Genomic DNA, 55,292 nt, shown 5'->3' with positions numbered 1-55,292 from the left:
AATATTTAAGGATAGGCACACGTCCTGCCACACGCTCTCTGATAAATGCCGTGATGTCATCGCGCTCTTGCTGCGTCAGGCAAGGTGCCTCGCCCGTCGTTGCCAAAATACACAAAAAGTCGGCGCCGTTTGCCAACTGATATTCTATGAGTCGCTTCAGTGCATCATAGTCAACCTTCCCTTCGGATGTGAATGGAGTGATGAGCGCGATACCTAAACCTTTAAATATATTGTGTGCCATAAATACTTGTTTTTTCGTTCGTGCAGGCAAAGATACGATTATTCTTGCAAAGCGGTGCCAACTTGGCGGTATTATTTTGCTGCCCCATCCCGTCAATGCGAGCCGATGTAGAGGCAAAGCATGCCCAGCAACACCAACAGCAAATCGATGGCTTTGGCTTTAACATTGCGTTCCCGAAAAAAGAGCACTGCCGTGATGAAACTCACAATGACACTGCCGCGGCGCACCATGCTCACAACCGAAATCATGGCACCGGGGAGGCTTAGCGCGTAGAGATAGGCGAAGTCGGCAAGACTTAGGAATATCGAGATGAAAACAATCGCGCCATCCCACCGAAAAGGCGTTGACTGTCGCCGCTTGGGAAACCAAATGGTGCACAAAATGATGCCCATTAAAACCATCTGATAAATGTTATACCAGCTCTGCACCACCATGCGATTCAGTCCCACGCCCCCATCCTGCACAGAGGCCATCAGATATTTGTCATACAACCCACTCGCTGCACCCAACAATGCTGCAATAATCAGGCAAAATATCCAGCGATTGTGCTTAAAGTCAATGCCCTCTTTCCGCCCGCTTCGGCTCAACAAGAAGAACGACAAAATGGCCATCAACACACCCGTCCACTGCCACAGATTGAGCCGCTCGCCATAAACCAGCAGCGCACCCACCAGCACCAACACGGGGCGCGTGGCATTGATGGGACCAACAATGCTTAGCGGAAGATGCTTCATGGCAAAATAGCCAAAAATCCAGCTCGACAGCACCAAAACGCTCTTCAGCAAAATGAAACGATGTGCCGCCCACCCCATCTGCGGCACATAAAACATGCTGCCGTCCAAGGTGTGCGACGAAGCGGACAGAACGATGAAGGGGAGGAAGATGAGCGTTGAAAGCAGCGTGTTGAGAAACAAAACGGGGATGACCGCGTTGTTGCGCAACGACTTTTTCTTAAACGTGTCGTAAAAGCCCAGCAGCGCCGCCGAAAGGAATGCTAAGAGTAACCACATTGCAATATATTTTTAATTGTTAAGCCCGTCCAAGGGGTTGAAACATCCGTTTTTGAGAAAAATACACGAGATACGGGGTGTATTTCGGCTCTTTTTGAGAAAAACATACGAGATACGGGGTGTATTTCGGTCGTTTTTGAGAAAAACACACGAGATACCAGGGGTGTTTCGATTGTTTTTGAGAAAAACACACGAGATACCAGGGGTGTTTCGACTGTTTTTGAGAAAAACACACGAGATACCAGGGGTGTTTCGACTGTTTTTGAGAAAAACACACGAGATACCGGGGGTGTTTCGACTGTTTTTGATGAAAACAACGCTTCGGGGACTCCCGAACAAGCGTTTTTGATAAAAACAACGCTTCGGGGAGTCCCGAACAGGCATTTTTGATAAAAACAACGCTTCGGGGAGCCCCGAACAAGCATTTCTGAGAAAAACAGCCCGCCGGGGACTCCCGAACACAGATTTCCGACCTAAGCGCTTCATTTCTTCCTCCCCCCAACTAATAAACAATGTCTTCTAAAAACAGCGCATGGCCGGGCATGCTCTCCCCCGCTTGGCTGCGGTTGCCGTCCGTCAAGATGCACTGGAATTCGGACAACGAGATTTTGTGCCGCCCCAAAAGCATGAGTGTCCCCACCGTGGCACGCACCATGTTGCGCAGAAATCGGTTGGCCGTGATTTCAAAATACCATTCGTGCGCCGCTGTTTGCACCCACTGGCAGGTCGTCACTTCGCAAAGTGTTGTTTTGTTGTCGCCGCCACTTTTGCAAAAGGCGGCGAAATCGCGCTGTGCCAGTAGCAGTTTGCAGCCTTCGTTCATCCGCTTGAAGTCGAGCGGGAAAGTGACGAGCAGCGAATAGTGGCGCAGAAAAGGCGACTTCGCGGTGTGGATGTAATAGTGATAGGTGCGCCATTTTGCCGAGAAACGTGCGTGCATATCGCCAGCCACCGGCACCAGCTTTTGCACGCTGATGTCCCTTGGCAGCATGCGATTTAACCGATAGACCACCTGTTCTGTGTCCATTACCTCTGCAAAATCGAAATGCGCCACCATCAACCGGGCATGCACACCCGTATCGGTTCGGCCGGCTCCCACCACTTCAATGGGCGTGCGCAAAAGCGTTGTCAAAGCCTGTTGCAGCACCGCTTGCACCGAGATGCCATTGGGTTGCAGCTGCCAGCCGTGATAGCGGGTGCCATCATAACTGAAATAAATGAAATAGCGCTGCATACGGGGGTTATCGTGCTCCATAATTCTTTAATATGTTATACATCACTTGGTCGTAGCCGTAAACGTCGTCGTAGGCGCGCATGACGCCATTGGCATCGGGATAGAGCGTGAAATAGGTGATGAAGAGCGGCACTTCGGGCGTGATGTTGACCGAGCCTATCAGTAATTGCCGCTTCAAGGTATCTGGCTTCTCCACAGCTTTTTCGTCGCCATCGGCAGGCCTTGCTTTCTTTTTTCCGATATCGGCCGTCATCGAATATCGTATTTTCTCGGCCAACTGCTCGTCTTTCTCGCCTAAAAGAAAGAGGGCCAACGCATAGGGATGCTGCACGCGAACGCAGCCGTGGCTCACATCGCGTGAGTTTTTGGCAAAGAAGTCGCGCTGATCGGTGTCGTGCAAAAACACACTGAATTTATTGTTGAAACGAAAGACGATGCGCCCCAACGAGTTCCCTACCCCACCCGATTGAATCACCAAGTAGTCTTTGCTCATGAGCATGCTGGGCGTTACCTGGTCGAGTGGCATTTTTCGCCCTGTCGAACGCTGTCGCACGAAGAAATTGCGCGCCTCAAAATATTCAGCGTTTCCTGCTTGCGGCAAAATTGATTTTTCGATGATGCTTCGCGGTACAATCCATTGTGGATTGATGTCCATGCGCATAAAACGGCTCGTGAGCAAGGGTGTTTTCGTGTCTAAGGCACCACAACCCACACGCATCTCCAACACGTCTTCGCCATCCACGGCTCGCAGCTGGAATGCAGGTATATTCACCATCACATATTTACTATGCTGCGACGGCCTGTCGTCTGTGCGCCAGCGCGCACGCTCCATGTTGCAAAGAATGCGCAGACGTTGCTGCGGGTTGGTTTCGATTTGCAGCATCTCCTCATACCTTTTATATAATGCACTTTGCGGAAGAATCTCTTGCAGAAATATCGCCAAGCTGTCGTGCGCCAATTTGCGTTGACAGATGCTGAAAAAATTGCGATTCAAGCGCTTCATGGGCACATCAAACAGGCTGCGATAAGACTGTGATGTGGAGTCGGGCTTCAACAAATCCAAGCGATTGAATGCTGTGTAGGGGTTGACAAAACCAAACTGCATGCCGGCTGCATAACGATAATAAGCTTTGGTGAGGTTGTATTCTAATCGAGCGAAAACCTTGTTGATGGTATGGCTGCTATCCGAGAAGTCTAAATTATGCGCACGCTGCAAATCATCGGTGATTTGTTGTACACGGAATTTCTCTGGTCGGAAGCCCAAATGCTTCACGTTTTGCAAAGCCATTAAGAGCGTTTCAGCCTGCGCATTTACGCCATTCCGCGTAATCCACAAAAAGGTTCCACGTCGCGTATAATGGGCTTTACAGCGCATGTCGGGCATCATCGAGTCGGTATCGCTCTTCTTTAGTTGCGCGATGTAACGGCGTATTTGATGCGAATTTAGTGCATAGTTCGATTGGCGCAGTGTTGCATAGTGCGATAATTGCAAATTTGCATTGGGATTGTCGGCCCGCTCTTTACAGGCTACGACAAAAACAACCATCAAAAAAGTAAATACGTTTATCCTGAAACGATATGCATTCTGTGCTTTTATCCTAAATATAGTCACTCCATTAGTTCTCCTGTCAATAATCTTTGAATGTTTAAAGTGTCACAACTAATCCCTCATCGGACAACATGCTCTGTTCGAAAACGGTTTTGGCTTCGTTGAGCAACACACGCTCGTCCTCATACCTCGAGCTGTAGTGCCCCAATAATAATCGCCCCACTCTCGCATCGCGCGCCACCATGGCAGCTTCCTTCGCTGTGGAATGCCAATATTTTTTTGCATGCGCTGCACAATCTTCTGTATAGGTGCTCTCGTGATAAAGCACATCAACGCCTTGCAGCAAAGTGTGCAGCGTGGGAATATAGCGCGTGTCGCTGCAATAGGCATAAGCCCGTGTTGGGTCGGCAGGCGTTGTTAATTGTTCATGTGGAATGACGTCTCCTGCTGGTGAAACCCAATCCTGCCCAGCCTTGATATTGTTGATTTGGCTCACCGGCACATGATAAAAGTCTATCATTGCACGATTAATATGTGGCAGTTTGGGCTTTTCTCGAAACAAGAACCCACATGTAGGCACTCGATGTTGTAGTGGGATGGTGGTCACCGTCAATCCCCTGTCTTCATAAATCATTTTGCTTTGCGTGGTGTCTAATCCATGAAAAACAATCTCAAAGCCCAACGTGGCACAGAAGAATGCAAGTTGTTCCCGAAAAATAGTTTCGAATTCTTGGGGAGCATAAACGTGCATAGGAGCCGTGCGACCGAGCATTCCAAACGTGCTCAACAAACCCAATAGACCAAAACAATGGTCACCATGTAAATGCGAAATAAAAATGGCTTGCAGCTTTGCGAAATGAATATGCGTGTAGCGTAATTGCGTTTGTGTGCCCTCTCCGCAATCAATCATGAAAAATTTATTGCCCATTTCAACCACTTGCGATGAGGCATTGTGGCGTAGTGTAGGCAAGGCTGAACCGCAACCTAAAATGTGAATTTTAAAGGCATTCATGAGCAACCACTCGTTGTGATAGACGGTTATTGCAGCCGATGGTAAGCGAAAATACCAACCTTATTTTCTAAATACAGGGAATCGGCACCTAAGTTATCAATGGCAAATGTATCTCGATTGAGCAACAGTTGTCCATTATAGATTTTCCATTCCGTCCAAGGGTTTTGCTCGGCTTTGACATTGCTCTTCACAACACCACCTTCAAGTATCTCAAATTGCTTGTCAATGCTTACCCATTTGCCTTGTAAAGTGGTGAGGTTTATCACACGATCTGCATAAGATTCTCCATCAACTTTGTGACCAATCACAGCCAATCGATCGCCACAGAGCAATCCGCCTAACACCACAGCCGAATCAGGTCCTTCGTCCAACAATGTATAATGCAACGTATCTCCCATATCGGTGATAAGTTCAAGATGGTGCATAGATGTACCTTCCCCGCATATTCCATAGCTTGTGGTGTCATTTTGATCCATTTGTGTCGTCTCGTTTGTAGATTGATTGTTACTTGCTTTCTTAGGTTTGCAACCATTAACAACTGCAACAGTCAAAACGATAACCATCAGGAAAATTATTTTCTTCATATTCTGTCCTCCAATTATTTTTCTTCTTTTCGTTTTGCTTCATCCCAAAGTGCATCCATCTCTTCCAATGAAAGGTTGCTCAACGCTCGACCTTGCGCTTTCGCCTGTGCTTCAACATAGCTAAAACGGCGGATAAACTTTTGGTTGGTCTGCTCCAAAGCACTATCTGGATTGAGCTGATAGAGGCGAGCTGCATTCACCAAACTGAAGAGAACATCGCCCAACTCTGCTTGTGCATGTTGTGCATCGCCCTGCTCAAATTCAGCTTCTAATTCGTTCAACTCTTCACGCACCTTTTGCCATACATCGCGCCTATTTTTCCAGTCAAATCCCACATTGCGCGCTTTCTCTTGGATGCGTGCGGCCTTAATGAGCGATGGAAGTGAAGTCGGAACACCCGATAGCACAGTTTCATTGCCATGATGCTCACGCTGTTTACGCTGCTCCCAGGATGCTTCCACAGCTGATGCTGTTGTGGGTTTAGCATGTGTTGCAGCGACCTCGTCAGTTCGATAGATCACTTGTCCAGCCGGATTGATTTCCATTTCCGGATTGACCACACGCCATGTTCCTCCTTTGTTCCAGTCGATGAAATCGTGACGATACATTAATTTGTCGCTGTGAGCATCGCAAACGTCAGCTATATCGAATTGCCCTTGTTCTTCAGCCAACTTTGCATAAAACACAATGTGTTCCAACACATCGCCCAACTCTTTACAAATCTCTTGCACATCACCCTGCAGCAGCGCATCGCTGAGTTCATAAACCTCTTCAATAGTATAGGGACGTAGACTCTCACATGTCTGCTTTCGATCCCAAGGACACTCCGTCCGCAACCGCTCTTGTATATCCAACAGGCGGGCAAAGGCCTGCAACTTTTCTTCTCGAGAATGATTTTTTGTTTTCATGCGCCAAAGGTAACCAATAATTTTCAGTTAGCCATGCAACACTTGTGCATTTTATACCTTTTACTTAGAAAAGATGGATGCTATTTTCAAGGTGGGCCATCATACGTTGTTTTTCAATCACAAGCCAATGCTTTCAGCAGAAAGTGTGAAGGACACTGAAAGAAAAGAGGAAGGATAGATAAATTGGTAAAAATAACCTTGAGCATGCCCACTTTTTTATTATCTTTGCAGACAAAACAACAATAAAAGCGCATTCGCTGCACAATATCAATACTTTTTTAAAGAACAAAATGGGGATATTCGGACTATTCAACAAAAAAAGCAAGGAAACGCTTGATAAAGGACTCGAAAAGACCAAAGAGAGTGTATTCGGTAAGTTAACACGCGCCGTGGCAGGGAAATCTAAAATCGATGACGACGTGCTCGACAACTTAGAAGAAGTGCTCATCACCAGTGATGTGGGTGTTGAGACAACACTCAAAATCATTCATCGCATAGAGGAACGCGTAGCTCGTGACAAATACGTCTCAACAATAGAACTGAACACGATTCTTCGTGAAGAAATTATGGCATTGATGGCAGAAAACAATGCTCTTGATAATGATAATTGGGAATTGCCATCCGATCACAAGCCTTATGTGATTTTGGTAGTAGGTGTAAATGGCGTGGGTAAAACTACCACCATAGGCAAATTGGCTCATCAATTTAAAAAAGCAGGTAAAAAGGTGTACCTTGGCGCAGCCGATACGTTCAGAGCTGCCGCCGTGGAACAAATCTCCATTTGGGGAGAACGCGTAGGTGTTCCTGTCGTAAAGCAACAAATGGGTGCCGATCCTGCCAGTGTGGCATTCGACACATTGCAAAGTGCCAAAGCGAATGCAGCTGATGTGGTACTGATTGACACGGCAGGACGGTTACACAATAAAGTAAACCTCATGAATGAGCTTAAGAAGATTAAAGAGGTTATGAAAAAGGTAACGCCCACCGCCCCCGACGAAGTGATGCTGGTGTTAGATGGTAGTACCGGACAAAATGCTTTCGAACAGGCTAAGCAGTTTTCGGCTGTTACACAAATTACTAGCTTGGCCATTACAAAATTAGATGGAACGGCAAAAGGTGGTGTGGTGATTGGTATCAGCGACCAGCTAAAAGTGCCTGTAAAATATATTGGCTTGGGTGAGCAGATGGATGATTTGCAGCTATTCAATCGTCGTGAATTTGTCGATTCGCTATTTACTTAACCATGCTGTAAGGACAAATAATGAGGAAAAATCAAATCGACATTATTACCATGGGTTGCTCAAAGAATCTGGTTGATAGCGAGATTTTAATGCAGCAATTCGAGGCCAATGGATATCATTGCGTACACGACAGCAAGCATCCTGATGGCGAAATCGCCGTTATCAACACGTGCGGTTTTATTGAGTCGGCCAAAGAAGAGAGTATTCATACGATCTTAGAGTTTGTGCAAGCTAAAACAGAAGGCCGTCTGAATAAACTTTTCGTTATGGGATGTCTTTCGCAACGCTACAAAAACGAATTGGAGAAAGAAATTCCCGAGGTCGATAAGTTCTACGGCAAATTTAATTATAAGCAACTGCTCTATGATTTAGGCAAGGCTGATATTGTCGCTTGCAACGGCAACCGTCATCTCACTACCCCACGCCATTATGCTTATCTCAAGATTGCAGAAGGTTGCGATCGGCATTGTGCCTATTGCGCTATCCCCATCATTACAGGTAAGCATGTCAGTCGTCGGAAGGAAGACATTTTGCAAGAGGTGAGGGATCTGGTAGCAAAAGGTGTGAAGGAATTTCAAGTGATTGCGCAGGAACTCACCTATTATGGCGTCGATCTTGACGGGCAACGACACATCGCCGACCTGATTCGTGACATAGCAGATATTAAAGGGGTTAAATGGATACGCCTGCATTATGCCTACCCCAACCAATTCCCTTTAGAGCTGTTGGATGTCATGCGCGAGAAACCTAATGTTTGTAATTATTTGGATATTGCGCTACAACATATTTCAAACCCCATGCTCAAAGCCATGCAACGCCACGTAACAAAGGAAGAAACCATGGCGCTTATCCAACAGATACGCGAAAAGGTGCCGGGCATTTATCTACGCACAACACTTATGGTGGGATTTCCTGGCGAAACCGAAGCCGACTTTAATGAGCTGGTTGACTTTGTGAAATGGGCTAAGTTTGAACGTATGGGGGCTTTCGCTTATTCAGAAGAAGAAGGAACTTACAGCGCCCAGCATTATCAAGACAATGTGCCGGAGGCTGTAAAGCAACGGCGCTTAGATGCGTTGATGGCCGTGCAACAAGAAATTAGTAGTGAAATCCAGGCTCAAAGCATTGGTAAGATTATGCCTGTAATCATCGACCGAAAGGAAGGCGATTACTATATAGGCCGAACGCAATACAGTTCGCCAGAGGTCGACCCCGAGGTGCTGATTGCTGCAGAGAAACCTTTGCGTGTAGGTAGTTTCTACGCTGTAGAGATTACGGATAGCGAAGCCTTCGATTGGTTTGGACGTGTGGTGAAATAAACTATTTTTCGATGAACAACAAAGAATTTATTGCCGAGCTGGCGCAACGGACAGGCTACACACAGGCTGACACACAAAAATTGGTTAATGCCCTTATCGAAGGGATGGGAAACAGTTTCGAGTCTGGAGAAAATGTGGCTATGACAGGATTTGGAACCTTTGAGGTGAAAAAGCGCTTGGAGCGGGTTGTCGTCAATCCCTCTACTGGACAGCGCATGCTCGTTCCCCCCAAATTGGTTTTAGGTTTTAAGCCCATTACGGCACTGAAAGAGCGGTTAAAGAGTGGAGAGGAAGGAAATGATTAATTTGAAAGAGCTTGCGAAGCATTTGGTAGAGAAGCATGAATTGACGGTCGCCGATGCCGAACATTTTGTTACACAATTTATCGAAACGCTACAAGAAAGTGTGTTATCCGAGAAATTGGTCAAAGTAAAAGGTCTCGGTGCATTCAAACTTACCCCCATCAGTGCGCGTGAAAGCGTAGATGTGAATACGGGAGGCCGCATTGTAATCGAAGGGCGTGACAAAATCACTTTCACGCCCGATAATGCAATGAAAGACTTGGTTAATCGCCCGTTCTCGCAATTCGACACTGTTGTGCTCAATACAGGGGTTGCTTTTGATGAAGCGATGGAAACCGACGACACTGAAGTAGAAGACGCCATTCCTTCAGCTGAAGAAAAGACGGAACGCTCCATTGCCAATGCCGAATCGACGGTGGCCCTTGCAGAGGTAGAGAAAATGAGTGAGCCTGCACATCCTATCACGACTGAAACAAAAGATTCTGAAGCCGAAGCAAGTGCATCTGTGGCCGGAACAGTAAAAAGTGAGCCGTGGCCAGCATCTTCCCCAACAGTTCCACCCGAGACCGCAGCGCCAACAACGGGTGCAACTGATGGGGAACCTTCGATAGCAAAAGAGCCTCCAACGACAGTCGCCAAGCAAGCAGCAGTAGCAGTTCCAACCAATGAACCCGTGCCGGAAATCGGGATAGAGCTTGACACTTTCCCCCAGCCCACACAGCGCTGGGTGAAGTGGACAACAGGAATTTGCGCATGTTTGCTCATTGCGCTCATGGGCACGTGCTTTTATCTCATGGGCGAGCTTCATTTGCGCAATAATCGCATCGACAATCTCATGGCTTTGATGCAGCAAAAGCAAGCGAAAAAGGAGGTGAAGCGTTCGATTGCACCGACTGCATCTTCTACGGTGAATAAACAATTTGCCAAAAACGATTCGTTGATTAAGCAGGCACAGCAACAACAACAGCAAGCAAGCAAAGGCGACACCCAGGAGAAGCAACCGCCCACGGCAGCCATAAAGCAGCCTTCGATTCCAAATGAATATGAGGCAATCAATCAAAGTGACGCACGCATCCGCACGGGCGCCTATGACATCGTTGGCATCAAAACAATGGTCAAGGTCGAAGCTGGCCAAACCCTTCACGCCATCAGTCGTGCCTACTTGGGTTCTGGGATGGAATGCTATATCGAGGCTTTAAATCGCGATAAACTGCCCCTAAAAGCTGGTGACAAAATTAAGATTCCGCTGCTAAAGCTGAAAAAACACAAACGCACAATGCATTCATCTTCGCATTGATGCACCCCGCAGCTTGATAAGGATAGGTTACCCCCGAACCGGATGTAGCTGTCCGGAGGTTCGGACAGTCTTTCCCCGTTTAAGAATAGCTTACCCCCCTGGGACTAACCCGTTTCCGTTCAGAAATTGAAAAATCCCCCCGGGGACTAACACGTTTCCGTTCGGAAATTGAAAAATCCCCCGGGGACTAACCCGTTTCCGCTCGAGAATTGAAAATCCCCCCGGGGACTAACCCGTTTCCGTTCGGAAATTGAAAAATCCTCCCAGGGACTAACGCGTTTCCGTTCAGAAATTGAAAAATCCCCCGGGGACTAATGTGTTTTTGTTTAAAAATTGATTAGATCCCCGGGAACTAACCCGTTTTTGTTTAAAAATTGATTAGATCCCCGGGAACTAACCCGTTTTTGTTTGAAAACGCTCGAGCCCAAGATGCGAGCCGATTGAGCGTTAAACAAAAAAAGACTTGCAAACCTGCAAGTCCTTTTTGTTACTTTGTTTCTATTTCCTCTTTCATATCAATGAAATTCCCTTCGATGTCATAGAATTCGTATTGCAAGAATGCGAGCTTCTGCGATGGGATGACATGAATGCCAAAACCATATTTAATTTGCCACTTTCGTTTCAGGGAGAGAAAGCCCTTATTAATGTAGGCGGCAACGTATGGATGCACATGTAAATAGAACTTCGTGATGCCAATCTTATTGATTAGGCGGTCAATTTTTCTTTCTAATTGGTCGGTGAACAGGATACTCGAACGAATTTTTCCCGTACCATTGCAGGTGGGACAGTCTTCTTCAACATTCACATCCATGGCGGGACGCACACGTTGACGTGTAATTTGCATCAAACCAAATTTACTCAAGGGCAAAATGTTGTGCCGAGCACGGTCTTTCTGCATATTCTTGCACATCCGTTCGTAAAGCATTTGACGGTCTTCGGCAAGGTGCATGTCGATAAAATCAACGACGATAATACCACCCATGTCACGCAATCTCAACTGCCGTGCCAGCTCGTCGGCTGCTCCTAAATTCACGTCAAGCGCATTAGCCTCTTGCCCATTTTTGGCTCTTGAACGGTTGCCACTGTTCACATCGACCACATGGAGCGCCTCCGTATGTTCAATAATCAGGTAAGCGCCATGCTTGTAGTTAATGGTTTTACCAAAACTTGATTTAATTTGTTTGGTAATATTGAAATTGTCGAAGATAGGCGTCTTTCCCGTGTACAGCTTAACAATATCTGCTTTTTCGGGTGCAATGAGCGTCAAGTAATGCTTAATCTCATTGTAAACCTCTTCATTGTTGACATGAATGTGCTCAAAACTTGGATTAAACAAATCGCGCAACATTGCGATAGCCCTACCCGTCTCTTCAAACACTAATTGTGGACGTTTCGCGTTTTTCTGCACTTTCGAAATGGCCTTCTCCCACCGTTTGGTGAGCACTTTCATTTCGTTATCCAGCTCGGCAACGCGTTTTCCTTCGGCCACCGTGCGAACAATCACCCCACAATTCTTGGGTTTAATGCTATAGATGAGCTGCTTTAAGCGTGCACGTTCTTCACCGCTCTTAATCTTCGACGACACCGAAACTTTATCTCCGAAAGGAATCAGCACGATAAAACGCCCGGCAAAGGACAATTCGCCGGTGAGTCGTGGTCCTTTTGTAGAGATGGGTTCCTTAACAATCTGAACGAGCACCTCTTGACCCACGCTGAGCACCTGCTGAATGGTATCATCCTTCTTAATATCGGGCAAACGTTGCGCCTTACTGAAAGGATAAAGCTTCTTACGGTCACTGCATACCTGTTTAAGGTATTTATTATAAGAATTAAATTGACTACCTAAGTCTAAATAATGTAGAAAAGCATCGCGTTCATAACCGAGATCTACGAAGCAGGCATTCAGCCCTGGCATGAGCTTCTTAACCTTTGCCACATAGATATTTCCAACAGAGAAAGATGCCTGCCGAGGCTCGTTTTGATATTCAACGAGTTTTTTATCCTCCAGTAGCGCAATCGAGACTTCTTTTTCTCTGACGTCAATTACTACTTCGCTGTTCATCTTAATTATCTTATTACTTAGTTTTTTCCTTACGATAAACAAAGGGCATGTCATAGCTTCGTGTGATGCACTGACATGTCCCTAAAGCATAATAGCCACAAACAGCCTATTTGCTCTTGTGTCTATTCTTGCGTAATCTTTTTTTGCGCTTGTGCGTAGCCATCTTGTGGCCTTTTTTCTTCTTTCCGTTTGGCATAATAATTCTAAATTTTATGTGATTTATTAAATTGATTTACTCTTGATTCATCTGCGCCACAAACGACTTCGAAGGTTTGAAACTGGGCAGATCGTGCGCATCAATCGTAATCGTTATGTTCTTTGAAATATTGCGTGCGGTTTTCGCAGCGCGATGCTTAATAATGAAACTCCCGAAACCGCGCAAATACACGTTCTCTTTCTTCTTGAGCATGCTGTTTTTAACAGCTTCCATGAAGCTCTCCACAACAACAGAAACATCTTTCCGCTGCACCCCGGTGGACAAAGCTATCTCATTTACAATTTCTGCTTTCGTCATAATTCTATTGCCTTATTTTGTTATATCTATTTGCCTATTCGTTCTTTAAAGGCATGCAAATATACGAGTTTTCTATCGGATATGAAAATTTATCGATATGTTTTTCGTTTTTTAGCACCACCATAAGTTCCACTAAGAAGTGCAAATAGCCTCTGTTATTAAAAGAGGACTATGCAAAACACAGCCGGTGGTTGTTTTCCAGCTCCATGGCGCGCGCGATGGCCTTCTGAGCCTCGCTCGCCTTGCGGCTTGTGGCATAGCGGGGTAGATTGTTGTTGTTCTTCATTTGTTAAATGTTTTAGTGATAAAGGCTCCCGCAACAGCGCGGGAGTATTTTTTTTATAGTGCCAAACGCGTCAAGTTTGCGACTATACATTGCTTGCAGTGCGCCAAACGCATCAAGTTTACGACTATACATCGTTTGCATAGTGCCAAACGCGTCAAGTTTGCGACTATACATCGCTTGCAGTGCGCCGTCGAAGCCTTGTTTTCGACTATACATTGCTTGCAGCGTTACTGCGAGTACCAAAATTTTTGTTTTCATCTTTGTAGAACAGCAGCACGTGTTAGAATGGTAGGGGCGGCGCCTGTGTGCCCGCCCGAACGTCCGCGCAGCGGCGTTCCCATACCAAAATGAGGTGCTGCCATCCGCAAACGTTGCATTTCCACCCGCAAAGAGCACGCTTCCATCTGCGAACTCGAGTATTATCTATGCCATTTCATAGAGAAAGTATACGTCTGCTTTCACTGTTTGGACGCGCGTTTGCCAGCGATTATGGGAATGCTAAGCATTTGACTTTTTGTGACTATCTATATGAGGAGTTTTGTAGAGGTCTCAGCATATCTATGCACTAAAAGTCAAATCTGTCATCATCCAACAAGGTATCGTCCTCTTCAATAAAGGCATCGAGGGCACGCCGCTCTTTCTTTGTGGGACGACCTGTACCACGAGCGCGATCAACAAATCCACTAATCCGATTCATCTCCAACAATTCATATTGGCTGGAATCGGTCACATTTTCATAAACCTCAGGCACAAGCTTGGCACCCACGCGCTGTTCAATACATTGCAACACTTTGTAGGAGAATGTTACGGGCGACTTTCTCACCTGCACCACATCGCCTACTTTGAGCAGATAGCTGGGCTTCACCGTGCGGGAGCCCACCTGCACACGCCCATTTTTGCACGCCGCAGCAGCCATCGAACGTGTCTTAAACAATCGCGCTGCCCAAAGCCATTTGTCAATTCTTGCTTGCTGAGTCGTCATGGCTACACATTTTATTTTTTCCTAACTTGTTGTATTGATTCATCGTGGTTGTGATGCCCGACAGAACAAACGATTGGATGATGGCCGTCGCTATCTCTATCGCTGGTTCGAGCAGCTTTTTTTCGTCGTCATCATAACGACCTAAAACCCAATCTACCTGCTGTCCGCGAGAGAAATCACTACCGATTCCCATACGCAAGCGGGCATAGTTGGTACCTATCAACTGCTGAATATGCCCTAAGCCATTGTGTCCACCATTGCTGCCCGATGCCTTCAGCCTGAATGCGCCTAAAGGAAGCGCAAGATCATCGCTCACCACTAAGAGACGACTTTCATCGATATTTTCCTTATTGAGCCAATAACGCACGGCATTTCCGCTTAAATTCATGAAAGTTGTAGGCTTCAACAAAAATACTTTCCGCCCCTTGAGCATCAGCGTTGCCACGTCACCATAACGCTGGGGCGTAAAAAGAATATTGGACGCTTTAGCAAAAGCGTCCAATACCATAAAACCTGTATTATGGCGGGTCTCCTGGTATTCATCTCCAGGATTCCCTAAACCACAAATTAGATATTTGTCCATTTACTCTTCTTCAGTTGTTTCTGCTTCAGCTGTTTCTGTTGCAGCCTGTTGTGCCTGACGTGTCATCTTGATAGAACATACAACAACGTCTTTGCTTGTTGCAATCTCCAAACCTTCAAACGACAAATCACCAACCTTGATGCTCTTACCAATCTTCAATGCAGTTACATCAATATCGAGATGCTCTGGAATTTGCTGATAAGGAGCTGTCACGCTAATCTTACGAATGGAGAGGTTCATACGACCACCATCGCGCACACCTTGTGCCAAACCAACCAACTTCACAGGAATACCAATCGTGATAGGCTTTTGGTCGTTCACCTCGTAAAAGTCAACGTGCAAAGGAGCATCGGTAACGGGATGGAACTGCACCTCTTTCAAAATAGCGGTGTGATGATTGCCTTCGATTTCAAGATTAATCACGTAAATGTGAGGAGTATAAATCAACTTGCGGAGCTCGCTGAACGGGAGTGCGAACGAAAGTGCCTCAGGAGCACCGTTATCGTTCTTCTTCTCACCATACAAATTACAAGGGACAAAACCCTGCTTACGCAATTCTTTAGAAGCTTTTTTACCAAGGTCTACACGCTTCTGACCTGCCACATTAATCTCTTTCATAATTGTGTTACTCTAAATTAAAAATTACTATTAATTCGCCATCACACGAGATTGCTCTCGGAAAGCCATGCAAAGGTATAGTAAATTTATTGACTATGCAAATTTCTTTTAAAAAACATCGAAAAGGAATGCATTTATTTGCAAAGACAAAGCGAATTAACTAATTTTGCAGAAAAGATTTTTTTAGGTACAGAAAACATATAATTATTAGAGAATGATTAATCGAGAACTTATCAGAATAAAGGTTGTGCAACTAACCTATGCGTTCTATCAAAACGGAAATAGAAATATTGATACGGCGGAAAAGGAACTCTTCTTCAGTTTATCAAAAGCTTATGACTTGTACAATCATTTGCTACAACTAATTGTCGCCATTGCGAAAGAAGAACGCAAACGCGTGGAAATAGCTTCACAACGTGCAGAGCGTGAAGAAACTGTGCCGCCCTCAACCAAGTTTATTGATAATAAATTTGCTTTGCAACTCGAAGAAAACAAAGCACTGCTCAAGAATGTTGAAGCGCAAAAACTCTCTTGGGAAGATAATATTGAGGTAGTGCGTAGCCTATGTGACAAAATCGAGACCTTCGAGCCCTATATCGAATACATGGGTATCGTTGATAGCAGCTACGAAGATGACCAAGAATTGTGGCGAAAAATTTATAAGCAACTCATCTTAGGCAACCCTGATATCGATGCCGTTTTGGAGGAGAAGAGCTTATATTGGAATGATGATCGTGAGGTGGTCGACACCTTTGTGCTCAAAACTATTAAGCGTTTCAAACCCGAGAATGGTGCTAACCAAGAGTTGCTGCCTGAGTTTAAAGACGAAGAAGATAAAGATTTTGCAAGCAAACTTTTCAGAGCAACGCTGCTCAATGCAGAGCAATATCAACAATATATGAGCGAAGCCAGCCGCAACTGGGACTTTAGTCGATTAGCTTACATGGACGTAGTGATTATGCAGATTGCCATCGCTGAGATGCTAACATGTCCCAATATCCCTGTGAGCGTCACAATAAATGAATATGTTGATTTGGCAAAAATCTACAGTACGCCGCGTAGTGGTGGGTACATCAATGGCATGCTCGACACGATTGCACACTTCTTAGTGAACAATAAGCTCATGCTGAAGCCCATCAAAGCGAAAGAAACAGATAAAGCAAAAGTAAACAATAATAATAAACAAGATAAGCAATGAACACATTTCTATTGTCAGCAGCCATGCAACAACAAGGAGGCGGCATGGGCATTTTCATCATGATGGGTGCCGTATTAATCATTTTTTGGCTCTTCATGATCCGTCCACAGCAAAAGAAGCAAAACAAGATTAAGGCTTTCCAAAATGCACTTCAAGAAGGAACGAGGGTCGTAACTGCCGGTGGCATGTATGGAACCATCAAACATGTCAACCTCGAAAATAACACGGTTGATTTAGAAATTGCGCGTGGCACGATTGTCACCGTCCACAAGAACTACGTTTTCGAGGATGCTTCTGCACCCACACCCAATGCGTAAATACACCACACATATAAAAGATTTGGGAAACTTCCTATTGAGATATTTCAATCGGGAGTTTCTCATTTTTGTTTTCTTTCTCCTTCTCAGTAGCATGTTTTGGCTTGTTTTGACACTCAACCAAAACTATGATAAGGAAATCCATATCCCCATAAAGATTGTCAATATACCCCAAAATGTTGTCATCACTCAAAACATCAACGATACCTTAGACGTTACTGTGCGCGACAAAGGCTTTGCACTTTTGGCCTATACTTATGGCGGGAGGCTGCAACCTATCATGGTCGACTTTAACAAATATGTAAACAAAGCAACGGGACAAGGAAAGATTTTGGTGAGCGATCTCCATCGCAGTCTGTATGCTATTTTGTATGGCTCTTCGAAGATAACAGCCATCAAGACCGATCAGCTTACTTTCTATTTCAACTACGGACAGGCCAAACGCGTGCCCATAAAATTGTTAGGCACGATTGAAGCAGCTAAAAGCTATTATATTGCACAAATAAAATTCTCGCCAAACTATGTCACCATCTACGCCAACAAACATTTGTTAGACAGCATTCAGTGGTTAACAACCACACCATTGACTATTAAAAATGTTGGCGATACCATCATGCAAACCATCGATGTGCAGCGCATTCGAGGAGTCAAAATCGTTCCTGAGCGCATTAAAATGAGCATCTATCCAGACATCCTCACAGAAGAAAGCATCGAAGTGCCCATCACAGCTATTAATATGCCCACGGGAAAGGTGTTGAGAACATTCCCTTCGAAAGTAAAAGTGAATTTCACTATTGGCGTAAGTAGGTTCCGAAAATTGCGAGCAGACCAATTTATTGTTACCGCCGACTACGAAGATATTATGGCACATCCTGCTGAAAAATGTAACATTAGGATAAAGAAATATCCGACAGACGTAGCGCGCCCCACATTAGAAATTCAGCAAGTCGACTACCTCATCGAACAACAATAATCATGCACGCAACCCCTATTATAGCACTCACCGGAGGCATTGGCTGCGGAAAAAGTTTTGTAGCCCAGCTACTGCTCGAAGAGAACATCGAGGTATATGACTGCGATGCTGCGGCCAAACGCATCATTTTGACACAGCCCGCCATCCAAACTCAATTACAACAATTGGTTGGGGAGCGCCTGTTTAAAGATGGAGTGTTGCGAAAAGAAATGCTCACCACCTTCATTCAGCAGAGCGAACAACATAAAATGGCAGTCAACAACATTGTTCATCCGGCTGTTGCCGCCGATTTTCTAAGCAGTGGGTTGCATTGGTTTGAAAGCGCTATCCTTTTTGAAAGCGGCTTCTATCGGCGCCTTCACATCGACAAAATCATTGGCGTAACCGCACCGCCTGACGTGCGCATTGCACGCATCATGCAACGCAACCACATTTCACGTAGCCAAGCCGAAGCATGGATTGCAAGCCAAATGGCACAAGAAGAAATCATCGCACAATGCGACTATATCATCAGAAATGACGGGCAAGCAGACTTGAAACAACAGCTTCGCTCCCTATTACAATGGATTTAAATTTATTCATCATATCAACAAAATAACAAAGAATATGGAAACAATTCTCTCTATCGCAGGGAAACCTGGCTTGTATAAACTCGTGTCACGAGGAAAAATGAACTTGATTGTTGAAGCATTGGACGAAACGCACAAGCGCATTCCGGCTTTTGCAACCGACCGTGTAACCAGTCTGGGCGACATTGCTATCTATACAACTGAAGAAGACATTCCACTTTGGAAAGTTCTCGACAGCGTTTGCAAAAAGGAAGAAGGAAAGGAAAGCTCGCTGAACTATCGGAAAGCTAACGGAAAGGAACTGCGCACTTACTTCGCCGAGGTGCTTCCTAATTTCGATGAAGACCGCGTTCACGACAGCGACATCAAAAAATTGCTGCAATGGTATGACCTCTTGGTGAAAGCGGGCATCACTAATTTTGAAGAAGTGCTGGCACCGACCGAGGGCGACAACATTGATAACCGCCAAGCAGCTGAATAAACTGCGCTGCCAAACACCACGCTATTACAAAACAAAAACAGCGTGGTTTGCAAACAAACTGGCATAGATTGGTGCACAATCTATGCCAGTTTTAAAAAGAAGGTCGAGCAACATGCCCAGCCTTCTTTTATTTCCTGCAATTCGTTGCTTAATAATTCTCAGGATTAAGCTGGAAGAAACTCTCTGGATGGTCGCACACAGGGCACTTCTCCGGAGCCGTCTTACCAATGTGAATGTGTCCGCAGTTGCGGCACTGCCAAACGCGATCACCGTCACGAGAGAACACAATGCCCTCCTCGATGTTCTCCAACAACTTGCGATAACGCTCCTCGTGGTGCTTCTCAACCTGACCCACTCCACGGAACTTCGCAGCAATCTCGGGGAAACCTTCAGCCAAAGCAACCTTGGCCATCTCAGCATACATGTCGGTCCACTCATAGTTTTCACCATTCGCAGCATCGGCAAGATTGGCTGTTGTTGTAGGAATATCGCCCTCGTGCAAGAACTTAAACCACATTTTTGCATGCTCTTTCTCATTGCGGGCCGTCTCCTCGAAGATAGCAGCAATCTGCTCATAACCATCTTTCTTTGCCTTTGAAGCATAGTAAAGATACTTCGTGTGTGCCTGGCTCTCACCTGCAAAAGCAACTTTCAAGTTCTCTTCGGTCTTGGTACCCTTCAAAGCTGCAGGGTCGAATGTCTTAAACTTGTCAGCCTTAGCATGACAGATGGGGCACTCTGCAGGAGCTTCAGTGCCTTCGTAAACGTAACCACAAACGGTGCAAATAAATTTTTTCTTCATAATGTTTTTGTATAAATGTTATCTTGTTACGAGTGCAAAGATATGGCAAAATATGGAGAGACGCAAGAGCCTCCATCTATATTTCGATTGAATAAATCTATAAGAAAGCTTAAAAGCACAGTAGAAAAGGCTTCCCTGCAATACCTAAAAGTAGGTATTTTGCCGCATTTTTTTTGTAAAATTGCCCTGCCCCACCCTCCGCCTCCCCAAAAATTAGTACCTTTGGGTGAAATTTAAAAACATCACACGCCCTATGACGCTACAACAATTAGAATATATCATGGCCGTCTATCGCCAGCAGCATTTTGCCAAAGCGGCCGAAAGCTGCAAAGTGACGCAACCCACACTGAGCTCAATGATTCAGAAATTAGAGGATGAGCTGGGGGTGAAAATCTTCAACCGCAAACAGCAACCCATCACGCCCACCGAGATTGGGCAGCGCATCATCGACCAGAGTTGGAAGATTTTGAAAGAGGCCAAACAGCTCAAAGAGATTGTTGAAGAAGAGAAATATTCGCTCATGGGCACCTTTCGCATCGGCATCCTGCCCACCATCGCGCCCTATCTCATCCCGCGTTTCTTTCCGCAACTCATGCAGAAACACCCCGAGATGGACGTGAGAATTAGCGAGATGAAAACGCACGAAATTAAAGAGGCGCTCGAAAAAGACAGCATCGACGTGGGCATTTTGGCCGAATTAGACGGCATGCGCGACGAATTTGAACTGACGCACCTGTTTTTTGAGCAGTTTTTTGGTTATGTGGCCGAGAGCGATCCATTGGCGCAGCACCATGTCATCCGCACAGCCGACCTCAAAGGCGAATACCTGTGGATGCTCGATGAAGGCCACTGTTTTCGCGACCAATTAGTGAAATTTTGCCAACTCAAAGAGGCGAAAGAGAGCCAAAAGGCCTATTCGCTGGGCAGCATCGAGACATTCATGCGCATGGTGGAGAGCGGAAAAGGCGTGACCTTCATACCGGAGCTGGCCGTGCTGCAACTGAGCGAAGAACAGAAAAAACTGGTTCGGCCCTTCGCCATCCCCATCCCCGTGCGCGAAATCGCCATGATCAACACCAAAGACTTTGTGCGCCGAAACCTGCGCGCGCTCATTGCAACCGAAATCCAGCAATCCGTTCCCAAAGACATGCTCAAGCTGAAGCAGGTGCAACAGCGCATTTAAACGAAAAATCAAAAAGATGGGCTGCTTACGCGTAAGTCGACACGAAAAATCAAAAAGATGGGCTGCTTACGCGTAAGTCAACGCGAAAAATCAAAAAGCAGGGCTGCTTACGCGTAAGTCAACGCAAAAAATCAAAAAGATGGGCTGCTTACGCGTAAGTCGACACGAAAAATCAAAAAGATGGGCTGCTTACGCGTAAGTCAACGCGAAAAATCAAAAAGCAGGGCTGCTTACGCGTAAGTCAACGCAAAAAAGCAAAAAGCAGGGCTGCTTACGCGTAAGTCAACGCAAAAAATCAAAAAGATGGCCTGCTGGAACTCCAGCAAGGCCGAAAATGAAAAAAATGGGGCTGCTGGAACTCCAGCAAGGGAAAAAAATAAAAAGATGGCCTGCTGGAACTCCAGCAAGGCCAAAAATCAAAAAAATGGGGCTGCTGGAACTCCAGCAAGGGCAAAAAATCAAAAAGATGGCCTGCTGGAATTCCAGCAAGGGCAAAAAATCAAAAAGACGGGCTGCTGGAACTCCAGCAAGGCTGAAAAACAAAAAAATGGGGCTGCTGGAGTTCCAGCAAGCCAAAAAATGAGGCAGACGTTAACACGCCTGCCTTATGATGGTGTCAAACAATGGTGTCAACGCCTGCGCCACCACGCATAAAGCGCTATGCTCCAAAGAGCCGCCCAGCCCGCAAGACAAACGAGATTGGTGGCAAGACTGGGGCTGTCGAAACAAAAAAACAAGCTGAGAACCATGGCAAATGCAACGCATGCACTCAACAAACATCGACCCAAAAACTTCATCCTAAATTGCGATAGAAAGGTGGCTCCAACGCCTATTGCTGGGGCATGCGATATCGGTCGCCAGCCTCGTCAACCAATTTCTTGGCAAAGGGAGCGGGAAAGCCCATACGCTTCGTCCGAGCACCCACGCCCGCCTTGGTGCGCAAAAATTGGCCATCCTTCGTGGGCTTCTCCACCATGTCGTTGTATTTCACAATCAGGTAGACAGCCAACTGATTCCACCGCTCAAGCATGCGCTGCGCCTGCTCATTGCTATAGTCGTTGAGCTGTTGCAGTGCAGCCGCCTTGTTGGTGGCATATAAGGCTTGCGCCCGACGCTCCACCTCGGGTTGCTGCGCAAAATAGCTCTGCTCAAGGCTGTCGCGAACGGCGCGCAACGTGGGAAACAGCTGCGCATAACGCGGATAAACCATGTTGCTCACCCAGTTGCACACCCAAAATGCGTTCCTATTCGAGAAGGTCACCGCGTCGGCTCCAGGTGTGTTGTAACACTCGGGCTGCACGGTGTTTCCGCAATAAACGGGCGTGTAGGCCACCATGTTGCCATCGTCGTTGCCAAACCACAACACGCCGCCAATCTCGCGTGGCAACCATGCGCGCATCTCGCTCACAAAGGCAAAGGCGGCCTGCTGCGTGCTGATGGGGCGCTCGTTGAAATAGCGCTTGCCATCGACTTCATAGAACAGCGGCGTGGGGCGATAGGGCATCTGCCAAATGCCACTGCCCACATCGGTTGAATCGATGGCCAACGGCGTGCCTTCATAATGGTCGCGCATGGCAGCCTGCACGTCTTGCACACTGAGTTTGCGGTTGGGCACAATCCACAACGGCATCTCCTCGGCCTCTGCATCTTTACCCAAAGCCCAAGGCAGATAGCGCGAGAAATCGTCGGAGAAACGATTGAAAAAGCTCCACACACGCGCATCGCAGAAACGACGACCCGAGAAATCGGGCGCAGCATAGACTTGTTTCCAAGAGAAATCGGCATCCTTGCCCGTGAACCATCCCTTAGAACGCGCAAAAGTGATGGCATTGGGGCTGAAGAGCACGTTTTGCTTGTCGTGCTGATTGAATTTTCCTATGCGGCTCTGGTTGGCATGCCCACAAATGGCATTATCGGGAATGCGCATCGCCACCCAAACCACTTTCTTGCTACCCGGGCCACAGCCCATCATCTCCATGATCCAAGCTTCGTTGGGGTCGCAGAGCGTGAATGTCTCGCCACTGCTATTGAAGCCATAGGTGTTGGCCAACGTCGTCATCACCTTAATGGCCTCGCGAGCCGTGCGCGAACGCTGCAATGTGATATAAATGAGGCTGCCATAATCTAAAATTCCCGTCGAGTCGATCATCTCTTCACGTCCGCCATAGGTGGTTTCGCCAATCGTCAGTTGGTATTCGTTGATATTGCCAATTACGTTGTAGGTGGCGGGTGCCTCGGGTATCTGGCCGTGATAAACGTGGTTATCCCAACCATAAACCTGGCGCATCTCGCCTTTGGCATGTGTGCCTGCCGGATAATGTGCCAACCCTAAGAACATGCCGTAGTCGTCGGCATTATAGGAACAAATGACGCTTCCGTTAACGCTGGCTTTCTTGCCCACGATGAGGTTGGTGCAAGCGTGGCTGCGAAGTGGAAACAAGGTTTGCACAAGGAGTGCAACGAAAATCAGGGCGCCACTCAAACGGGCGCAATGCTTAGAAGTGTGTCTCATTTTTATGGGGTTTAAATCGTAATCTATGGTTGTGAATGAGGGCCTCTCCACCCACCCAAATGGTCATGGCGGGCTCAGCAGTGAATGGTTGACAAGCCACCACATAGTCGTCCTCCAACTCAACAAGCGCGGGCGAAACAATGGTTCCATCGTCGCATGTAACGGCATGAAAAGCGAAACGTTGCTTCACCGCGTGGGCATTGGTAGAGGTGGTGTGGGCTGCGAAGGTGGCGCAACCGAGTCGCGCCGGTTGGCAATCGAATCGGCAGGTGCTGCGGCCGTTTGCGCCTTGGTGTGCATGCGCAACAGGCTAATGCGTGTGATAAACATCATCTTCATCGTTGTTTCACTCTCACCTTCAGTCTGCCCCTGTGACAACATCAAGAACCCGCGCACGGCCTTGATGCCCAAACGGGCATCATCACGCAGCATGAGGCTATAGTGATTGGCCGTCGTGATATGCACCACCTGCGAGGCGATGCTGTCATTGGCAAATTGCACCGACAACATGGCCACACCGTCTCGATTGCCATCTTGGAAAATGAAATTGGCATCGAAACTAAGCATCAGCACGTCGCCTTTATGGAATGATGAGTCTGCCTGCTGCGCAAAAGAATAAAGCTGAAACGGCTTTTGCAAGCTCAGCACATAACCAGCATCGCCATGCCACACATTGGCTGTATCACCATTGGCCGAGAACTGATTATTGTCGCCCGAAATACCCGATGCACCCAAGGCCGAAGCTTCGTTGGTGAAACGCTCGTTGAGCTGCTCGTAAATGGCTTTTAGTTGCTCAGTATGCCGCATGTAATAGGCCAAAGAGGCTTCAAACTGTTGTTGCGTGACTTCATATTTCTTCAATACGGCCGCCCGATATTGCTGCGTGTTGGCCGAATCATTGGCCGAAAGCTCGGCCATACTGCTCGCAAGATGATAGTCGTAGAGGATATCCGTCATCTTGTCGGGCTGCAAATATTCACTCGGAACAGAGGGTTTGCAGGCCACCAAGAAAAGGAGTGCAAAGCAAAGCCCGCAAAGCGTTTTGCCTGCACGTATCGCTTTAAGCATGCTTATCATGCGACTTTTTCTTAAAATAACCTTTAAAAGAAGCTGAAATGTCTTCCATTTCATGCCTATAAAACAAGAAAAAGATAACAATTCCAACAGAAATGCAAGCATCAGCAAAATTAAACACCGGCGCAAAGAACACAAATTCTTCCCCACCCTTCCAAGGCATCCAGTCGGGATAAGTCGTCACGATGAGTGGAAAGTAGAACATGTCGACAACCTTGCCATGCAGGAACGAAGCATAGCCCGTTCCAAAGGGAACGAATTGTGAAATGGTGTAAGGTGAAGAAGCATCGAAGATGAGCCCATAGAACATGGAATCCAAGATGTTTCCTGCAGCACCTGCGAATATCATCGACAACACAACCAAATAGCCTACCGAATGTTTGCGCCGCACCACCTGACACATGTACCAGCCGATAGCCAACAACGCGATGATACGGAACATACTTAACACAATCTTGTTGAAGAACGTCATGCCATAAGCCATGCCGTTGTTTTCAACAAAACTAAGATAGAACCAATTGGTCACGCGAACCGATTCGCCAAGAGAAAAATGGGTCTTCACTTCGATTTTAATCAGTTGGTCGATCACTAAGATAACCAAGATTAAAAGCAAAGATAAACACCCATTTCTTAACGTGTCATTCGTTCTCATTTTTTGCGTGCATTCTTCGATGCCACACTCAACGTAGCATGCGGCACGATGCGAAGCCGTTCTTTGGCAATCAACTCACCCGTAATGCGGTCAATGCCGTACGTTTTATTCTCTATGCGCACCAGCGCAGCCTCCAAACTGCGGATGAACTTCTGCTGCCGCTGCGACATCTGAATAAGCTCTTCCTTCGCCTGATTGGCACTGCCGTCATCGAGCACTTTATTATAGGTGGGCGACGTGTCATCAACACCATTGCCATCCCTATTCATAATTTGACTCATCATTGCGGCATATTCTCTGCGCGCAACCTCCAACTTCTCGTTAATGATGGTGCGGAACTCTTCCAACTCCTCATCTGAATAACGTGTTTTCTTCTCCATAGATCAATGTTTCTAAGTGGATTAATACTATTATTTTGAGTGCAAAGGCAATGTTAGCCTGCCTTTTGCACACTGATTTTCAATGCAAATGTGTCGAAAGCAACCTCAGCACCATCGTTATCTACAATGGTGAGTGCATTTGCTAAAACTTGCCCTTTAATCATCTCTGCAAACGTCTTGATAGCCGCATCGCTTTGCACATTCGGGCTAATCTTCACCACAATGCGATCGGTTATTTCCAAACCACATTCTTTACGAAGATTTTGAATGCGATTAATCACTTCACGTGCGATGCCTTCCTGCTTCAGCTCTTCGGTCAATTCCACCTCAAGTGCGACAGTGAGATTTCCCTCGTTGCTCACCAACCAGCCGGGAATATCTTCGCTGATAATCTCGACATCGTCGGCTTCAACGACAATATCCTGACCTTCCAACACAAATTGAAGTCTGCCTTGAGCTTCAAAATCAGAAATTTCATCTTGGCTTAAAGCATCCATGCGCTGGGCAACTTGCTTCATCAGCTTACCATATTTCTTACCCATGACACGGAAATTGCACTTAACTTTCTTCACCAAGATGCCTGCACCTTCAACAAAAGTGAGTTCTTTCACATTCACTTCACTCTTGATTAAATCGGCAACAGCTGCGATATGGCGCTTTTGCTCTTCATCAATAGCAGGAATCATGATTTGTGCCAAAGGCTGACGCACCTTGATATTTACTTTGCGACGAAGTGCCAAAGTCATAGAGGTAATCTTCTGTGCCACATCCATGCGCGCTTCTAAATCGCTATCAATGTCTTCGACATCAGCCGTTGGGAACGTGTCCAAATGCGCACTGTCACACTTACCGCCCAAGTCATGATAAAGTTCATCCGCATAGAACGGAGCGAAAGGTGCCAACAGCTTAGCCACCGTCATCAAGCAGGTATAAAGCGTCTGATAAGCTGACAATTTATCATGGCTCATGTCCGTTCCCCAAAAACGTTTGCGATTGAGACGCACATACCAGTTACTCAAATCATCGTTCACAAAACTATCAATCAAACGACCTGCCTTCGTTGGGTTATAGCCGTCTAATTCGCGCGTAACATTCGCAACCAAAGAATTCGCTTTAGAAACAATCCAGCGATCAATCTCGGGACGCTCTGACAAAGCAATCTGTGCGGTTTCAGCATCAAACGCATCCACATTAGCATAGAGTGCAAAGAAGCTATAGGTGTTATAAAGCGTACCAAAAAGCTTTCTGCGCACTTCATCCACACCATTGGGATCGAATTTGAGATTGTCCCAAGGCTCCGAATTGGTCATCATATAGAACCGGACAGCGTCGGCTCCATATTGATCAATCATTTCGAAAGGATCGGTCACGTTACCCACATGCTTGCTCATCTTGTTGCCCTTTGCATCCAGCACTAACCCGGTTGAAATGACATTCTTGAAAGCAACCTGATCAAACACCAACGTTGCGATGGCATGCAATGTGAAGAACCAGCCACGCGTTTGGTCGACACCTTCATTAATAAAGTCGGCCGGATAATAAGCTGGCGGAACAGGCACACCCTTGTATGACGAACAAACCAATTGCGCACGATAATCGGCCTCAGTCATTCCCGTAGCCTTCAACCCCTCGGCATTAATCGCTCCCTCAAAGGGATAATGCTGTTGTGCATAAGGCATAGAACCCGAGTCAAACCAAACATCAATCAAATCGGTTTCGCGCATCATCGGTTCACCCGCATCGTTCACCAAAACAATGTTGTCCACGTAAGGGCGGTGCAAATCTATCTTGTCATAATTCTCGGCCGAGTAGTCACCGGGCACAAACCCTTTCTCTTTTAAAGGATTAGTTTTCATCACACCAGCAGCGACGCTCTTCTCTATCTCGGCATACAACTCCTCAACGCTACCCACACATTTCTCGTTCTTCTTTGCATCACGCCAAATCGGCAGAGGTGTACCCCAGAAACGTGAGCGCGACAAGTTCCAATCGTTCAAATTCTCCAACCAATTGCCAAAACGCCCTGTCCCCGTCGAAGCCGGTTGCCAATTAATAGTTTTATTCAACGCCACCATACGCTCCTTCTTCGCCGTGTCTTTAATAAACCAACTGTCAAGCGGATAATAAAGAATAGGTTTGTCGGTGCGCCAGCAATGCGGATAAGAGTGCACGTGCTTCTCAATCTTGAAGGCCATGCCCTGCTGTTTCAACTCCATGCAGATTACCACATTCAAATCCTCGTCCTTCTCGCTGGCTGCTTTATCCCAAACGCCACCTGGATTATATTTCGGCGCATAGGAATTTTTCACATAATCGCCCGCATGATGTCCATAGGCTGCAACATCCACACAAGCCTTCACGAAGTTGGTATCCAAGTCGTCGATGCCATAATATTTTCCTTGCAGGTCGACCATCGGACGCGTCTCGCCCTGCTTGTTAATCAAAAACAGTGCCGGAATATGCGCGTCCTTAGCCACTTTCGCGTCGTCGGCACCAAAAGTTGGCGCAATGTGTACAATACCCGTACCATCTTCTGTCGTCACATAATCGCCCAAGATAACACGAAACGCCTCACTCGCCATTTCCACATAATGCTCACGACCGTCAGCGCTGTCAAAGCAGTTCTCAGGATGTGCCTGCGCAAAAGCCTTCACAAAAGGAGCAGCAAAGTCGTCAACCTTCTCGCAAGGCTTCACCCAAGGCATCAGCTGACGATAGTGCAAACCTTCTAAATCAGCACCCTTCAACCGTTCAATCACACGCCAAGGGCACTGCTTCTTCGCTTTATCGAAAGTGCCCAAAGCACCCTCCTTCACCTCCTGCTCGGGATTTAGATAAGCCGAAAGACGACTCTCGGCCATCACCAACGTCATGGGCTTTCCGTCATAAAGATTATAGGTTTCAACCACCACATAATCAATCTTCGGCCCCACACAGAGCGCCACATTCGAAGGCAGCGTCCAAGGCGTCGTCGTCCACGCCACAAAATAGGGCTTGCCATGTTGCGCCCACGCAGCCTTACCATCCACAATCTCAAACTGCGCCGTCACCGTCGTATCTTTCACATCGCGATAGCACCCCGGCTGATTCAGCTCGTGGCTCGACAAACCCGTGCCGGCCGCCGGCGAATAAGGCTGAATGGTGTAGCCTTTATACAGCAGACCCTTGTTGTAAAGCTGCTTCAACAACCACCAAAGCGTCTCAATATATTTGTTGTCATAGGTGATATAAGGATGATCCAAATCCACAAAATAGCCCATGCGCTCGGTCAATTCGCGCCATTCAGCCGTGAATTTCATCACGTTTTCCCGACACCTGCGGTTATAATCTTCCGTCGAAATATATTTGTCCGAAGCCTTGTTGTCAATATCCTTCTTCGTAATACCCAACTCCTTCTCCACACCAAGCTCCACAGGCAAACCGTGTGTGTCCCAGCCGGCCTTGCGCTTCACCTGATAACCCTTCATCGTCTTATAACGATTAAACGTGTCTTTAATCGAGCGTGCCAACACATGGTGAATGCCCGGATGACCATTAGCCGAAGGCGGACCTTCGAAGAACACAAACTGAGGCTGCCCCTCACGCTCTGCTATCGAACGCAGAAAAATGTTATTCTCTTGCCAATAAGTCAGCACATCTTGATTGGTTTTCACAAGATCTAAACCTTGATGCTCGGCGAATTTCTTAGCCATTTCGTATCGTTATTATGAATATTGTTCTATTTTTAATGGGCGCAAAGATAATAAAAAAACTTAGCATAGGCAAACCGCCCCGCTTTTTTCTATCGCCGGAAAGCCCCAAACAGTCAGCCCAACAGCCCGCTTGCGCAACAACTCCAAATCCACCATACATACTTCGGGGCGGATTACCCCATCGGGGTTTATACTTTCGATAGCGCAGGGTTGGCAAGTGTAACGCAGCCTACCCTGGGTAACAGTGCAAGCGAGGATACTACCCCCCTTGGGGGTTGTACTTTTTCTCATCACACATCATTACCACATGCGGCGAATGGATTATTCGCGAATGATTTCTCCATACGAAAATTGATTTTAAAAAGTACAATGCCGATGGCATAGGTTCCCCTCCACGACTTTACCCAGGGTAGATTTCGCTGCGCTCAATCAACCCTGGGCTGACCAAAGTACAACACCGATGGTGTTGGTTCATGTGCACCGTTTTCCCAACAAACAAACAAACAAACAAACAAAACCACCCACGCGCAATCTGCCCAAACGATACCGTAGGGGCGGTGCCTGTGTGCCCGCCCGAACGTCCGCGCAGCGGCGTTTCCATACCAACCAATACACGCATTGTGTGCGGGGGATGAACGATGGATGCGCCCTTGTGGGGCGAAACGGGCGGGCACATAGGCACCGCCCCTACCCATCTCCATCATATTTTTCCACGCAATCCCACACAAACAAAATACCATTTACGCACAATTTACCCCAAACGAAATCAACCGTCCATGTGCAATCCGTCCCTACCAATCTCCATCAAACCACGTGGTGTGCCATTACCCCATCGGGGTTATACTTTCGATAGCGCAGGGTTGGCAAGTGCAACGCAGCCTACCCTGGGTAACAGTGCAAGCGAGGAGGCTACCCCCTTGGGGGTTGTACTTTTTCTCATCACACATCATTACCACATGCGGCGAATGGATTATTCGCGAATGATTTCTCCATACGAAAATTGATTTTAAAAAGTACAATGCCGATGGCATAGGTTCCCCTCCACGACTTTACCCAGGGTAGATTTCGCTGCGCTCAATCAACCCTGGGCTGACAAAAGTACAACACCGATGGTGTTGGTTCATGTGCACCGTTTTCCCAACAAACAAACAAAACCACCCACGCGCAATCTGCCCAAACGAAACCGTAGGGGCGGCGCCTGTGTGCCCGCCCGAACGTCCGCGTAGCGGCGTTTCCATACGGGAAATAGGTTTTGTGTATCACGCATGGTGCGCGGGGATGAACGATGAATGCACCCTTACAGGGCGACACGGGCGGGCACACAGGCGCCGCCCCTACCCATCTCCATCATATTTTTCCACACAATTCCATACAAACAAAATAACCATTTCCACACAATTCACCCCAACGACATCAACCACTCACGCGCAATCCATCCAAACGAAATCAACCGTTTGCGCGTAATCCACCCAAACGAAACCGTAGGGGCGGCGCCTATGTGCCCGCCCGAACGTCCGCGTAGCGGCGTTTCCATACCAAAAATACACGCATTGTGCGCGGGGGATGAACGATGGATGCGCCCTTGTGGGGCGACACGGGCGGGCACATAGGCACCGCCCCTACCAAACTCCGTTATACATCCGCGTACAATCCTCCCCAACGACACCAACCGCCCAAACGAAACGCGTAAACAATCCACACAACACACATCGGGGGCGGAAATGCATCGCGCACTCCCGCCCCCATTCTTAAAATAAAAAAGTGTGTGTATGTTATGATTTGGGCGTCACCGTGGATGACGCCTTTTGTTTTAAAACAATTTATTCTTTCGGCGTCACCGTAGCATCGCCCTGACCTTTTCCGCCCGGCTTATCTTTACCGCCGCCGGGTTTATCCTTGCCATCGCCACCATCGCCCGGCTTTGCAGCGTCACCACCCGGCTTTTTGCCATCGGGTGTTTTACCACCATCACCAGGTTTCTTTCCGTCGCCAGGCTTATCGCCGGGTTGCTTGCCATCATCCACTTTCTTCTTTTTCGGCAGCACCTCGTCCTCATACCGCTTGATGAGCTGATTCACGAAATCGGCGAAGGGTTTCAGGGCCTCGGCGCTGCCCAACGTAGCCATGGCATTGGCCACCTTGCGCACCTGCTTGAAGGCTTCGTCGGATTGCTGACGTGCCTTGCGCAGCGCACCCGCTACCTGTTTCGACTGCTCCGTGGTGCGGCTGTAGAGCAGTTCGCTCACCTTCGCATTGGCCGTTTTCAGCGACGCCAACACCGTTTGCAAGCCCAATTTGGCCACCTCGGCGCTGTATTTTTGCTCACAATCTGCCAACAGGTTTTGAATGGCACCCGTCTCGCGTTCCAACTGCATTGAAGGCTTGATGCCATAGTCCACCAGGCTTTGCCAAAGCGTTTTGGCCGCCGTATGCAAGTCGGGCGTCGATACGCGCAAAAAACTCTTCACTGCTCGGTAGTAGGCCGAATACAACGTATCGCGGTCGGCATCGGCCGCCAAAATTTCATCGGTCGAAGCATTTTTCTTCGACAAGGCAAAGTAGCGGTTTTCCTCGTTAAAAGCCGCTTTCAACGTGTCGGCCGCCTTTTTTAAATACTCGTTTTTCAACAACTCCGTCTCCGAGTCCAGCCGTTTGCAAATAGACTCGATAAACACGAAATGCGCGCCGTTGCTCACGCTTTTCAATCCTAATGTTTCAATCTCCATAGGTCTTTTTATTTAAATCATTAACTAAAAGGTCCCGAAGGGCCAAATTATCTTTTTAAAATCGTGAGGTACGCTTTCAAATGCCTTGCGCACCTCAAAATCTTTTTTTATTATTTGCCCAATCTTGGGCAAGTCTCAAAATCTTTTTTTGCCGTTTGCCCAGCTTCGGGCAAGTCCCAAAATATTTTTTTATCGTTTGCCCAGCTTTGGGCAAGTCCCAAATTATTTTTTTAGCGTTTGCCCAGCTTTGGGCAAGTCCCAAATTATTTTTTTATCGTTTGCCCAACCTTGGGCAAGTCCCAAATTATTTTTTTGACGTTTGCCCAGCCTTGGGCAAGTCTCAAATTATTTTTTTATCGTTTGCCCAACCTTGGGCAAGTCTCAAATTTATTTTTTGGCGTTTGCTCAAAGTGAGCAGGCATCCAATTTTATTTTTCGAGGTTTGCTCAAGTGGAATGGTAGGGGCGGTGCCTGTGTGCCCGCCCGAACGTCCGCGTGGCGGCGTTTCCATACCAAAATATATTTGCGCATCACGTATCATGCACGAGGATTTAACGATGGATGCGCCCTCGCGGGGCGACACGGGCGGGCACACAGGCACCGCCCCTACCAAACTCCATCATACCTTTTTGCACCATTCCATTAAACGGCATCATCCATCCACGTACAATCCGCCCATAATCAACGGCCAACTTCGCCCACAGGCAATAAACCGAATGAACCAAATCAATCGGATTATTCTGCTACGGGACGGACGGCACCGCCAAGATACCTGCCGGTCCGTTCCCACGAATTCACGCCACCTGAGCTGAAGTGCATAACCCCTGCACCGTCACGGAAGTCAGGAGATGCCATCCAGTACCAGCCGTCTGCCGGGGTACCCATAGCATTCTGTCTATTACCCGTAACGGGGAAATAGATGGTGGCATCGGGGTTGGCAGTTTTGTTATTGAAGTGCCATCCGTTGTCCCAGGCACCGTTTACGGAGGCTGTAAAACCTGTAAAGGCATCTCCGGCCGGCATCTCAAAGCCTACAGGACAGGGATCGTAAATGGTCTTGTCTACGGGGGTGGTAGTTTGGGCCGAAGACGTGTTGTTTACCGACCAGAAGTTATGATAATCACAGCCGCACCAGTTCCAGTAATTTCCCCCCCCATATACAGCATTAAGCATACTCTCGGGGTGCTGAATGGCATAACCTATAGTAGCATCATGGGGGCCAGCATCAAATGAGAAACTACCCTGAGCAACAATACCATCCTTACCCGGCATGGCATCCTTACGGCCAAACTGGTAGAGCGTACCATAGCCCTGCCCTATACCGTTGTAGTCGTTCTGCGTGATGGTAATTTCGCCATGCTGACGGGTTCCGTTGTTGGCAACTTCCTGTTCAACCTTAATCCTGACTTTGCGGGATACTGAATAGCTTGTACCTTGCAATGAGGTGTATTTCCAGCCGAGGTTTTCCGTGGTGAATTTGTTGACTTTGTTGGATGCATTCGTACAGGCAATTGTATGAAGTGCGTCCTGGGTAGTGAACCACAGATGCCATGACCATACCACCGTGCCGCCCTTGGTTACGGCAATGACGGCGTTGCCATTCTTGATAGCCGAGGCAGGAACCTCAAAGTTTACAAAGCCATCGGTGCCGCTGCCTGTTACTGACAGGTTGGTTACAAGGCCGCTCTCATCGGCCCAGACAAGTTTGGCACCGTCGGGAGCATTCACACCGCCGTTGTTCAGCGTTATCCAGGGAGTGGTGATGTCCTGATTGGCATGGTCTTGGAAGTTGTGAAGTAGCCCTTCGTCCCAACCAAACACCGTGGTAGCCGGTATTGTGGTGCTGATGTAAGCACTGGTGTTGTTGGTTCCGTTCTTGATGGCGTTGCCGTAAACCAAAGGTATTTTGTAGTAGCCCGGGGCAGAGATAAGGTAACAGTTGGCCGTGTTGCGGTTTGTAGAGTTGCCTTTGTAGTCGTAGGTCGACAGGTCGTAATGGTTACTGGCAGAGCCTTTGGCTGTGGCTGTCTTCAATGCGTTGTTGCGTGCAGTGAGCTTCTCGACAATGGTAGCTACCTGCACGGTGGCTGCGCCGCTTTCACTGCCTGATATAACGCCATCGCCGCTTTCCTTGCTTAGCGAGGTAAGCCATGCGGGCTTCGTGGTGCTGAGTGCCGACCAGTTGGCACCACCGTCGGTGCTCTCCTGATAACCTACTACTTTCCATTTCACGGGCTGCAGTGTGCCGCCCGACTGACGGTAGCTCTGGATGGTGTAGTTGCCTGCTGCGGTCTGGTTGTAGGCTGCGGGTGTTGTCGGGCTTACGACGTTCAGAACGTAGCTCCAGTCGGACGTGTTCTGCGACAGGGCGTAGGTCTTCGTCGTGCCGGGCTTCCACTGGCCTGTGAGGGTGGCGGTGATGGGCGTGGAACCGTCAGAGAAAAAAACTTTTACCTGCACGCCTGCGCCCGTAAGCGTTTGCGGAATCATATAGAATACATAGTTGTCTTGATTGTGCCCCATAATAACATTGTTCACCGCTCCCGTGGTGCTGACGCTCACACCACTAAGAGTAAAGGTGGTTGGTGTGGAGACTTCGCTCCATGTGCCGATGTGGTTTTTATCGGTGGGAAGGGTGTATTTGCCTTTGCCCTTTGCACCAACGATTTCTACCTGTATAATCGTTTTGTTCCACGACAGGTTTTGTCCCACTTTGAAGCGCACAGCCGTGAGCGCATGGCGGAAGGTGAGGTCGGTGCGCGGTGCCGTAGCACTCATCGTGCCAATATCGGTGTGCACATTGCCCGAGCAAGCCGTCATCAAATCCTTTTGATTCTTTACATCGGGCTCTACTTCAAAGTTAACGTAGGGCGTGCCTGTGTGGCTTGCCGGCGAGAGCTTTATCTTGTTGTTGTCGGGTTTCGGGTAAACCGCATAGAAGCAACCGTGGTTTTTAATCCAATCCCAATAGATGGGGGTAACGAGGTTGCCATCCTTCTTCGTGTCCTTATCATAGAACCAAGGCTCGAGGCTCGTGTCGGAATAGCCATAGAAAGCTGTGGTCGAGAAGTTTTGCATCGTGGGCATGGTTGTAATGTCGGCACGGGTTTGCGCTGTGGCTTCGCGTTGCGAGGGCACACCCGGGAGTGTGGTTTCTATCAAACAAAGTCCTGCACCGGCTTTGCCTTGCACGGGCAGCTTCTGCATCGTGAGGTCTTCGGGTGCAAGGTCTTGCAGGGCAAGTTCGCGCGTAAAAGCCGCGCGACTGATGGGGCCGTAGCTTTTGGCACCGGCTTGCTCCTGGTCTTGCTTTTCCGAAACATTAAAAGCGACGAGCGCCTTGCCGTTGTTCTCATTCGAATCAATATCTTTGTCGGAACAAGCAAACAGTGCAAGGCCTACCGTAAAACTTGCGGCAGCGAATGGAATGGCGTGCCGCAGACTGTTGTTATAGAAATATTTTCTTGTCATTGATTACCTTTTTAAATTGTTATCTACTTTGGTGGGACAAGGGTCTAATCCTCTTCTTCCCATACGCCACCCCAGCGCTTAGCGCCCGAGATGTCGGTGTCGTCATCATCCTCGCTGGGGTTTTCAATCGTGACGCTTCCGCCTTGGTCACCGCCCGGTCGTGCCTTGGGACCGCTTCCGTCCAACAAATAGTGCTCGGTCGCGAGGTGGATGACCGTGCTCACAGGCGTTTCATACAATTTTTTCTTCATTTTTTGTTTTGTTTAAATGATTATATTTATTACTATTGATTTCTTACTTCACAGGTTCAGTTACACACACGCAAAAAAGCATCTGCAAAGAGCTTTAAAAGCTCCTTGCAGATGCTTGAGACGGCGAACCGACGCCCGCGCCGGGCGCACCGCTATCGCCTTAGTACAGAGACTTAGACCGTTGTTAGAATGTGTGTGTGTGTGTGTGTGTGTGTGTGTGTTACACTTTTATTTGGTTCTACCAAATAAAAGATGTTAAAACTTACACTGCTTGAAAAATTATTTTTCGTCTGCATACAAACACTTTCTGTTTAATTCGGCGGCAAAGGTAACCCTTTTTTTGAGAAAAGGAAAAACTTTTTGTAGAAAAAAATTGCCAAATACCCCAAAAGAATGCGCATCATTGCCTTTACTTTGGCTAAAAGTTTGATTCTAAAAAGGGTTCCAGCTTGCCATTATCATGCAAGGTGGATGTTTTTAATATCGTTATATTGTTTGCACGATCGCCCTCATGCTGTTTTAAACTTCTTTGCATGCTTTCATTTTTGTGCGTTTTGTGCCGTAACGATCGATGAGAATATGTTTGCGGCCTATGATTCCTTCAAAGTAAGGTGGTTCGGAACGGAGCTGCATATCATCGTAAATGAATTCGGCAATGACAGTGTCTTTTCCGTCGGGCAGAATGAGTCCCATCTTTTTATTCTTCTCTGCAATGACGGGCATGAGGCACAAGTCGTCGATATAGACATAGGGCGTGCGCAGGAAATCGTATAGCGGGTGAACGAGAATTTTGCCTTCATGGTTGCGAATGCCAAACTTTCCATTCTGTTCGAAAATCTCATGGAAGCGGATATACTTCTTTTTCACGCGTTGCAGATAGGCCACAATGCGCCGCGGATTGTTAACCATGCTGTGCCAATAGCTGTAGGTGTCGCAATAGTTGGCTGCGGCACGCATGATAACCATCTTCCAATCCAATCCGCTAATGGCTTTTCGGTTGAGATCGATGTAGTTAGCAATGGCTTCTTCGCGTTGTGGAATGCTAAGCTTGGCCAGCGAGGCTTCAAACTTTTGCATCATGTCTTTTGTTCCCGACATCCCTTTGATGTAACGGTGAATTTGCCTGCCCATTTCGTTACAAACGAATTTGTCGATTTCTGATAACTCTATTTTGTCTACATAGCGTTCATCAAAATTTTCAGTAGTTATTTTACACATGGCGAATTTGTTTATGTTTCTCCCAAAAGTAGTAGTTTTTTGTGGAATGGCGAAATAAGTGGCGAAGAAATTGCATGAATGGGCATGAAAAAGGCTCGATTAACCTCTCTTAACCCCGATTTGGGCACATTTGTGCTGCCGTGCGTGGTTGTTTCGTTGTAAATTTGCATCAAAATATAAACGAAAAAGAGAAAAAGATGAAAACGATTTATGCTTTTGAGCAGTGGCCATTAGATTTGTTGGTCGATTATGTGTTGAAGGTGCATCATCGGGGCATTCGTGAAGAGGGGCCGGCGATTTTGGATAAACTCCTCGCTGTAGCTGAGGCGCACCGCAATGATGCTCCGAATTTGCTGAAGGTGGCCGACCATTTCCGCAATTCGCTTTATGATTTAGACACGCATTGCCACAAGGAGGAGCAGGTGCTTTATCCTTATATCATGGAGATGTGGCGTGCACATGATTTAGGGCAGCAGGTTGAAGCGTTCCATTGTGGTTCGATTCAGGGGCCTATTCAGGTGATGATGGCCGACCATGATGATGAGTTGGCCCGTCACGCACGTATTGCCGAACTGACAAACAACTACACGGCACCAGCTGAAGCCGACGAGGATTGGCGCGAGGTGCTGGGGCTGTTGCGCGATTTTCGTGCAGCTTTAGAGGAGCACACGGCCATGGAGAATGAAGTAGTGTTCCCCATGTCGTTGAAATTAGAGCAACTGGCTGTGGGGTAAAGTTATCTGCACCGTTCTAAAAGCAATCAAATCGTGCTGCAATCTGCTGTAGATTGTGGCACGATTTGCGTTACTTTTCTATGCGATGTGGTAGCGATTGCTGCGCTTGCTGTTCGGCTTTGCATTTTTAAGTAAAAAGCAGTGAGCCCAATTTGGCTACCATCCAAGCCAAAAGAGCCACTAACAAGATGATGAGTAGCATGAGCAAAACGAGCGTAAATGCAGCCTGTCGCGCTTTGGTGTTCACTTGATGCATGATGATGGGATCGTCGTTGAGGAAGCCATCGATGAGCGCCATATTCTTTTTGTTGGAGCGATAGAGAAAGTCTATCACGTTGCCGATATAAAAAGGTAGCAGCCCCAAGAGCACATCGCGCAGCATGTTGTTGAGCAAAGCCAGCGTGAGGGGAATAGAACGCAGTTTGAATGCCCCGAAGAAGATGTGGGCAAGAGCAAAGAATGCGGCCACGAAATCACCTATTCCTCCAGGGATAAGCCCCAGGATTGCATCTAATTGATAGGTGTCTGTGAGACGTGTGAGCGTTACAATCTGTTGGTAAAGTCGACTCTTTTTGAGCGCTTCTTTCTCAGTTGGCTTGGTCATCAAATGCGATAATATGATCTTCGGTTGCTAATTCCCGATACATTTCAGTCATGGCGTTATACGTAACGTTCATGTTAGTCTCGTTTCCGCATGCCATTTTAAAGAGTTCATAGAGGTCGGTGGGGGGTTCTTTTGTTTGCACCTCCCCACGAATGACGTGCAGGTTGGTAAGAATAAGTTTGTAGATTGAGGCCTGGTCGAGGCTGGACTTCTGTGGATTAGCCAATCGAAGTGCCTTGACATAGGTCTTCATGATGAGCCTCACCAAGAGATGAATAGCGGTGGGTTCATCGATGAATGCGAGCCGAATGCCCTTGTGCTGTGTGCAACTGCTGTCTTCAGTGTTTAAATTACCTTGCAAGATTAAAGCAAAATTGCGCTGATATTCGCTGATAACGACCTCGTAAAGTTTTTGTGTTCTACAAACAAGCTTTAGATATTGTTTGGCATCGGGAGCTTGATGTTGAAATGTGTTGCGCAACTTCTCGGCCAAGGTCTCTGCATCTTTATAGGTGAGTTTTGCCAATACCGGCGCCACAAGTTCTATGAACACAGGATTGAGGTGCGGGTAGAAAACAAGCATTTGCGCTTTCACTTGTTGAGGCGTATATTGTTTCTTTTTGTTGTTATCCGTTGCTTTCCCATCGAGGATGCCTGTTGCGAAGGCTTCGAAAAAGGCTTTCACGTAGGAAAAAGCCGCTTGATAGCAGTTAATCTTCTGTGTCATGTTCCCTCCTTTTTGGGGGTAAAGATAGCTTATTTTTTTGTGATGCGCAAGCGGCTGCCTTGATATTTCGCATGAGGCCTTGATATTTCGCTCTTTTCACGGCACTTCCTTTGAAGAGTTTACGATATTCTTCTTCGGTCAAATTTTGCCATTGCTCTTGCGTCATAGCCAGCAGTTCGGGGCGTGGTTGCAGTTCGGGTGTGTTGTTAGGTGTGGCAAATCGATTCCACGGGCAGGCTTTTAAACATTCATCGCAACCATAAATCGTGTTGCCTAATGCGGCTGAAAAGGGCGCTGCAATATCAGAACGATTTTCAATGGTCTGGTAGGAAAGGCAGCGAAAGGCATCTATTTCGTTGTCAGATGTGATGGCTTTCGTGGGACAGGCTTGCAGGCATTTGGTGCATTTTCCACATCGATTTTTAGCCGGTTCATCGTAGATGAGGGGCTGGTCGACGAGTATCTCGCCCAAGAAAAACATGCTTCCTGCATGCGGAATAATCAGTTGATGATTTTTTCCTATCCAACCTAAACCTGCGCGTTCTGCCCAATAGCGTTCTAAAATGGGGCCAGAATCAACGAAGATGCGACAGCGTTTCGCTTGCGGATTTTGACTGATGAGGTCGTCTTCAAAACCACAACTCGCTGCCAGTTGGCGCAGTTTGTGTTTCATAATATCGTGATAGTCTTGCCCCAGGGCATAGTTCGCAATGTGATATTCATGTGGGGCGAAGGCTTGTTTAGGGGCATAGTTCAGTGCCACGCAGATGATACTCTGCGCATTTTTGAGCAACAACCGCGGATCAAGCCGCTTGTCAGTGTTGTTGTTCATGTAGTCCATGCCCGCGAACTTCTCATCATCGAGCCAGCGTTTCAAGTGTGCGGCTGTCTCTTCGTCTACCGGTCTTGCTTGCGCTATGCCACAAGCAAAAAAGCCGAGGCGTTGTGCTTCGGCTTTGATGTGTAGGGTTAGGGCTTCTATGTCATTCGAATGTTTTAAATTCATAACCTTCTTTGATGAGCCATTCGATGGCTTGTGGGAGTGCAGTTTTCAGTTTGTCGATGCTCTTGAGCGAGTCGTGAAAGGTGATGATAGAGCCGTTTCGGGCGTACTTTTTCACATTGTCGACAACATCTTTTGCCTTCATCCATTTAGAATAATCACGTGTAACAAGGTCCCACATGATAATCCTATATTTCCGTTTGAGCCACCAATAGGCGGTGTAACGCATCCAGCCGTGAGGCGGACGGAATAGGTGTGAGTGGATGAGCTCGTTGGCCTTTTCGGTGTTGATGGCATAGGTGATGACCCAATGTTTGAAAGCACCGATGTGATTAAAAGTGTGATTGCCCACCTGATGCCCATCCGCAACAATCTGATTGTAGAGATCGTGATAGCGCAACACATTCTCACCCACCATAAAGAACGTGGCTCTCACGTTGTAGCGGCGAAGCGTTTCAAGAATAAAGGGTGTCGACCCGGGGATGGGACCATCGTCGAACGTGAGATAAACTGCATGCTCGCTTTTGTCCATTCTCCAAGTCGCACTGGGATAAAGCCAGCGCAACCATTTTGCAGGTTGTTCTATAAACATGGTTGCGCTGTGTTTTTATTTTCCTTTCTGTATGGGCACATAGCCGCCTTTCTCGCGATAATTGACGAATTTATTTTGGAAAATCTTCTCGGTCTTTTTCGCTAACGTCTGGCTGATGAGCGGTGCAATTTTGCTGCATTCCTGCATGATGGTGAACTCACGCAGACAATCGCTCATCGATATGTCGAAGTTGTTGCCCGACAAGGCAAGATAGAAGTCCACATATTGCTCGCTGTTCTTCCACACAGCATTGAAGAGTTGCTCGGCCTTTTGCTGCTGTCCTAAGATGGCATAGCACTCGGCCAAGTCAAGGCTTCCACTAACATAGTTGTGCGGAATATTGTAGGCCGGGAGCACTTCGAGACATTTATCGAGCACTTTCTTCGCCTTGTCGTATTTGCCTTCCTTGATGAGTTCCTGTGCTAATTGCGCAAACAGCCTGCGATGGGTGTAGCACATACGCATGACGGTTTCATCCACATAAAGGCCTTTCTTCTGCAAACCGCCAAACTTATAGCGCGTCATCACATTGCGATAAGTTTTTTCGGTGTCGAAGTTCTTGGCACTTCCATTCTTGCCATTGTTGGTAGTCGTGAAGGGCGTGATGCGGTTGGCCAAACCTTCTTGCACGAAGTTGTTGCCCAAATTCATGTAGCTGCTGGCGCCAACGGTGAGTGCCACATAGACAGGACGTGTCCAGTTGCTGCGTGAAATGATTTCGAGCATCATCAAATCATTTTTGTAAAGGGCATTCTTTCCCGAGAGCGAAATCACCATTTGATTGGGTATCGAGTCGGAAGCCAACATCATGCCGCTCTTCTTCACAGCCGCTTTGTCGATGGTTACATACACCGTGTCGGTGGGAATGACGTGCATGTTGGCATCTTTTGCGCGCACCCAATATTTCATGATGTTCTTCAATTCAAACGGGTTGTCGCCAAATTGTGCCTTCGCCTCTGCAGGATGGTCTTTGTAGAACGAAAGAATTTGCTGCTTCAATTCGGGCTGCACGGTGATATAGTCGTTCGTTCCTGCACAGAAATCCAAGCGTGGCCAGCTGATAGGCAAGCTGGGCGAGTTGTAGGCCGGACGCTTCATTTGGTCAATATACCAGTCGGTGGCCAAATAGCTCAGGTTGCACACACGTGCATCGCGCCGCACGCCCTCGACTTCTTGGTTGTACCAAAGCGGAAATGTGTCGTTGTCGCCGTTGGTAAAGATAATGGGATAGCCTTTATCCTGCAGGGTCATGAGATAGTTTTGCCCGAAATCGCGGCAAGTATAACGTCCGCTGCGGTCGTGGTCATCCCATGTTTGGCTGGCCATTTGAATGGGCACTAAAAGTGCAAGCACAGAAAGCCCCGCTGCAACCGGTGTGCCTTTCACATGCAGATAGCGCTTGGCAAGGTCGTAGAGTGCTGCAACGCCCAAGCCGCACCAAATGGCAAAAGCATAGAACGAGCCGGCGTAGGCATAGTCGCGTTCGCGCGGCTGCAGCGGCGTTTGGTTCAGATAGATGACAATGGCAAGGCCGGTCATGAAGAACAAGAAGAACACCACCCAGAATTGTCGGATGCCACGCTTGCCTTTGAACGCCTGCCAAAGCAATCCGATGACGCCGAGCAGCAACGGCAAGCAATAGAACACGTTGTGTCCCTTGTTATTTTTCAGCTCATCGGGCATCTTACTTTGGTCGCCCAACCGCAAGTTGTCGATGAAGGAAATGCCCGTAATCCAGTTGCCATGCTCCAGTTCGCCGTTACCTTGAATGTCGTTCTGTCGGCCCGCGAAGTTCCACATGAAATAGCGCCAATACATGAAATTGCATTGGTAAGTGAGGAAGAAACGCAAGTTCTCTAATTGGGTGGGCATCTTCACGCTCACCGTTTCGCCGCATCGATCATAGCTCACATTGTGCCCATCGACACCGCCCATCCAGTCTTCATAGGCTTGAACGTGGTCGGGATCATTGTCATACATGCGCGGGAAGAGCATGTTCTGCGCATATTTGTAGCTGTTTTTGTGGCTCACGACAAAGTAAGAATCCTTTTCATTGGTGCTGGCTTTTTCTTTCCGTCCATAGATGGGCGCGCCCTCATTCATATCGGGAAGGCAGCGGTCGCCATTCACTTTTAAAGCCACTTGCGAAGTGTAGGCTTGTCCATAGAGCAGCGGGCGGTCGCCATATTGGTCGCGGCTCAGATAGCTGCCCAAGGTAAAAATGTCCTCGGGCGAATTCTGATCCATCGGCGGATTGGCCGTGGAGCGAATCACGATGACGGCATACGATGAATAACCAATCATGATCATGAGCAGGCAGAGCAACGAGGTGTTCTTGATGCGTGCGGTGACCAAGTTCACCTTTTTGCCATCCACCACATGCTGATAGTTGAGCACAAACCACAGTGCGGCCAACACTACAATGCCAATGCAAACGGCCGACCAGCCATAGCCATAGAACGGAATGCCCAGCATGCCCACAGCGGCCACGAACGAGATGTTGCTGCGCCGGTTGCTCTTGTTGGTATAGCTTTCGTAGATGGCCCACAGCACGATGCCCACCAACAGGATGATGTAGATGATTTCGCCCGTGTTGAAGGGGCAGCCCAGCGTGTTGACGAAGAACAACTCAAACCATCCGCCCACGGTGATGATGCCCGGCACGATGCCATAGAGCACGCCGGCCACAATAACGAAAGAAACTGCCAGGGCGATGAGCGAGCCTTTGAGCTCGATGTTGGGGAATTTGCGATAGCAGAACACCAGCACGATGGCCGGAATGCAAAGCAGGTTCAACAGATGCACGCCGATGCTCAAGCCCGTCATATAGGTGATGAGGATGAGCCAGCGGTCGCTGTGAGGCTCGTCGGCATGGTCTTCCCATTTCAGAATGAGCCAGAACACAATCGCGGTGAAGGCCGAAGAATAGGCATACACCTCGCCTTCGACGGCCGAGAACCAAAAGGTGTCGCTGAAGGTGTAGATCAACGCGCCCACTAAGCCCGATGCTTCAATGATGATCCATTTTGCGAGGGTCAGTTGGCTCCAATCTTTCAAGATGAGCTTGCGCGTCAAGTGGGTGATGCTCCAAAAGAGGAACATGATGGTGGTGGCACTCAGCAGCGCGCTCATCGTGTTGACCATGCGTGCCACATCCGACGGATTGCTCACAAATTGCGAAAAGAGATTGGCCGTGAGCATGAAGAAAGGTGCCCCGGGAGGGTGCCCTATTTCGAGTTTATAACCTGTGGTGATGAATTCCGGACAGTCCCAAAAGCTGGCTGTCGGCTCAATGGTCGAACAATACACGATGGCGGCAATCAAGAATGCGAGCCAACCCAGCGCATTGTCCACTAATCTGTAGTGTCTCATTTATTTTAATTAAAATATTTCCGTTTCTGAAACTATGGCTGCAAAGGTAATACATTTCAAGAAGAATGGTTCACTTGCGCCACAGAAATTTGTTGCAGACGATGGTGGCAACAATATTTCCGCCGTTTTATCGTCACCGTGCAGCGCGGGAACAATATTTTTGCCGTTTTATCGTCACCGTGCGGCGCGGGAACAATATTTTTGTCGTTTTATCGTCACCGCGCAGCGCGGGAACGATATTCTTGCCATTTTATCGTCACCGTGCGGCGCGGGAACAATATTTTCGCGTTTTATCGTCACCGTGCAGCGCGGGAACAATATTCTTGCCATTTTATCGTCACCGTGCGGCGCGGGAACAATATTCTTGCCATTTTATCGTCACCGTGCGGCGCGGGAACGATATTTTTGCGTTTTATCGTCACCGTGCAGCGCGGAAACGATATTTTTGCCGTTTCAGTGCTTGCAGTGCTCCTGCAAATACATTCCCGAACGGTTTTGACGCTTGCAGGCCAACTACGAGCGTTCAGAAATGTGGCGAGAACCGCGCGAGGATGGCGGCGGGCCTCATGCAGAGGGGAAAATGAAAAGCAGCCATCCGAAATGGAATGACTGCTTTTTGTTTTGAGGTACCTAGCAGAGTCGAACTGCTCTACACGGTTTTGCAGACCGTTACCTAACCGATCGGCCAAGGTACCATTGTTTTTTTGTGGTTGCAAAGATAGGGCAAATAATCAATCTGACCAAATATATTGCTTATTTTTTTGATTTCTTCTTGCATTTCTCATACAATCCGCAGCCGGCACAATGATAATCTTTGCAGGCTAAATTTTGCTTGATGCTTTTGTAAATGCGCCATGCCGCATAACCGATGGCGATGATGAGAATCAGGGCAATGATGCCATATTGGATGTCCATGTTGCTACTTTTTTTCTGTCAAGATGTTGAAAAGTCACGACGTTTTCAGCAAAAATGCTGATGATAGTCGCCTTTTTCCGAGTGCAATATTCGCTATTTTTGGTGGAATGAGCAAATAAAAGTATGAAAATGATTTGCACTTTCAAAATAATTCCCTATCTTTGCTCCTGTATTTTTCATGGTATTAGATTATTAAGGTTAAAAAGTGAGATTGGTTGTCGCGAGATAACCAATCTTTTTTCATGCCCTCATCGCAAATAATCAGCAGGCTTTTGTTTTTAGCTCTTTTCTTTTTTATACCTTTGCAACGCGAAAGTAGTGCTCCAGCTTTACCGCTGATACATTCGTGTATGAGAGGAAAGTCCGGGCAGCGCAGGACGCTCCACTTCCTAATATAGAAGCTATTGGTGACAGTAGGAAATGACAGAAGAAAATAACCGCTTTTCGATGCCGCCCTCTTTTTGAAGGGGTTGCGTGCGAGGAGTAAGGGTGAGAAGGTGGTGTAAGAGACCACCAGTCGGTTGGTGACAATCGGGCTGTGTCATCTGGAGGCTGCAAGTTCATGTAAACCACAGTTTGAGGGCTGTCCGCTCGATGCGTTTCAATGCAACTGTGGAGGGTAGAATGCTCAAGCCTTGGGGTGACTCATGGCTTAGATAAATGGTAAAGCGCCATCTTTGGATGGTTACAGAACCCGGCTTATTAGGGCACTACTTTCGTTTTTCATTCTTGAAATGATTTCATGCGATAGGCCTTGCGATCGAGTTTCCCGTTGAAGGTGCGTTTGATGGCCGTCACTTCTTCGTATTGCATGGGCACTTGATAAGTTTCTAACCGTGTTTGCAGCCATTGTGCTAAGGCGCGTTTATCCAATTTTGCACCAGGTTTGCACACAACCAGCAACTTCAGTGCTGTGTCGGTGATGGGATGGGGAGTGGCAATGCAGATGCAATCAGAGACGCCGGGATGGGCAAGTGCGGCGGCTTCTACATCAGTAGGCGCCACTTTGTAGCCGCCAATATTGATGACTTCGCTGTGACGACCATCAATGAAAAGTCGGCCTTGGGCATCAATGTGCCCCAAGTCTTCGGTGAAGAGTTGCCCGTCGTGCTTCACTTTCTGCGTGGCTTCTGCATCACCGACATATTCAGTCATGAGCGTTGGCCCCGCACAGGCAATCGTGCCTTGAGGCGTTATGGAAAAAGACGCATGCTTCATCGCTCGCCCTACACAACCGGGGAAGCACTGATCTTCGTTGAAATTGTGGGTGGCGATGATGCCCGTTTCGGTAGAAGCATAGGTGTTATAAAGGCGTGTGGTGGGCAGCAGACGACACAGTTCTTCCATGTCGCAAACTTGCATGGGCGCAGCACCCGTCTCAATGAAATCGAGTTTATGGCTTATTTGTTTGAGTTGCTGCCGCGCAAGATGAATGAGCATGCGCAAATGAGCCGGCACCATGAACGTAGCAAACTTGTCGGAAGGATAATCGAAGGCGTTGAAAAAAGCATTGAGGTCATTCAAACCCTCGAGCAAATAGATGGTAGCGCCTTGCATGAAGGTGGGATAGAGTTTCGACAAGCTGCCCAAATGATTGATGGGGCCACAAATAATAAAGACGGTGTCGGCCGTATAGCCTTGCGCCGTCACTAAGTTCTCCGCATTGGCCATGATAGCTTCGTGGCTGATGAGCACTCCTTTTGCCTGACCTGTGGTGCCCGTAGTGTAGAGCACGTCTGCACTATTAGTGGGAAAACAAGTCTGTTCGAGCTGCTGTTGCAGGGCTTTTCGGATGTCGTTACCGAGGCTGTTGCTCACGGGAACAGCTACAACGCCTGCACGATGCAGGGCAAAATAGTTGATGAGAAAGTCGGGCGTTTGGCTGCTTTCAAAGAGTTGCGCCTTGTTATCAAGTGCTGTGAAAGCGGCTGCACGCCGGTTAATTGCCTCGTTGAATGCCGCATAAGTAAGTTGTTCGTGGGGTGTCGCAATCGCTATTTTATCGGGATGTGTTGCAGCGTGGCGTGCAATCAGCCTTTCAATCGTAGTTATCATGTGTTTGATGTTTAATCTTGCGTGCGCCAATGGTCAATCATCTTACGGGCAATGCTCAATTTATCGGGCACAGCAGGCAATTTCTCTTTACTGAACCATGCGCCGTGCGACAGTTCTTCCTTTTGTAAATGGATATTGCCTGCTACGTAATCGGCTTCAAATCCCACCATCAATCCGTTAGGATAAGGCCAAGGCTGGCTACCAAAATAGCGCAAATTGGTGATGGTTATGCCCGTTTCTTCGGCCACTTCACGGTGCACTGCCTCTTCGAGTGTTTCGCCAGTCTCAACGAAACCTGCCACCAAACCATAGTAATCGCCCTTAAAGTTGCGTGCATGGACGAGCAAAGCCTCATTGCCTTTATGCACCAAAACGATGATGGCAGGACTTAGGGCGGGCCAAATCTCTCGGCCACATTGCGGGCAGCGCTTGCTGATGGGCGTATGCATGCGTAGCGGCGTGCCGCAAGTGCCACAATATTGCGTGTTGCTATCCCAATAAATCAGCTCGCGACATTTCCCGGCTTTGAGATAGTGCTCGCGCGGAAGCAGATGGAAACTTTTTCGCAAGTCAATCCATTCGAATGCAGTATCATTGATGACAGGTGCGCTGAGAGCAAACGTTTTGATGGGTGTTCCGTCATCCATCGTCCCAACTTCCATGACAGACGAAGATTTACTAAGCCCAACCGGAGCCTCTTCACCAGCAGGAACGGCAAATTTCTCGCCTTGTTTGGCCAATAATAGCTTATCCTTATAGAATATAAACCAAAGGGGTTGCATTATTTAATGTCTTTAAGGTTGATGGCCTGCCCAAATAGAGCGAGGCTGTCGCGCTGTGCTGCAGGCTTAGTCCATGCTTCAGGAATAAATTTCCAATTATGGTTGGCTTGTGGATGAACCGTGCCCAACTTTTCGATTTCTTTCATCAGATAGTAGCGTTGATCGCGCGGACTCCGATAAACGATGCGCGTTTTGAGACTGTCTTTGGCTATACCCGCCCCCTTGGTGAGCAGTTCGCCACCACCATTTCCACGATAACTGTTGATGGCTACGTTATACCAAGCGTGCTCATCAAAAGGTTGTCCGTTACTCATACGCAGAATTTTTACCTTCTCACCATTTGGCTTTGTCACATCAACCACGTAATCGATGCCCGTCGCAGCATCAAAATTGAAGGTGAAATTCTTGAAACCTAAACGTTGTGCATCGCCCCGTGTGTTGGCTAAAAGCAACAAGTGGTCGGTGGGCGATTGCATGGTGTTGACCCATTGGTCGTAGCTCATCTCGAGATGCTTACGGATTTCTTCGCCCGTGAGTCGCATCACATAGAGTTGATTCTCATACTTATAGAGTTTGAACATATCGCCTACGCAAACAGGGCCAGCCTTGATGGTTGCATCGAATTGCAAAGGTGCGTTGAAAGCGATGTCGGCATGGGTGATTTGCAGCATGAGATTGGCGATGAAATCATTAAAGGCCGACGAGCCAAAGTAGCTGTCGCGCGTGGTGATGGTATTGGTGAAGGTGCCGATGTTGCGACTGACGAATTGTGCCACCTGTTCAAAATGCGGTGTGAAATGGGTCATATAGGCTTTGTCAATAGGCAAATCGCTCACATCAACGAGTGTTCCCGTAATAGTTTTATGGATCACACGTCCCTTTTCAAGCGTCAGTTGAACGTTGGCTTGCGCCACAGTTAATGCATTATTTGCCGGATTGATGCACAACACCTTCTTCCCAACCTTGTTGGTAAGTGTTTGGTTGTAGCGGGTATGGTCGTGGCCAAACATGACAATATCAAAGCCGGGTACTTCACGCGCCACTCTTAAACTGGCATCTTCTTGATAATCCTTTGTCGTAATTCCGCCTTCGCGACCGCTATGAAAAAGACCGATGACTACATCGGGATGCTCTTTTGCTTGCACAATCTTCATCCATTTTCGTGCCGAAGTCACCATGTCGTCGAAATGCAACCCTGCCCAAATATCTTCTGTAAGCCAGTTGGGGATGGCGGGAGTGAGCATGCCAATGATTACGATTTTCACACCGTCACGGTGTAGTATGGTGTAAGGCGAGGTGTAAGGATGCCCCGTTTTCTTGTTAATGACATTACAAGCCAACACGGGACATTTTACCTCTTTCATCCATTTGTCATACACTTCGTGTCCTGGTTCGATGTCATGGTTGCCAATGGTTTCGGCATCATAACGCATATAGTTGATAACTTCTGCAGCGATGTTAGGCTTTTTCGTTGCCACAAAGTTGTAGTAATAGCTTGTAGGTTGGCCTTGCAAAATATCGCCATTGTCGAGCAAGATGACATTTTTCCCCATCTGTTGGCGCAACTGATTTACGTAGAAACTGATGCGTGCCATCGAACCTTTTCGTGCAGCATGTTGTGCAAAGATATCGTCAATGGTTGGGGTTGCATCGTGCAAACGCGTTACTTCGTAGGGGAAGAAACTGCCATGCACATCGCTGGTCTCCAGAATACTGAGGTTGATGACTTTCTTTTGTGCTATTGCAGGTAGGGCAATGCAGACAGACAGGAATAGGATTGTGAGTTGTTTCATTGTGATGAGTGAATAAAATGGATGAGTTTGTTGCGTAATATCTTCTGAATTGTGATATAATTTGCAGTGTTTTATGTTGAAATATCGCAAGATTACAATAGATTAGAAAAGGGTGCATCTCGCTTTGTGATACACCCTTTTCATATTTTAATCTTTTATAGAGCCTCGTCTTCGGGTGGTTGAGGAGCAACTCGCTTGAACTTTGTGAGATGCTTTTTGTTTTTCAACCAGGCCGCCTTACGCGCTTCGTAATCTTGCCGTTGACGTTCTAAAAAGTTATCAGCCATGCTGTCACCCTTATTTAAAACGGCTATAAATCACAGTGATGCGTAGCGGCGTAGTGCCACCGACTAATTTCGTGCTACGAATGTTAAGATCATTGTAGACACCCGTAATCAGCAAGTTGTTGTAACCATTTTCTTGCACTTGCATTGTAGTAGTCGTTACGGGAATGATGACCACCTTGTTCCAATGGGGCGATGTGCTACCTTTTTGGCGTTTGGTATACATGCTACGCACCAAAGAACCAATGTTGCTGAAAGTGTAGCCGTTGTTGCTTAGAGTAGTTGTGAATGAATTCTTATAATCGGTTACTTGATGATGGTCGAAAAAGCTTTGCAAGCTGTCGCGTTCAACCATCAATACTTGTTGGGGAGCTTGCAGTGCATAGCCACTTGGCGATGTGTTATTGATGCGCTGCAGTGTAATCTTCGCTGCATTAATACTGTCGTTTTCGTGGCCTAACATAATATTATCGACAGGCAGCGTGAGTTCTGTCAAAATTCCGGCAGGCGTTTTCAAATAAGTGCCGGTGTTATCATTTAACAATGTGGTGAGCGTAGCCGGCTGATTGATGATTTGCGTCACTTGCTTCACCTCTTGTGTACCACCGAATGTAGCGACACCTGTACGAACTTTTCCATTCGCATTGTAGCGATAATACACTTGAAGCATGGCGTTATAAATCTTTGCTACAGCGCCGGTGCCATTTGTAATTTTGAAATAAAACCCCGGAACCACATGATTGATGAAATAGTAAGTGTTTCTGAAATATGCCGGGTGTTGATAATATTGCTGCATCAGATAGGTGCCATAATTATTATAGGTGTTCCCGTTTGCATCCTGATAAGGTTGATTAAGTTGCAGCCGAATGCTGGGTGAGTAATCTTTCTTTGCCCGCTCTGCAGCAGATACCGACTGATCCAGCAATGTGAATGTTTTTGTAGCCATGGGCACAGACATGGTGACTAAACCTGCCGTTACGGGATTAAAGGCGGTGGTATAAGTCTGATTTTGGTTGAGCGGCTGGCTCATTTCAAACATACTCACACGCAATGGTGCCAAGCTGTCGCCTACGCCATTTTCATAAAATAGACGCAATTCACACGAGTCTGCAACAATCGTTCCGCCAACTTTCGATGCAATCTTATCGATTGTGGGCAACGAAAAGTTTTCTAAGGTTGCAAACTGGGTCATGAAGTTGGCCGTGATGGGCGCATTGGTTTCGGGGTCGGTGAACTGCCCTAAGTAGCCATTGGCATTGCGAGCAATCGAAGGACCAGCTGCCACAGACTGCGAATGGACAACAAACGAGTCGGTACTGACGCTGAGAATGTCGCTTCCATCGGTAATGTCAAGGCCCATGTTGCCTGTATTGTCGTCGCAAGCTATAAAAGCCATGGCAACGCACAGCCCCGTTACAATATTTCTAAATTTCATTTGCGGATCTTGTTTATTCTTCAGTGGTGGGATAAATTTTCTCGTAGAATGCAGCGTAGGCATCCATAAAATCGTCGCCGGGGAAGTTGAGCAAAGGAACTTTTTTATTGGAAGTATGCGCTAATAGCTCGGGAGCAACGCCCCTATTCGCTTCAATGATACCATCACTATAGTCGATAGCCAATTTGCCTAATTCCAAATAATCAAATTTGTCGTTGTAGCCTTTCATGAATTTGCTTTTCGCCTCCTTGTAAACAACGCTCGATTTAAATTTCTTTCCGAGATCGCTCTTGGGTTGTTCGCTGAAGAGCGAGGTTACCACTTTTGCATGTGCAAAGGTGGGTTCCTCACGATAGGCTGTTTTAAGATAGAACGGAATAACGGCGCTCATCCATCCTTGACAATGAATAATATCTGGCGTCCAACGCAATTTCTTCACTGTCTCGAGCACGCCGCGCGCAAAGAAAATTGCGCGTTCGCCATTGTCTTCATATTCGTCTCCGTGCTCGTCTACAGTCATTTGGCGGTGGGTGAAATAATCATCATTATCAATGAAATAAACTTGTATGCGCGATTGCGGAATCGACGCCACCTTAATAATCAGCGTATGATCGGTGTCGTCGATGATGAGATTCATGCCTGAAAGGCGAATGACCTCGTGCAACTGTCCGCGGCGCTCATTGATGTTGCCCCATTTCGGCATAAAAGTTCTGATTTCCAAACCAGCTTCTTGTGCTTTCTGTGGCAGGTTGAGCCCCATGGTCGACAGCAAAGTCTCGGGCACATACGGTGTAATCTCTTGATTGATAAATAATACTTTTTTTGCCATTACTTTCAAATTTGAATGCCGCAAAGGTACGAAAAAAAAGTGTAAAGCAGCCTAAAAAGGGCTATCTTTCAAGTTTTTAAACCCTATTTAGCAGCTTTATTTGAGCTGTTCGGCAAACCAGTTGGCAATTTGGCGCAAGAGATGTGTGCGTGTGTTGCCGCCGTAAATGCTATGGTTGCGGTTGGTGTAGAGGTTCTCCTTGAAGTCCTTGTCGGCCTGCACCAACGCCTCGGCATATTCGGCTGCGTTTTGAAAATGCACATTGTCGTCGGCTAATCCGTGGCAGAGCAACAAAGCGCCGTGAAGTTTGTCGGCACGCGTGATGGGATTGGTGGCATAGCCCGACGGATTTTCCTGCGGCGTGCGCATGTAACGTTCGGTGTAGATGGTGTCGTAGAAGCGCCAGTTGGTGGGAGCAGCCACGGCTACACCGGCTTTAAACACACCGCGGCCTTCGCTCATGCTCATCAGCGTGTTGAAACCACCGAAGCTCCAGCCCCAAATGCCGATGCGACCAGCATCCACATAGGACTGCTTGGCCAACCACAGCGCAGTTTCCACTTGGTCGCGCGACTCCAATTGCCCCAAGTTCAGATAGGTGGCTTTTTCGAAAGCTGCACCGCGCCCGCCCGTTCCGCGACCGTCGACGCACACGACGATGAACCCCTGCTGTGCCAAGTAGGCATCGTAGAGGCCGCCGTTGCCCATCGAACCAGCCGACCACGCATTGATGACTTGCTGGCTGCCCGGACCGCTATATTGAAACAGAATGACAGGATATTTCTTGCCGGGATTGAAGTTGGCGGGCTTCATCATCCAGCCATCCAATTTCACTTGCTCCGACGTGGTGAATGAGAACGCTTCGCGCTGGGGCAACTGATAGGGCGCGAGCTTTTGGCGCAGCGCCGCATTGTCCTCAAGGGTAGAGAGCAGATTGCCGTTGCGGTCGCGCACGGTGAAGACGTAGGGCGTGTGATAATCGCTCCACGTGTTGACGAAATATTGGAAATCGCCCGAGAAGACGGCCGTGTTCCACCCTTCGGTCTGCGTGAGCCGCGTTGTCTTTCCGTTTTTGTGGCTCACGAAAATCTGCCGGTCGTGGGGGCTTAAGGCCGCCGCCTGATAATAGATGTTGCCCGTGGTTTCGTCGTAACCATAGACCTTGGTGATGTCGTAGTTGCCGTCGGCCACCGTGCGCACGAGGCTGCCGTTCATGTTGTAGAGATAAAGGTGCATGTAGCCGTCGCGGTCGCTGGGCAGCAGCAACGTCGATTGTCCCACCTGCATCTCTTCCATCACCTCTTCCTTGATATATTTTTCGCTCTTCTCGCGGATGATGAGCTGCGCCAGCGAGGTGCGCGGATTGGCCGCATAGAGATTGAGTTCGTTTTGATGGCGATTCATGGTGAGCACCAACACCTTCGACGGGTCGGCCAGCGTTTTGATGCGCGGAATGTAGCCATCGGCGGGCAGCGGCACGTTGATTTGAAGTGTTTTGTGGGACTGAATGTCATAGCTCCACACCGACACTTTCGCGTTCTCCTCGCCCGCTTTGGGATATTTATAGGTGTAGAAATGCGGATAAACGGCGTTTTCGCTCAACGCGGGATGGCTGCCCATGAACATCTGCAGCGCATATTCCTTCACGTTGCGCTCGTCGTATTTCACCCAGCACAGCATGGTGCCATCGGCCGTGAAGCAAAGCGACTTGTTGGTCGAGAATTCCTCCTCGTTCACCCAGTCGGGGATGCCGTTGATGATGGCATTCTCGCGGCCGTCGGTGGTGACTTGGCTCTCGGCGTTGTCGTAGAGCAGTTTCACGAGAAAGATGTTGCCGCCGCGCACAAAGGCCACCTGATTGCCATCGGGCGACCACGTGGGCACCTGCTGCGGTCCGCCTGTGGAGAGGCGCTCGAGCTTGTTGCTTTGGATGTTGAAAAGATAATATTCGGCGGTGAACGAACGGCGGTAGCGGCGTTGCGTCTGCGTCTGAATGAGCAGCCGTCGGCCGTCGGGCGAAGGAATGTAGCCGTCGATTTGCGCAATTTGCTCGCCCTGCGTGTGGCCTACGTCGATGAGCGTGCGCGTGGGCTTGCCCGTTTTAAACGCATATTCCACGATGCGCTTGCCGTCGCTCGAGATGCTGGCATAGCGGTCGGTGCCTTGCATGGGGCGCATGCCCGCGATGATTTTTGGAGTGAATGTCTGTCCGGTCACGTCGTTGAGCGTGAGTTTTTGAGCAGCTTGCAGCGGCGCTACCGAAACGAGCGCGGCCAAGCATAGCGCATAGAACTTCTTCATATTTAATAATGTAATAAGATGGTTGATGTGGAGCAAAGTTAATAAAAACTCGCGAAACGCCGATGCGCCACGGCCTTTTTTGTCGTCAGTATCGAAATTCCGTATGGAGATTTGAGCCATCGCCCCTCCCGCGGCATGAAAAATTTCATTTTTCGTGCAAACGACCCTCTGCGGTGCAGAAAACGGCCATCGTTTTTTGACATGCAACCCTGCGGTGCAGAAAAAATCCATTATTTTGGGACATGCAACCCTGCGGCGCAGAAAAAATCCATTATTTTGGGACTTGCAACCCTGCAGCGCAGAAAAAATCCATTATTTTGGGACATGCAACCCTGCAGCGCAGAAAAAATCCATTATTTTGGGACATGCAACCCTGCAGCGACAGAAAAATCCATTATTTTGGGACGTGCAACCCTGCGGCGCAGAAAAATCCATTATTTTGGGACGTGCAACCCTGCGGCGCAGAAAAAATCCATTATTTGGGACGTGCAACCCTGCGGCGCAGAAAAATCCATTATTTTTGACGTCCCGACCTGCGGCACCATCACAAAAACGGATTTCAACAGCCATCAAACATGCGCAAAGGCAGGGANAGGGCTAAGGCTCGTCGGCGAAAAAAATGCCG

The 55,292-nt window shown here is 47.8% G+C and carries 58 protein-coding genes, 1 tRNA gene and 1 other RNA gene (1 of these 60 running past the window's edge); 16 read left to right on the top strand and 44 right to left on the bottom strand.

Annotated features, from left to right (window positions below):
- The 7 genes from dapA to mazG all read right to left on the bottom strand — a co-directional run.
- Positions 1–241, bottom strand: the 5' end (the start) of a protein-coding gene (gene dapA / locus HMPREF9431_RS01710) for a 4-hydroxy-tetrahydrodipicolinate synthase (RefSeq protein WP_004379344.1). 647 nt of this gene lie to the left of the window's left edge; only the first 241 of its 888 coding nucleotides appear in the window; the start codon lies at positions 239–241; its stop codon lies beyond the left edge, outside the window.
- Positions 242–333: 92 nt separating this feature from the next.
- On the bottom strand, positions 334–1,251 hold the full coding sequence (locus tag HMPREF9431_RS01705) for a DMT family transporter (RefSeq protein ID WP_004379343.1): 918 nt from the start codon (positions 1,249–1,251) through the stop codon (positions 334–336).
- 502 nt (positions 1,252–1,753) lie between these two features.
- The gene (gene truA, locus HMPREF9431_RS01700) at positions 1,754–2,485 is read right to left on the bottom strand and encodes a tRNA pseudouridine(38-40) synthase TruA (protein ID WP_040561025.1); all 732 of its coding nucleotides are present in this window, start codon (positions 2,483–2,485) and stop codon (positions 1,754–1,756) included.
- 7 nt (positions 2,486–2,492) lie between these two features.
- The gene (locus tag HMPREF9431_RS01695; RefSeq protein WP_040560654.1) at positions 2,493–4,031 is read right to left on the bottom strand and encodes a L,D-transpeptidase scaffold domain-containing protein; all 1,539 of its coding nucleotides are present in this window, start codon (positions 4,029–4,031) and stop codon (positions 2,493–2,495) included.
- A gap of 100 nt (positions 4,032–4,131) precedes the next feature.
- Positions 4,132–5,046, bottom strand: coding sequence for a ribonuclease Z (locus HMPREF9431_RS01690; protein ID WP_004379339.1), 915 nt, complete (start codon positions 5,044–5,046; stop codon positions 4,132–4,134).
- A 26-nt stretch (positions 5,047–5,072) separates the two neighbouring features.
- Positions 5,073–5,630, bottom strand: coding sequence for a lipocalin-like domain-containing protein (locus HMPREF9431_RS01685; RefSeq protein ID WP_004379338.1), 558 nt, complete (start codon positions 5,628–5,630; stop codon positions 5,073–5,075).
- 14 nt (positions 5,631–5,644) lie between these two features.
- Complete coding sequence (mazG, locus tag HMPREF9431_RS01680) at positions 5,645–6,538, bottom strand: nucleoside triphosphate pyrophosphohydrolase (protein ID WP_004379337.1); 894 nt, start codon at positions 6,536–6,538, stop codon at positions 5,645–5,647.
- 290 nt (positions 6,539–6,828) lie between these two features.
- Here mazG and ftsY point away from each other — a divergent pair, with 290 nt between their 5' ends.
- The 4 genes from ftsY to HMPREF9431_RS01660 are packed head-to-tail and all read left to right on the top strand — an operon-like array spanning position 6,829 to position 10,697.
- Entirely contained in the window at positions 6,829–7,779 is a 951-nt protein-coding gene (gene ftsY, locus HMPREF9431_RS01675; protein WP_004379336.1) for a signal recognition particle-docking protein FtsY, read from the top strand.
- A 20-nt stretch (positions 7,780–7,799) separates the two neighbouring features.
- Positions 7,800–9,098, top strand: a complete 1,299-nt coding sequence (rimO, locus tag HMPREF9431_RS01670; RefSeq protein WP_004379335.1) for a 30S ribosomal protein S12 methylthiotransferase RimO — start codon at positions 7,800–7,802, stop codon at positions 9,096–9,098.
- Positions 9,099–9,109: 11 nt separating this feature from the next.
- Complete coding sequence (locus HMPREF9431_RS01665; RefSeq protein WP_004379334.1) at positions 9,110–9,403, top strand: HU family DNA-binding protein; 294 nt, start codon at positions 9,110–9,112, stop codon at positions 9,401–9,403.
- Positions 9,381–10,697: an HU family DNA-binding protein gene (locus tag HMPREF9431_RS01660; protein WP_040560652.1), complete on the top strand. Its 1,317-nt coding sequence runs from the start codon at positions 9,381–9,383 to the stop codon at positions 10,695–10,697. Before HMPREF9431_RS01665 ends, HMPREF9431_RS01660 begins: the two co-directional genes overlap by 23 nt.
- Positions 10,698–11,184: 487 nt before the next feature.
- Here HMPREF9431_RS01660 and HMPREF9431_RS01655 read toward each other — a convergent pair whose 3' ends face one another.
- The 7 genes from HMPREF9431_RS01655 to HMPREF9431_RS01630 form a co-directional block, all read right to left on the bottom strand.
- A complete protein-coding gene (locus HMPREF9431_RS01655; RefSeq protein WP_004379332.1) occupies positions 11,185–12,759 on the bottom strand; it encodes an Rne/Rng family ribonuclease in 1,575 nt (524 codons plus the stop codon).
- 232 nt (positions 12,760–12,991) lie between these two features.
- A complete protein-coding gene (locus HMPREF9431_RS01650; RefSeq protein WP_004379331.1) occupies positions 12,992–13,273 on the bottom strand; it encodes an HU family DNA-binding protein in 282 nt (93 codons plus the stop codon).
- A 298-nt stretch (positions 13,274–13,571) separates the two neighbouring features.
- Positions 13,572–13,817, bottom strand: a complete 246-nt coding sequence (locus HMPREF9431_RS01645; RefSeq protein WP_004379329.1) for a hypothetical protein — start codon at positions 13,815–13,817, stop codon at positions 13,572–13,574.
- The gene (locus HMPREF9431_RS12720; protein ID WP_004379328.1) at positions 13,814–13,963 is read right to left on the bottom strand and encodes a hypothetical protein; all 150 of its coding nucleotides are present in this window, start codon (positions 13,961–13,963) and stop codon (positions 13,814–13,816) included. Before HMPREF9431_RS12720 ends, HMPREF9431_RS01645 begins: the two co-directional genes overlap by 4 nt.
- A gap of 161 nt (positions 13,964–14,124) precedes the next feature.
- Positions 14,125–14,541, bottom strand: a complete 417-nt coding sequence (locus HMPREF9431_RS01640; protein ID WP_004379327.1) for an RNA-binding S4 domain-containing protein — start codon at positions 14,539–14,541, stop codon at positions 14,125–14,127.
- Entirely contained in the window at positions 14,516–15,124 is a 609-nt protein-coding gene (gene pth, locus HMPREF9431_RS01635) for an aminoacyl-tRNA hydrolase (protein ID WP_004379326.1), read from the bottom strand. The genes HMPREF9431_RS01640 and pth overlap by 26 nt, the downstream gene beginning before the upstream one ends.
- Entirely contained in the window at positions 15,125–15,742 is a 618-nt protein-coding gene (locus HMPREF9431_RS01630; RefSeq protein WP_004379325.1) for a 50S ribosomal protein L25/general stress protein Ctc, read from the bottom strand. It lies immediately after the preceding gene.
- 214 nt (positions 15,743–15,956) lie between these two features.
- Between HMPREF9431_RS01630 and nusB the strand changes: the two genes are divergently transcribed.
- From nusB to HMPREF9431_RS01605, 5 genes are read left to right on the top strand one after another with little or no spacing between them, the layout of a single operon-like run.
- Positions 15,957–16,940 carry a transcription antitermination factor NusB gene (nusB, locus tag HMPREF9431_RS01625; protein ID WP_004379324.1) on the top strand — a complete coding sequence of 328 codons (984 nt, stop codon included), beginning with the start codon at positions 15,957–15,959 and terminating at the stop codon, positions 16,938–16,940.
- Positions 16,937–17,257 carry a preprotein translocase subunit YajC gene (gene yajC, locus HMPREF9431_RS01620; RefSeq protein ID WP_004379323.1) on the top strand — a complete coding sequence of 107 codons (321 nt, stop codon included), beginning with the start codon at positions 16,937–16,939 and terminating at the stop codon, positions 17,255–17,257. Before nusB ends, yajC begins: the two co-directional genes overlap by 4 nt.
- Positions 17,250–18,230 carry a CdaR family protein gene (locus tag HMPREF9431_RS01615; RefSeq protein ID WP_004379322.1) on the top strand — a complete coding sequence of 327 codons (981 nt, stop codon included), beginning with the start codon at positions 17,250–17,252 and terminating at the stop codon, positions 18,228–18,230. Before yajC ends, HMPREF9431_RS01615 begins: the two co-directional genes overlap by 8 nt.
- Before the next feature lie 2 nt (positions 18,231–18,232).
- Positions 18,233–18,802, top strand: a complete 570-nt coding sequence (coaE, locus tag HMPREF9431_RS01610; protein ID WP_004379321.1) for a dephospho-CoA kinase — start codon at positions 18,233–18,235, stop codon at positions 18,800–18,802.
- Between the two features lie 34 nt (positions 18,803–18,836).
- A complete protein-coding gene (locus tag HMPREF9431_RS01605; protein ID WP_004379320.1) occupies positions 18,837–19,280 on the top strand; it encodes a DUF5606 family protein in 444 nt (147 codons plus the stop codon).
- Positions 19,281–19,428: 148 nt separating this feature from the next.
- Here HMPREF9431_RS01605 and rbr read toward each other — a convergent pair whose 3' ends face one another.
- A complete protein-coding gene (gene rbr / locus HMPREF9431_RS01600) occupies positions 19,429–20,082 on the bottom strand; it encodes a rubrerythrin (protein ID WP_004379319.1) in 654 nt (217 codons plus the stop codon).
- Positions 20,083–20,124: 42 nt separating this feature from the next.
- Between rbr and HMPREF9431_RS01595 the strand changes: the two genes are divergently transcribed.
- From HMPREF9431_RS01595 to HMPREF9431_RS01585, 3 genes are all read left to right on the top strand, one after another.
- Positions 20,125–20,319: a hypothetical protein gene (locus HMPREF9431_RS01595; RefSeq protein ID WP_040560650.1), complete on the top strand. Its 195-nt coding sequence runs from the start codon at positions 20,125–20,127 to the stop codon at positions 20,317–20,319.
- 16 nt (positions 20,320–20,335) lie between these two features.
- Positions 20,336–21,265: a hydrogen peroxide-inducible genes activator gene (locus HMPREF9431_RS01590; RefSeq protein ID WP_004379317.1), complete on the top strand. Its 930-nt coding sequence runs from the start codon at positions 20,336–20,338 to the stop codon at positions 21,263–21,265.
- 303 nt (positions 21,266–21,568) lie between these two features.
- Positions 21,569–21,919, top strand: a complete 351-nt coding sequence (locus HMPREF9431_RS01585; protein WP_004379316.1) for a hypothetical protein — start codon at positions 21,569–21,571, stop codon at positions 21,917–21,919.
- Positions 21,920–22,094: 175 nt separating this feature from the next.
- Here the strand turns inward: HMPREF9431_RS01585 and HMPREF9431_RS01580 are convergent, their stop codons facing one another.
- From HMPREF9431_RS01580 to HMPREF9431_RS12080, 7 genes are all read right to left on the bottom strand, one after another.
- The gene (locus tag HMPREF9431_RS01580) at positions 22,095–23,777 is read right to left on the bottom strand and encodes a dipeptidase (protein ID WP_004379315.1); all 1,683 of its coding nucleotides are present in this window, start codon (positions 23,775–23,777) and stop codon (positions 22,095–22,097) included.
- On the bottom strand, positions 23,761–23,967 hold the full coding sequence (locus tag HMPREF9431_RS01575) for a hypothetical protein (protein ID WP_040560644.1): 207 nt from the start codon (positions 23,965–23,967) through the stop codon (positions 23,761–23,763). Before HMPREF9431_RS01575 ends, HMPREF9431_RS01580 begins: the two co-directional genes overlap by 17 nt.
- Positions 23,964–24,845: a DUF4296 domain-containing protein gene (locus tag HMPREF9431_RS01570; RefSeq protein ID WP_040561023.1), complete on the bottom strand. Its 882-nt coding sequence runs from the start codon at positions 24,843–24,845 to the stop codon at positions 23,964–23,966. The genes HMPREF9431_RS01575 and HMPREF9431_RS01570 overlap by 4 nt, the downstream gene beginning before the upstream one ends.
- Positions 24,838–25,503: a lipoprotein signal peptidase gene (locus HMPREF9431_RS01565; RefSeq protein WP_004379313.1), complete on the bottom strand. Its 666-nt coding sequence runs from the start codon at positions 25,501–25,503 to the stop codon at positions 24,838–24,840. Before HMPREF9431_RS01565 ends, HMPREF9431_RS01570 begins: the two co-directional genes overlap by 8 nt.
- A complete protein-coding gene (locus HMPREF9431_RS01560) occupies positions 25,500–25,883 on the bottom strand; it encodes a TraR/DksA family transcriptional regulator (RefSeq protein WP_004379312.1) in 384 nt (127 codons plus the stop codon). The genes HMPREF9431_RS01565 and HMPREF9431_RS01560 overlap by 4 nt, the downstream gene beginning before the upstream one ends.
- 53 nt (positions 25,884–25,936) lie before the next feature.
- Positions 25,937–29,575, bottom strand: coding sequence for an isoleucine--tRNA ligase (ileS, locus tag HMPREF9431_RS01555; RefSeq protein ID WP_004379311.1), 3,639 nt, complete (start codon positions 29,573–29,575; stop codon positions 25,937–25,939).
- 400 nt (positions 29,576–29,975) lie between these two features.
- On the bottom strand, positions 29,976–30,176 hold the full coding sequence (locus tag HMPREF9431_RS12080; RefSeq protein ID WP_196794573.1) for a hypothetical protein: 201 nt from the start codon (positions 30,174–30,176) through the stop codon (positions 29,976–29,978).
- 37 nt (positions 30,177–30,213) lie between these two features.
- On the opposite strand from HMPREF9431_RS12080, the gene HMPREF9431_RS12715 reads away from it, so the two are divergent.
- A complete protein-coding gene (locus HMPREF9431_RS12715; RefSeq protein WP_155812910.1) occupies positions 30,214–30,579 on the top strand; it encodes a hypothetical protein in 366 nt (121 codons plus the stop codon).
- A 45-nt stretch (positions 30,580–30,624) separates the two neighbouring features.
- Here the strand turns inward: HMPREF9431_RS12715 and HMPREF9431_RS12710 are convergent, their stop codons facing one another.
- From HMPREF9431_RS12710 to HMPREF9431_RS01535, 8 genes are all read right to left on the bottom strand, one after another.
- Positions 30,625–30,813: a hypothetical protein gene (locus tag HMPREF9431_RS12710; protein ID WP_004379309.1), complete on the bottom strand. Its 189-nt coding sequence runs from the start codon at positions 30,811–30,813 to the stop codon at positions 30,625–30,627.
- Between the two features lie 161 nt (positions 30,814–30,974).
- On the bottom strand, positions 30,975–31,109 hold the full coding sequence (locus tag HMPREF9431_RS13610) for a hypothetical protein (RefSeq protein WP_262502392.1): 135 nt from the start codon (positions 31,107–31,109) through the stop codon (positions 30,975–30,977).
- A 286-nt stretch (positions 31,110–31,395) separates the two neighbouring features.
- Complete coding sequence (locus tag HMPREF9431_RS01550; protein WP_004379308.1) at positions 31,396–32,301, bottom strand: DUF6261 family protein; 906 nt, start codon at positions 32,299–32,301, stop codon at positions 31,396–31,398.
- Positions 32,302–32,641: 340 nt separating this feature from the next.
- Positions 32,642–32,812 carry a hypothetical protein gene (locus tag HMPREF9431_RS12705; protein WP_155812909.1) on the bottom strand — a complete coding sequence of 57 codons (171 nt, stop codon included), beginning with the start codon at positions 32,810–32,812 and terminating at the stop codon, positions 32,642–32,644.
- 40 nt (positions 32,813–32,852) lie between these two features.
- A complete protein-coding gene (locus HMPREF9431_RS12700) occupies positions 32,853–33,026 on the bottom strand; it encodes a hypothetical protein (RefSeq protein ID WP_155812908.1) in 174 nt (57 codons plus the stop codon).
- Between the two features lie 10 nt (positions 33,027–33,036).
- Positions 33,037–35,772 carry a fimbrillin family protein gene (locus HMPREF9431_RS01545; RefSeq protein ID WP_004379306.1) on the bottom strand — a complete coding sequence of 912 codons (2,736 nt, stop codon included), beginning with the start codon at positions 35,770–35,772 and terminating at the stop codon, positions 33,037–33,039.
- Between the two features lie 44 nt (positions 35,773–35,816).
- A complete protein-coding gene (locus HMPREF9431_RS01540) occupies positions 35,817–36,023 on the bottom strand; it encodes a hypothetical protein (protein ID WP_004379305.1) in 207 nt (68 codons plus the stop codon).
- A 519-nt stretch (positions 36,024–36,542) separates the two neighbouring features.
- On the bottom strand, positions 36,543–37,241 hold the full coding sequence (locus HMPREF9431_RS01535) for a hypothetical protein (protein WP_004379304.1): 699 nt from the start codon (positions 37,239–37,241) through the stop codon (positions 36,543–36,545).
- Positions 37,242–37,438: 197 nt separating this feature from the next.
- Between HMPREF9431_RS01535 and HMPREF9431_RS01530 the strand changes: the two genes are divergently transcribed.
- Positions 37,439–37,975, top strand: coding sequence for a hemerythrin domain-containing protein (locus HMPREF9431_RS01530; RefSeq protein WP_004379303.1), 537 nt, complete (start codon positions 37,439–37,441; stop codon positions 37,973–37,975).
- Positions 37,976–38,102: 127 nt separating this feature from the next.
- On the opposite strand, the gene HMPREF9431_RS01525 is transcribed toward HMPREF9431_RS01530, so the two are convergent.
- The 5 genes from HMPREF9431_RS01525 to HMPREF9431_RS01505 are packed head-to-tail and all read right to left on the bottom strand — an operon-like array spanning position 38,103 to position 44,273.
- Entirely contained in the window at positions 38,103–38,579 is a 477-nt protein-coding gene (locus HMPREF9431_RS01525) for a DUF4112 domain-containing protein (protein ID WP_004379302.1), read from the bottom strand.
- Entirely contained in the window at positions 38,563–39,306 is a 744-nt protein-coding gene (locus tag HMPREF9431_RS01520; RefSeq protein WP_004379301.1) for a hypothetical protein, read from the bottom strand. Before HMPREF9431_RS01520 ends, HMPREF9431_RS01525 begins: the two co-directional genes overlap by 17 nt.
- Positions 39,290–40,312 (bottom strand): tRNA epoxyqueuosine(34) reductase QueG, encoded by a 1,023-nt coding sequence (queG, locus tag HMPREF9431_RS01515; protein ID WP_004379300.1) that lies wholly within the window; start codon positions 40,310–40,312, stop codon positions 39,290–39,292. Before queG ends, HMPREF9431_RS01520 begins: the two co-directional genes overlap by 17 nt.
- Entirely contained in the window at positions 40,290–40,901 is a 612-nt protein-coding gene (locus tag HMPREF9431_RS01510) for a polysaccharide deacetylase family protein (protein ID WP_004379299.1), read from the bottom strand. The genes queG and HMPREF9431_RS01510 overlap by 23 nt, the downstream gene beginning before the upstream one ends.
- A 15-nt stretch (positions 40,902–40,916) precedes the next feature.
- On the bottom strand, positions 40,917–44,273 hold the full coding sequence (locus HMPREF9431_RS01505; RefSeq protein ID WP_004379298.1) for a protein O-mannosyl-transferase family: 3,357 nt from the start codon (positions 44,271–44,273) through the stop codon (positions 40,917–40,919).
- 34 nt (positions 44,274–44,307) lie between these two features.
- Here HMPREF9431_RS01505 and HMPREF9431_RS12695 point away from each other — a divergent pair, with 34 nt between their 5' ends.
- A complete protein-coding gene (locus HMPREF9431_RS12695) occupies positions 44,308–44,772 on the top strand; it encodes a hypothetical protein (RefSeq protein WP_155812907.1) in 465 nt (154 codons plus the stop codon).
- 125 nt (positions 44,773–44,897) lie between these two features.
- Here the strand turns inward: HMPREF9431_RS12695 and HMPREF9431_RS12690 are convergent.
- Both HMPREF9431_RS12690 and HMPREF9431_RS12685 read right to left on the bottom strand, forming a co-directional pair.
- A tRNA-Cys gene (locus HMPREF9431_RS12690) sits at positions 44,898–44,968 on the bottom strand.
- A 58-nt stretch (positions 44,969–45,026) separates the two neighbouring features.
- Positions 45,027–45,188, bottom strand: a complete 162-nt coding sequence (locus HMPREF9431_RS12685) for a hypothetical protein (RefSeq protein ID WP_004379296.1) — start codon at positions 45,186–45,188, stop codon at positions 45,027–45,029.
- A gap of 315 nt (positions 45,189–45,503) precedes the next feature.
- On the opposite strand from HMPREF9431_RS12685, the gene rnpB reads away from it, so the two are divergent.
- An RNA gene (gene rnpB, locus HMPREF9431_RS11970) (RNase P RNA component class A) lies at positions 45,504–45,906 on the top strand.
- Positions 45,907–45,911: 5 nt separating this feature from the next.
- On the opposite strand, the gene HMPREF9431_RS01500 is transcribed toward rnpB, so the two are convergent.
- The 7 genes from HMPREF9431_RS01500 to HMPREF9431_RS01470 form a co-directional block, all read right to left on the bottom strand.
- Entirely contained in the window at positions 45,912–47,243 is a 1,332-nt protein-coding gene (locus HMPREF9431_RS01500) for a class I adenylate-forming enzyme family protein (protein ID WP_004379295.1), read from the bottom strand.
- A gap of 11 nt (positions 47,244–47,254) precedes the next feature.
- The gene (gene nudC / locus HMPREF9431_RS01495; protein ID WP_004379294.1) at positions 47,255–48,025 is read right to left on the bottom strand and encodes an NAD(+) diphosphatase; all 771 of its coding nucleotides are present in this window, start codon (positions 48,023–48,025) and stop codon (positions 47,255–47,257) included.
- Entirely contained in the window at positions 48,025–49,818 is a 1,794-nt protein-coding gene (locus tag HMPREF9431_RS01490; protein ID WP_004379293.1) for a bifunctional metallophosphatase/5'-nucleotidase, read from the bottom strand. Before HMPREF9431_RS01490 ends, nudC begins: the two co-directional genes overlap by 1 nt.
- A gap of 155 nt (positions 49,819–49,973) precedes the next feature.
- A complete protein-coding gene (locus tag HMPREF9431_RS13340; protein ID WP_004379292.1) occupies positions 49,974–50,105 on the bottom strand; it encodes a hypothetical protein in 132 nt (43 codons plus the stop codon).
- 10 nt (positions 50,106–50,115) lie between these two features.
- Positions 50,116–51,537: a DUF4270 domain-containing protein gene (locus HMPREF9431_RS01480; protein WP_004379291.1), complete on the bottom strand. Its 1,422-nt coding sequence runs from the start codon at positions 51,535–51,537 to the stop codon at positions 50,116–50,118.
- 13 nt (positions 51,538–51,550) lie between these two features.
- The gene (locus tag HMPREF9431_RS01475) at positions 51,551–52,366 is read right to left on the bottom strand and encodes a glycogen/starch synthase (protein WP_004379290.1); all 816 of its coding nucleotides are present in this window, start codon (positions 52,364–52,366) and stop codon (positions 51,551–51,553) included.
- Between the two features lie 96 nt (positions 52,367–52,462).
- Positions 52,463–54,667, bottom strand: a complete 2,205-nt coding sequence (locus tag HMPREF9431_RS01470) for a S9 family peptidase (RefSeq protein ID WP_040561022.1) — start codon at positions 54,665–54,667, stop codon at positions 52,463–52,465.
- Positions 54,668–55,292 lie beyond the last annotated feature (625 nt).

This window comes from Segatella oulorum F0390 (genome assembly GCF_000224615.1).
Taxonomy (GTDB): domain Bacteria; phylum Bacteroidota; class Bacteroidia; order Bacteroidales; family Bacteroidaceae; genus Prevotella; species Prevotella oulorum.
The sequence above is the reverse complement of the archived record's forward strand: the minus strand, read 5'-3'. Positions and strand labels throughout refer to the sequence as shown.

What these genes read in the sequence shown, in the direction of transcription:
- HMPREF9431_RS01705 (WP_004379343.1), bottom strand. Translation starts at nt 1,251, where the DNA reads ATGTGGTTACTCTTAGCATTCCTTTCGGCGGCGCTGCTGGGCTTTTAC.
- truA (WP_040561025.1), bottom strand. Translation starts at nt 2,485, where the DNA reads ATGCAGCGCTATTTCATTTATTTCAGTTATGATGGCACCCGCTATCAC.
- HMPREF9431_RS01695 (WP_040560654.1), bottom strand. Translation starts at nt 4,031, where the DNA reads ATGGTTGTTTTTGTCGTAGCCTGTAAAGAGCGGGCCGACAATCCCAAT.
- HMPREF9431_RS01690 (WP_004379339.1), bottom strand. Translation starts at nt 5,046, where the DNA reads ATGAATGCCTTTAAAATTCACATTTTAGGTTGCGGTTCAGCCTTGCCT.
- HMPREF9431_RS01685 (WP_004379338.1), bottom strand. Translation starts at nt 5,630, where the DNA reads ATGAAGAAAATAATTTTCCTGATGGTTATCGTTTTGACTGTTGCAGTT.
- mazG (WP_004379337.1), bottom strand. Translation starts at nt 6,538, where the DNA reads ATGAAAACAAAAAATCATTCTCGAGAAGAAAAGTTGCAGGCCTTTGCC.
- ftsY (WP_004379336.1), top strand. Translation starts at nt 6,829, where the DNA reads ATGGGGATATTCGGACTATTCAACAAAAAAAGCAAGGAAACGCTTGAT.
- rimO (WP_004379335.1), top strand. Translation starts at nt 7,800, where the DNA reads ATGAGGAAAAATCAAATCGACATTATTACCATGGGTTGCTCAAAGAAT.
- HMPREF9431_RS01665 (WP_004379334.1), top strand. Translation starts at nt 9,110, where the DNA reads ATGAACAACAAAGAATTTATTGCCGAGCTGGCGCAACGGACAGGCTAC.
- HMPREF9431_RS01655 (WP_004379332.1), bottom strand. Translation starts at nt 12,759, where the DNA reads ATGAACAGCGAAGTAGTAATTGACGTCAGAGAAAAAGAAGTCTCGATT.
- HMPREF9431_RS01650 (WP_004379331.1), bottom strand. Translation starts at nt 13,273, where the DNA reads ATGACGAAAGCAGAAATTGTAAATGAGATAGCTTTGTCCACCGGGGTG.
- HMPREF9431_RS01645 (WP_004379329.1), bottom strand. Translation starts at nt 13,817, where the DNA reads ATGAAAACAAAAATTTTGGTACTCGCAGTAACGCTGCAAGCAATGTAT.
- HMPREF9431_RS12720 (WP_004379328.1), bottom strand. Translation starts at nt 13,963, where the DNA reads ATGGAAGCGTGCTCTTTGCGGGTGGAAATGCAACGTTTGCGGATGGCA.
- HMPREF9431_RS01640 (WP_004379327.1), bottom strand. Translation starts at nt 14,541, where the DNA reads ATGACGACTCAGCAAGCAAGAATTGACAAATGGCTTTGGGCAGCGCGA.
- pth (WP_004379326.1), bottom strand. Translation starts at nt 15,124, where the DNA reads ATGGACAAATATCTAATTTGTGGTTTAGGGAATCCTGGAGATGAATAC.
- HMPREF9431_RS01630 (WP_004379325.1), bottom strand. Translation starts at nt 15,742, where the DNA reads ATGAAAGAGATTAATGTGGCAGGTCAGAAGCGTGTAGACCTTGGTAAA.
- nusB (WP_004379324.1), top strand. Translation starts at nt 15,957, where the DNA reads ATGATTAATCGAGAACTTATCAGAATAAAGGTTGTGCAACTAACCTAT.
- yajC (WP_004379323.1), top strand. Translation starts at nt 16,937, where the DNA reads ATGAACACATTTCTATTGTCAGCAGCCATGCAACAACAAGGAGGCGGC.
- HMPREF9431_RS01615 (WP_004379322.1), top strand. Translation starts at nt 17,250, where the DNA reads ATGCGTAAATACACCACACATATAAAAGATTTGGGAAACTTCCTATTG.
- coaE (WP_004379321.1), top strand. Translation starts at nt 18,233, where the DNA reads ATGCACGCAACCCCTATTATAGCACTCACCGGAGGCATTGGCTGCGGA.
- HMPREF9431_RS01605 (WP_004379320.1), top strand. Translation starts at nt 18,837, where the DNA reads ATGGAAACAATTCTCTCTATCGCAGGGAAACCTGGCTTGTATAAACTC.
- rbr (WP_004379319.1), bottom strand. Translation starts at nt 20,082, where the DNA reads ATGAAGAAAAAATTTATTTGCACCGTTTGTGGTTACGTTTACGAAGGC.
- HMPREF9431_RS01595 (WP_040560650.1), top strand. Translation starts at nt 20,125, where the DNA reads ATGGCAAAATATGGAGAGACGCAAGAGCCTCCATCTATATTTCGATTG.
- HMPREF9431_RS01590 (WP_004379317.1), top strand. Translation starts at nt 20,336, where the DNA reads ATGACGCTACAACAATTAGAATATATCATGGCCGTCTATCGCCAGCAG.
- HMPREF9431_RS01585 (WP_004379316.1), top strand. Translation starts at nt 21,569, where the DNA reads ATGGCCTGCTGGAACTCCAGCAAGGCCGAAAATGAAAAAAATGGGGCT.
- HMPREF9431_RS01580 (WP_004379315.1), bottom strand. Translation starts at nt 23,777, where the DNA reads ATGAGACACACTTCTAAGCATTGCGCCCGTTTGAGTGGCGCCCTGATT.
- HMPREF9431_RS01570 (WP_040561023.1), bottom strand. Translation starts at nt 24,845, where the DNA reads ATGCTTAAAGCGATACGTGCAGGCAAAACGCTTTGCGGGCTTTGCTTT.
- HMPREF9431_RS01565 (WP_004379313.1), bottom strand. Translation starts at nt 25,503, where the DNA reads ATGAGAACGAATGACACGTTAAGAAATGGGTGTTTATCTTTGCTTTTA.
- HMPREF9431_RS01560 (WP_004379312.1), bottom strand. Translation starts at nt 25,883, where the DNA reads ATGGAGAAGAAAACACGTTATTCAGATGAGGAGTTGGAAGAGTTCCGC.
- ileS (WP_004379311.1), bottom strand. Translation starts at nt 29,575, where the DNA reads ATGGCTAAGAAATTCGCCGAGCATCAAGGTTTAGATCTTGTGAAAACC.
- HMPREF9431_RS12080 (WP_196794573.1), bottom strand. Translation starts at nt 30,176, where the DNA reads ATGGAAACGCCGCTGCGCGGACGTTCGGGCGGGCACACAGGCACCGCC.
- HMPREF9431_RS12715 (WP_155812910.1), top strand. Translation starts at nt 30,214, where the DNA reads ATGGATGCGCCCTTGTGGGGCGAAACGGGCGGGCACATAGGCACCGCC.
- HMPREF9431_RS12710 (WP_004379309.1), bottom strand. Translation starts at nt 30,813, where the DNA reads ATGGAAACGCCGCTACGCGGACGTTCGGGCGGGCACACAGGCGCCGCC.
- HMPREF9431_RS13610 (WP_262502392.1), bottom strand. Translation starts at nt 31,109, where the DNA reads ATGGAAACGCCGCTACGCGGACGTTCGGGCGGGCACATAGGCGCCGCC.
- HMPREF9431_RS01550 (WP_004379308.1), bottom strand. Translation starts at nt 32,301, where the DNA reads ATGGAGATTGAAACATTAGGATTGAAAAGCGTGAGCAACGGCGCGCAT.
- HMPREF9431_RS12705 (WP_155812909.1), bottom strand. Translation starts at nt 32,812, where the DNA reads ATGGAAACGCCGCCACGCGGACGTTCGGGCGGGCACACAGGCACCGCC.
- HMPREF9431_RS01545 (WP_004379306.1), bottom strand. Translation starts at nt 35,772, where the DNA reads ATGACAAGAAAATATTTCTATAACAACAGTCTGCGGCACGCCATTCCA.
- HMPREF9431_RS01540 (WP_004379305.1), bottom strand. Translation starts at nt 36,023, where the DNA reads ATGAAGAAAAAATTGTATGAAACGCCTGTGAGCACGGTCATCCACCTC.
- HMPREF9431_RS01535 (WP_004379304.1), bottom strand. Translation starts at nt 37,241, where the DNA reads ATGTGTAAAATAACTACTGAAAATTTTGATGAACGCTATGTAGACAAA.
- HMPREF9431_RS01530 (WP_004379303.1), top strand. Translation starts at nt 37,439, where the DNA reads ATGAAAACGATTTATGCTTTTGAGCAGTGGCCATTAGATTTGTTGGTC.
- HMPREF9431_RS01525 (WP_004379302.1), bottom strand. Translation starts at nt 38,579, where the DNA reads ATGACCAAGCCAACTGAGAAAGAAGCGCTCAAAAAGAGTCGACTTTAC.
- HMPREF9431_RS01520 (WP_004379301.1), bottom strand. Translation starts at nt 39,306, where the DNA reads ATGACACAGAAGATTAACTGCTATCAAGCGGCTTTTTCCTACGTGAAA.
- queG (WP_004379300.1), bottom strand. Translation starts at nt 40,312, where the DNA reads ATGAATTTAAAACATTCGAATGACATAGAAGCCCTAACCCTACACATC.
- HMPREF9431_RS01510 (WP_004379299.1), bottom strand. Translation starts at nt 40,901, where the DNA reads ATGTTTATAGAACAACCTGCAAAATGGTTGCGCTGGCTTTATCCCAGT.
- HMPREF9431_RS01505 (WP_004379298.1), bottom strand. Translation starts at nt 44,273, where the DNA reads ATGAGACACTACAGATTAGTGGACAATGCGCTGGGTTGGCTCGCATTC.
- HMPREF9431_RS12695 (WP_155812907.1), top strand. Translation starts at nt 44,308, where the DNA reads ATGGCTGCAAAGGTAATACATTTCAAGAAGAATGGTTCACTTGCGCCA.
- HMPREF9431_RS12685 (WP_004379296.1), bottom strand. Translation starts at nt 45,188, where the DNA reads ATGGACATCCAATATGGCATCATTGCCCTGATTCTCATCATCGCCATC.
- HMPREF9431_RS01500 (WP_004379295.1), bottom strand. Translation starts at nt 47,243, where the DNA reads ATGATAACTACGATTGAAAGGCTGATTGCACGCCACGCTGCAACACAT.
- nudC (WP_004379294.1), bottom strand. Translation starts at nt 48,025, where the DNA reads ATGCAACCCCTTTGGTTTATATTCTATAAGGATAAGCTATTATTGGCC.
- HMPREF9431_RS01490 (WP_004379293.1), bottom strand. Translation starts at nt 49,818, where the DNA reads ATGAAACAACTCACAATCCTATTCCTGTCTGTCTGCATTGCCCTACCT.
- HMPREF9431_RS13340 (WP_004379292.1), bottom strand. Translation starts at nt 50,105, where the DNA reads ATGGCTGATAACTTTTTAGAACGTCAACGGCAAGATTACGAAGCGCGT.
- HMPREF9431_RS01480 (WP_004379291.1), bottom strand. Translation starts at nt 51,537, where the DNA reads ATGAAATTTAGAAATATTGTAACGGGGCTGTGCGTTGCCATGGCTTTT.
- HMPREF9431_RS01475 (WP_004379290.1), bottom strand. Translation starts at nt 52,366, where the DNA reads ATGGCAAAAAAAGTATTATTTATCAATCAAGAGATTACACCGTATGTG.
- HMPREF9431_RS01470 (WP_040561022.1), bottom strand. Translation starts at nt 54,667, where the DNA reads ATGAAGAAGTTCTATGCGCTATGCTTGGCCGCGCTCGTTTCGGTAGCG.